Annotated in this window: 57 protein-coding genes, 1 tRNA gene and 2 riboswitches (1 of these 60 only partly in view); of the genes, 34 read left to right on the top strand and 24 right to left on the bottom strand. The window is 68.9% G+C overall.

All coding sequences use genetic code 11. The annotated features are described in order from the left end of the window. Positions 1-51 precede the first annotated feature (51 nt). The 4 genes from CWC60_RS22010 (at position 52) to CWC60_RS21995 (ending at position 3,788) form a co-directional block, all read left to right on the top strand. A complete protein-coding gene (locus tag CWC60_RS22010; protein ID WP_164516691.1) occupies positions 52-621 on the top strand; it encodes a J domain-containing protein in 570 nt (189 codons plus the stop codon). A gap of 36 nt (positions 622-657) precedes the next feature. Then, positions 658-1,662, top strand: a complete 1,005-nt coding sequence (cobS, locus tag CWC60_RS22005) for a cobaltochelatase subunit CobS (protein WP_109796071.1) — start codon at positions 658-660, stop codon at positions 1,660-1,662. A 7-nt stretch (positions 1,663-1,669) separates the two neighbouring features. Then, positions 1,670-3,553, top strand: a complete 1,884-nt coding sequence (gene cobT / locus CWC60_RS22000; RefSeq protein ID WP_109796070.1) for a cobaltochelatase subunit CobT — start codon at positions 1,670-1,672, stop codon at positions 3,551-3,553. Between the two features lie 91 nt (positions 3,554-3,644). Next, a complete protein-coding gene (locus CWC60_RS21995) occupies positions 3,645-3,788 on the top strand; it encodes a DUF3096 domain-containing protein (protein WP_109796069.1) in 144 nt (47 codons plus the stop codon). Positions 3,789-3,866: 78 nt separating this feature from the next. On the opposite strand, the gene CWC60_RS21990 is transcribed toward CWC60_RS21995, so the two are convergent. From CWC60_RS21990 to CWC60_RS21965, 6 genes are all read right to left on the bottom strand, one after another. Beyond that, a complete protein-coding gene (locus CWC60_RS21990; RefSeq protein WP_109796068.1) occupies positions 3,867-4,298 on the bottom strand; it encodes a F0F1 ATP synthase subunit epsilon in 432 nt (143 codons plus the stop codon). 55 nt (positions 4,299-4,353) lie between these two features. Further along, positions 4,354-5,778, bottom strand: a complete 1,425-nt coding sequence (gene atpD, locus CWC60_RS21985) for a F0F1 ATP synthase subunit beta (protein WP_109796067.1) — start codon at positions 5,776-5,778, stop codon at positions 4,354-4,356. A 50-nt stretch (positions 5,779-5,828) separates the two neighbouring features. Then, complete coding sequence (locus CWC60_RS21980; protein ID WP_109796066.1) at positions 5,829-6,710, bottom strand: F0F1 ATP synthase subunit gamma; 882 nt, start codon at positions 6,708-6,710, stop codon at positions 5,829-5,831. Positions 6,711-6,735: 25 nt separating this feature from the next. Further along, positions 6,736-8,268: a F0F1 ATP synthase subunit alpha gene (atpA, locus tag CWC60_RS21975; RefSeq protein WP_109796065.1), complete on the bottom strand. Its 1,533-nt coding sequence runs from the start codon at positions 8,266-8,268 to the stop codon at positions 6,736-6,738. Then, on the bottom strand, positions 8,268-8,828 hold the full coding sequence (locus tag CWC60_RS21970; protein WP_109796064.1) for a F0F1 ATP synthase subunit delta: 561 nt from the start codon (positions 8,826-8,828) through the stop codon (positions 8,268-8,270). Before CWC60_RS21970 ends, atpA begins: the two co-directional genes overlap by 1 nt. A gap of 220 nt (positions 8,829-9,048) precedes the next feature. Next, a complete protein-coding gene (locus CWC60_RS21965; RefSeq protein WP_109796063.1) occupies positions 9,049-11,268 on the bottom strand; it encodes a primosomal protein N' in 2,220 nt (739 codons plus the stop codon). A gap of 74 nt (positions 11,269-11,342) precedes the next feature. On the opposite strand from CWC60_RS21965, the gene fsa reads away from it, so the two are divergent. The 7 genes from fsa (at position 11,343) to CWC60_RS21930 (ending at position 16,386) form a co-directional block, all read left to right on the top strand. Continuing rightward, complete coding sequence (gene fsa, locus CWC60_RS21960; RefSeq protein ID WP_109796062.1) at positions 11,343-12,017, top strand: fructose-6-phosphate aldolase; 675 nt, start codon at positions 11,343-11,345, stop codon at positions 12,015-12,017. Between the two features lie 3 nt (positions 12,018-12,020). Further along, a complete protein-coding gene (locus tag CWC60_RS21955) occupies positions 12,021-12,746 on the top strand; it encodes a DUF484 family protein (RefSeq protein ID WP_109796061.1) in 726 nt (241 codons plus the stop codon). 22 nt (positions 12,747-12,768) lie between these two features. Beyond that, positions 12,769-13,164: a RidA family protein gene (locus CWC60_RS21950; protein WP_109796060.1), complete on the top strand. Its 396-nt coding sequence runs from the start codon at positions 12,769-12,771 to the stop codon at positions 13,162-13,164. After that, complete coding sequence (locus CWC60_RS21945; protein ID WP_109796059.1) at positions 13,161-14,096, top strand: tyrosine-type recombinase/integrase; 936 nt, start codon at positions 13,161-13,163, stop codon at positions 14,094-14,096. The genes CWC60_RS21950 and CWC60_RS21945 overlap by 4 nt, the downstream gene beginning before the upstream one ends. A gap of 56 nt (positions 14,097-14,152) precedes the next feature. Next, positions 14,153-14,240: transfer RNA gene (locus tag CWC60_RS21940), tRNA-Ser, on the top strand. Between the two features lie 263 nt (positions 14,241-14,503). Then, positions 14,504-15,517 carry a fatty acid desaturase gene (locus CWC60_RS21935; protein ID WP_109796058.1) on the top strand — a complete coding sequence of 338 codons (1,014 nt, stop codon included), beginning with the start codon at positions 14,504-14,506 and terminating at the stop codon, positions 15,515-15,517. Further along, on the top strand, positions 15,514-16,386 hold the full coding sequence (locus CWC60_RS21930) for a transglutaminase family protein (RefSeq protein ID WP_109796057.1): 873 nt from the start codon (positions 15,514-15,516) through the stop codon (positions 16,384-16,386). The genes CWC60_RS21935 and CWC60_RS21930 overlap by 4 nt, the downstream gene beginning before the upstream one ends. A gap of 7 nt (positions 16,387-16,393) precedes the next feature. On the opposite strand, the gene CWC60_RS21925 is transcribed toward CWC60_RS21930, so the two are convergent. Next, positions 16,394-17,119, bottom strand: a complete 726-nt coding sequence (locus tag CWC60_RS21925) for a hypothetical protein (RefSeq protein WP_109796056.1) — start codon at positions 17,117-17,119, stop codon at positions 16,394-16,396. Then, positions 17,119-19,068 (bottom strand): adenylate/guanylate cyclase domain-containing protein, encoded by a 1,950-nt coding sequence (locus tag CWC60_RS21920; protein ID WP_109796055.1) that lies wholly within the window; start codon positions 19,066-19,068, stop codon positions 17,119-17,121. Before CWC60_RS21920 ends, CWC60_RS21925 begins: the two co-directional genes overlap by 1 nt. A gap of 164 nt (positions 19,069-19,232) precedes the next feature. Between CWC60_RS21920 and CWC60_RS21915 the strand changes: the two genes are divergently transcribed. Both CWC60_RS21915 and CWC60_RS21910 read left to right on the top strand, forming a co-directional pair. Next, positions 19,233-22,706: a CHAT domain-containing protein gene (locus CWC60_RS21915; protein ID WP_109796054.1), complete on the top strand. Its 3,474-nt coding sequence runs from the start codon at positions 19,233-19,235 to the stop codon at positions 22,704-22,706. Between the two features lie 7 nt (positions 22,707-22,713). Beyond that, positions 22,714-23,694, top strand: a complete 981-nt coding sequence (locus tag CWC60_RS21910) for a patatin-like phospholipase family protein (RefSeq protein ID WP_109796053.1) — start codon at positions 22,714-22,716, stop codon at positions 23,692-23,694. Here CWC60_RS21910 and CWC60_RS21905 read toward each other — a convergent pair. Next, the gene (locus CWC60_RS21905) at positions 23,691-24,647 is read right to left on the bottom strand and encodes an acetyl-CoA carboxylase carboxyltransferase subunit alpha (RefSeq protein WP_109796052.1); all 957 of its coding nucleotides are present in this window, start codon (positions 24,645-24,647) and stop codon (positions 23,691-23,693) included. The genes CWC60_RS21910 and CWC60_RS21905 overlap by 4 nt on opposite strands. Before the next feature lie 32 nt (positions 24,648-24,679). Next, a complete protein-coding gene (locus CWC60_RS21900) occupies positions 24,680-25,432 on the bottom strand; it encodes an SDR family NAD(P)-dependent oxidoreductase (RefSeq protein ID WP_109796051.1) in 753 nt (250 codons plus the stop codon). A gap of 92 nt (positions 25,433-25,524) precedes the next feature. Here CWC60_RS21900 and CWC60_RS21895 point away from each other — a divergent pair, with 92 nt between their 5' ends. Further along, positions 25,525-25,890 (top strand): TfoX/Sxy family protein, encoded by a 366-nt coding sequence (locus CWC60_RS21895; protein ID WP_164516690.1) that lies wholly within the window; start codon positions 25,525-25,527, stop codon positions 25,888-25,890. A 134-nt stretch (positions 25,891-26,024) separates the two neighbouring features. Here the strand turns inward: CWC60_RS21895 and CWC60_RS21890 are convergent, their stop codons facing one another. The 7 genes from CWC60_RS21890 to gcvT form a co-directional block, all read right to left on the bottom strand. Beyond that, positions 26,025-26,528, bottom strand: coding sequence for a type III secretion system chaperone family protein (locus tag CWC60_RS21890; RefSeq protein WP_109796097.1), 504 nt, complete (start codon positions 26,526-26,528; stop codon positions 26,025-26,027). Positions 26,529-26,658: 130 nt separating this feature from the next. Continuing rightward, positions 26,659-26,961 carry an accessory factor UbiK family protein gene (locus tag CWC60_RS21885; protein WP_109796049.1) on the bottom strand — a complete coding sequence of 101 codons (303 nt, stop codon included), beginning with the start codon at positions 26,959-26,961 and terminating at the stop codon, positions 26,659-26,661. A 61-nt stretch (positions 26,962-27,022) separates the two neighbouring features. Then, entirely contained in the window at positions 27,023-27,814 is a 792-nt protein-coding gene (locus tag CWC60_RS21880) for a carbon-nitrogen hydrolase family protein (RefSeq protein ID WP_109796048.1), read from the bottom strand. An 18-nt stretch (positions 27,815-27,832) separates the two neighbouring features. Further along, positions 27,833-29,341, bottom strand: a complete 1,509-nt coding sequence (gene gcvPB, locus CWC60_RS21875; protein ID WP_109796047.1) for an aminomethyl-transferring glycine dehydrogenase subunit GcvPB — start codon at positions 29,339-29,341, stop codon at positions 27,833-27,835. Beyond that, entirely contained in the window at positions 29,338-30,684 is a 1,347-nt protein-coding gene (gcvPA, locus tag CWC60_RS21870; RefSeq protein WP_109796046.1) for an aminomethyl-transferring glycine dehydrogenase subunit GcvPA, read from the bottom strand. Before gcvPA ends, gcvPB begins: the two co-directional genes overlap by 4 nt. After that, on the bottom strand, positions 30,684-31,061 hold the full coding sequence (gene gcvH, locus CWC60_RS21865; protein WP_109796045.1) for a glycine cleavage system protein GcvH: 378 nt from the start codon (positions 31,059-31,061) through the stop codon (positions 30,684-30,686). Before gcvH ends, gcvPA begins: the two co-directional genes overlap by 1 nt. 17 nt (positions 31,062-31,078) lie before the next feature. Next, a complete protein-coding gene (gcvT, locus tag CWC60_RS21860; protein ID WP_420891179.1) occupies positions 31,079-32,191 on the bottom strand; it encodes a glycine cleavage system aminomethyltransferase GcvT in 1,113 nt (370 codons plus the stop codon). A gap of 65 nt (positions 32,192-32,256) precedes the next feature. Further along, positions 32,257-32,357: riboswitch (glycine riboswitch) on the bottom strand. Between the two features lie 3 nt (positions 32,358-32,360). Further along, positions 32,361-32,457, bottom strand: a riboswitch (glycine riboswitch). Between the two features lie 175 nt (positions 32,458-32,632). Between gcvT and CWC60_RS21855 the strand changes: the two genes are divergently transcribed. The 9 genes from CWC60_RS21855 (at position 32,633) to hisF (ending at position 40,751) form a co-directional block, all read left to right on the top strand. After that, positions 32,633-34,654, top strand: a complete 2,022-nt coding sequence (locus tag CWC60_RS21855) for an elongation factor G (RefSeq protein WP_109796044.1) — start codon at positions 32,633-32,635, stop codon at positions 34,652-34,654. Between the two features lie 67 nt (positions 34,655-34,721). Then, positions 34,722-35,513: a 2-keto-4-pentenoate hydratase gene (locus CWC60_RS21850; RefSeq protein WP_109796043.1), complete on the top strand. Its 792-nt coding sequence runs from the start codon at positions 34,722-34,724 to the stop codon at positions 35,511-35,513. A gap of 88 nt (positions 35,514-35,601) precedes the next feature. Next, complete coding sequence (gene msrP, locus CWC60_RS21845; RefSeq protein WP_109796042.1) at positions 35,602-36,576, top strand: protein-methionine-sulfoxide reductase catalytic subunit MsrP; 975 nt, start codon at positions 35,602-35,604, stop codon at positions 36,574-36,576. Between the two features lie 103 nt (positions 36,577-36,679). Further along, positions 36,680-37,183 carry a MaoC/PaaZ C-terminal domain-containing protein gene (locus CWC60_RS21840; protein WP_164516689.1) on the top strand — a complete coding sequence of 168 codons (504 nt, stop codon included), beginning with the start codon at positions 36,680-36,682 and terminating at the stop codon, positions 37,181-37,183. An 81-nt stretch (positions 37,184-37,264) separates the two neighbouring features. Then, positions 37,265-37,864, top strand: coding sequence for an imidazoleglycerol-phosphate dehydratase HisB (hisB, locus tag CWC60_RS21835; RefSeq protein WP_109796040.1), 600 nt, complete (start codon positions 37,265-37,267; stop codon positions 37,862-37,864). 6 nt (positions 37,865-37,870) lie between these two features. Next, on the top strand, positions 37,871-38,512 hold the full coding sequence (gene hisH / locus CWC60_RS21830; protein ID WP_109796039.1) for an imidazole glycerol phosphate synthase subunit HisH: 642 nt from the start codon (positions 37,871-37,873) through the stop codon (positions 38,510-38,512). Next, positions 38,500-39,063: a GNAT family N-acetyltransferase gene (locus CWC60_RS21825; RefSeq protein ID WP_109796038.1), complete on the top strand. Its 564-nt coding sequence runs from the start codon at positions 38,500-38,502 to the stop codon at positions 39,061-39,063. Before hisH ends, CWC60_RS21825 begins: the two co-directional genes overlap by 13 nt. After that, the gene (gene hisA / locus CWC60_RS21820) at positions 39,060-39,794 is read left to right on the top strand and encodes a 1-(5-phosphoribosyl)-5-[(5-phosphoribosylamino)methylideneamino]imidazole-4-carboxamide isomerase (RefSeq protein WP_109796037.1); all 735 of its coding nucleotides are present in this window, start codon (positions 39,060-39,062) and stop codon (positions 39,792-39,794) included. Before CWC60_RS21825 ends, hisA begins: the two co-directional genes overlap by 4 nt. A gap of 195 nt (positions 39,795-39,989) precedes the next feature. Beyond that, the gene (gene hisF / locus CWC60_RS21815) at positions 39,990-40,751 is read left to right on the top strand and encodes an imidazole glycerol phosphate synthase subunit HisF (RefSeq protein ID WP_109796036.1); all 762 of its coding nucleotides are present in this window, start codon (positions 39,990-39,992) and stop codon (positions 40,749-40,751) included. Between the two features lie 16 nt (positions 40,752-40,767). Here the strand turns inward: hisF and CWC60_RS24320 are convergent, their stop codons facing one another. Continuing rightward, positions 40,768-40,893, bottom strand: coding sequence for a hypothetical protein (locus CWC60_RS24320; RefSeq protein ID WP_277422341.1), 126 nt, complete (start codon positions 40,891-40,893; stop codon positions 40,768-40,770). A 124-nt stretch (positions 40,894-41,017) separates the two neighbouring features. Here CWC60_RS24320 and CWC60_RS21810 point away from each other — a divergent pair, with 124 nt between their 5' ends. From CWC60_RS21810 to mepK, 3 genes are all read left to right on the top strand, one after another. Next, on the top strand, positions 41,018-41,434 hold the full coding sequence (locus CWC60_RS21810; protein ID WP_164516688.1) for a PaaI family thioesterase: 417 nt from the start codon (positions 41,018-41,020) through the stop codon (positions 41,432-41,434). 67 nt (positions 41,435-41,501) lie between these two features. Then, on the top strand, positions 41,502-43,166 hold the full coding sequence (locus CWC60_RS21805) for a L,D-transpeptidase family protein (protein WP_164516687.1): 1,665 nt from the start codon (positions 41,502-41,504) through the stop codon (positions 43,164-43,166). A 107-nt stretch (positions 43,167-43,273) separates the two neighbouring features. After that, positions 43,274-43,861, top strand: coding sequence for a peptidoglycan L,D-endopeptidase MepK (mepK, locus tag CWC60_RS21800; RefSeq protein ID WP_109796033.1), 588 nt, complete (start codon positions 43,274-43,276; stop codon positions 43,859-43,861). Between the two features lie 30 nt (positions 43,862-43,891). Here mepK and CWC60_RS21795 read toward each other — a convergent pair whose 3' ends face one another. Then, on the bottom strand, positions 43,892-44,071 hold the full coding sequence (locus tag CWC60_RS21795) for a hypothetical protein (protein WP_109796390.1): 180 nt from the start codon (positions 44,069-44,071) through the stop codon (positions 43,892-43,894). A gap of 148 nt (positions 44,072-44,219) precedes the next feature. On the opposite strand from CWC60_RS21795, the gene napE reads away from it, so the two are divergent. The 8 genes from napE (at position 44,220) to CWC60_RS21755 (ending at position 50,462) form a co-directional block, all read left to right on the top strand. Further along, a complete protein-coding gene (napE, locus tag CWC60_RS21790) occupies positions 44,220-44,414 on the top strand; it encodes a periplasmic nitrate reductase, NapE protein (protein WP_109796031.1) in 195 nt (64 codons plus the stop codon). A gap of 15 nt (positions 44,415-44,429) precedes the next feature. After that, the gene (napF, locus tag CWC60_RS21785; protein ID WP_109796030.1) at positions 44,430-44,948 is read left to right on the top strand and encodes a ferredoxin-type protein NapF; all 519 of its coding nucleotides are present in this window, start codon (positions 44,430-44,432) and stop codon (positions 44,946-44,948) included. Then, positions 44,945-45,220 (top strand): chaperone NapD, encoded by a 276-nt coding sequence (locus CWC60_RS21780; protein ID WP_109796029.1) that lies wholly within the window; start codon positions 44,945-44,947, stop codon positions 45,218-45,220. The genes napF and CWC60_RS21780 overlap by 4 nt, the downstream gene beginning before the upstream one ends. Beyond that, on the top strand, positions 45,217-47,721 hold the full coding sequence (gene napA, locus CWC60_RS21775) for a periplasmic nitrate reductase subunit alpha (RefSeq protein ID WP_109796028.1): 2,505 nt from the start codon (positions 45,217-45,219) through the stop codon (positions 47,719-47,721). Before CWC60_RS21780 ends, napA begins: the two co-directional genes overlap by 4 nt. A gap of 26 nt (positions 47,722-47,747) precedes the next feature. Next, positions 47,748-48,236, top strand: coding sequence for a nitrate reductase cytochrome c-type subunit (locus tag CWC60_RS21770; RefSeq protein WP_241147968.1), 489 nt, complete (start codon positions 47,748-47,750; stop codon positions 48,234-48,236). Between the two features lie 12 nt (positions 48,237-48,248). Next, positions 48,249-48,848 (top strand): NapC/NirT family cytochrome c, encoded by a 600-nt coding sequence (locus CWC60_RS21765; protein ID WP_109796027.1) that lies wholly within the window; start codon positions 48,249-48,251, stop codon positions 48,846-48,848. A 73-nt stretch (positions 48,849-48,921) separates the two neighbouring features. Further along, positions 48,922-49,914 carry an alpha/beta fold hydrolase gene (locus CWC60_RS21760; protein ID WP_109796026.1) on the top strand — a complete coding sequence of 331 codons (993 nt, stop codon included), beginning with the start codon at positions 48,922-48,924 and terminating at the stop codon, positions 49,912-49,914. Then, a complete protein-coding gene (locus tag CWC60_RS21755; RefSeq protein WP_109796025.1) occupies positions 49,911-50,462 on the top strand; it encodes a nucleoside 2-deoxyribosyltransferase in 552 nt (183 codons plus the stop codon). Before CWC60_RS21760 ends, CWC60_RS21755 begins: the two co-directional genes overlap by 4 nt. Before the next feature lie 18 nt (positions 50,463-50,480). Here CWC60_RS21755 and CWC60_RS21750 read toward each other — a convergent pair whose 3' ends face one another. The 5 genes from CWC60_RS21750 to CWC60_RS21730 all read right to left on the bottom strand — a co-directional run. Continuing rightward, positions 50,481-50,792: a sll1863 family stress response protein gene (locus tag CWC60_RS21750; protein WP_109796024.1), complete on the bottom strand. Its 312-nt coding sequence runs from the start codon at positions 50,790-50,792 to the stop codon at positions 50,481-50,483. A 53-nt stretch (positions 50,793-50,845) separates the two neighbouring features. Continuing rightward, a complete protein-coding gene (locus CWC60_RS21745) occupies positions 50,846-53,563 on the bottom strand; it encodes a sensor histidine kinase (protein WP_109796023.1) in 2,718 nt (905 codons plus the stop codon). Next, positions 53,550-53,822 (bottom strand): hypothetical protein, encoded by a 273-nt coding sequence (locus CWC60_RS21740; RefSeq protein WP_109796022.1) that lies wholly within the window; start codon positions 53,820-53,822, stop codon positions 53,550-53,552. The genes CWC60_RS21745 and CWC60_RS21740 overlap by 14 nt, the downstream gene beginning before the upstream one ends. A 13-nt stretch (positions 53,823-53,835) precedes the next feature. Further along, positions 53,836-54,210 (bottom strand): response regulator transcription factor, encoded by a 375-nt coding sequence (locus CWC60_RS21735; RefSeq protein WP_109796021.1) that lies wholly within the window; start codon positions 54,208-54,210, stop codon positions 53,836-53,838. Between the two features lie 80 nt (positions 54,211-54,290). Beyond that, positions 54,291-55,305 carry the 3' portion of a helix-turn-helix domain-containing protein gene (locus CWC60_RS21730; protein ID WP_109796020.1) on the bottom strand. The gene runs 566 nt beyond the window's last position, so only the last 1,015 of its 1,581 coding nucleotides appear in the window; the start codon falls outside the window, past its right edge; the stop codon is at positions 54,291-54,293.

The raw sequence follows: 55,305 nt of genomic DNA, 5'->3' as shown, positions 1-55,305 counted from the left end.
TCGCGCCTGTCAAGCTTGTTCGTTGCTCCGGCCGCCACCATACTCCGCAGCATGCTGAGAGGCCGGAACAAGAAATATCAGACCAGCGCGGAACGCAACCGCCCCATCGAGCGGTTCTGCGACCGCGACGACTGCGAGGCCGAAGGCGCCTTCCGGGCGCCGAAATCGCGCAATCCGGCCGACGGCTATCACCATTTCTGCCTCGACCACGTGCGCGAATACAACAAGTCCTGGAACTACTTCGACGGCATGAGTGAGGTGGAAGTGGAGAACTTCCAGCGGTCCGTTCACTGGGCGCACCGGCCGACATGGAAGCTGGGCGAGCGCGTCTCGCGCCGCTTCCACCCGGACGATCTGCGCGACCCGTTCGGCCTCTACGACCATCCGGAGACGCCGCCGGAGCCACGCCCGAATCCGGAGAAGCGCTTCACGGCCGCGCAGCGCCGCGCGTTCAACGTATTGCAGATCGAACCGACCGACGACTTGCGTGAGGTCAAGCTTCGTTATAAGCAACTCGCCAAACGCTTTCATCCTGATGCCAATGGCGGCGATCGCGGCTATGAGGATCGGTTGAAGCACATCAACGAAGCCTATGGCGTGCTGAGCGCCAGTCTTGGCTGACGGACCTACTTCCCGTTCCACGATCAGGGATTACGCATGACCTCCACCGACTATGCCGCCGACCTGCCGACGCTGCCCAAGGGGCTCCCGGACATGACCGTTTCCGTGCGGCAGGCGTTCGGAATCGATAGCGATATGGAAGTGCCGGCGTTCTCGGAGTCCACCGACCGCGTGCCGCAGATGGATCCCGCCTACCTGTTCGACCATGACACCACGCTGGCCATTCTGGCCGGCTTCAAATACAACCGCCGCGTCATGATCCAGGGCTTCCACGGCACCGGGAAGTCGACCCATGTGGAGCAGGTTGCCGCGCGCCTGAACTGGCCCTGCGTGCGCGTCAACCTGGACAGCCACATCAGCCGTATCGACCTGGTTGGCAAGGACGCCATCGTCCTGCGCGACGGCCAGCAGGTGACCGAGTTCCGTGACGGCATCCTGCCCTGGGCGCTGCAGAACCCCGTCGCCATGGTGTTCGACGAGTACGACGCCGGCCGGCCGGACGTGATGTTCGTGATCCAGCGCGTACTGGAGCATGACGGCAAGCTGACCCTGCTGGACCAGAACCGCGTGCTGAAGCCGCACAGCTGCTTCCGGCTGTTCTCGACCACCAACACCATCGGACTGGGCGACACCACCGGCCTCTATCACGGCACCCAGCAGATCAACCAGGGCCAGATGGACCGCTGGAACATCGTCACCACGCTGAACTACCTGGAGCACGACGCCGAGTGCGACATCGTGCTGGCCAAGGCGCCGGCCTACGACACCGCCAAGGGCAAGAAGGCCATCAGCGCCATGGTGAACGTCGCCGACCTGACCCGTGCGGGCTTCGTCAACGGCGACATCTCCACGGTCATGTCGCCGCGCACGGTGATCACCTGGGCGGAGAACGCCGAGATCTTCGGCGATATCGGCTTCGCCTTCCGCGTCACCTTCCTCAACAAGTGCGACGAGATGGAACGCCCCATCGTCGCCGAGTACTACCAGCGCTGCATGGGCAAGGACCTGCCGGAATCCGCCGCCAGCGTCACGGTGAACTGAGGCAGGCTTGAGCAAGGGCAAGGAACCACCGACCGAACCGTTCAAGCGCGCCGTCGCCGCCGCGCTGCGCGCCGTCGCCGAGGAGCGGGACGCGGAGGTCACCTATGGTCCGGAGACGCCCGCCCTCCGGGGCAAACGCGTGCGCCTGCCCGTGCCCAGCCGCCGCATGGAAAAGGCCGAGCTGGCCCAGATCCGCGGCGCCGCCGACGCCTTCGCGCTGAAGCTGAAGCATCACGACGCCAAGGTGCATCGGCGGAACCTGCCCCAGGGCGGCACCGCGCGCGCGATCTACGAGAGCATCGAGCAGGCCCGCGTCGAGGCGATCGGCGCGAAACGCATGTCGGGCGTGGCGGAGAACCTGAACGCCGCGCTGGAGGAGCGCTGCCGCGTGCGCGGCTACGGCCGTCTGCGCGACCAGTCGGAGGCCCCGCTCTCCGAGGCGGTCGGCTTCATGCTGCGCGAGGCGCTGGGCGTCCAGCCCCTGCCCGACGACGCGCGCAACGTGCTCGACCTGTGGCGCGACGAGCTGATGGAGAAGGCCGGCGGCGACGTCTCGGAACTCCTCGACAATCTCGACGACCAGGAAGGCTTCGCCAGGGCCGCGCGGCAGCTGATCCGCGATCTCGGCTACATGGAGGACGAACCGGCCGAGGGCGAGGAGGACGATCAGGACTCCGAAGAGGACAACAGCGAACAGCAGCAGCAGTCGGAGCAGGAAAGCGAAGAGGGCAGCGATCAGGCCTCCGAGCCCCAGTCCGCCGAGCAGGGCGACGGCGATGAGGGCGCCGACGAGCAGGGCGAGCAGGTCCAGGCCGCCGGCGAGGACGAGATGGAGGGCGACGGCGAGGAGGCCGGCAAGGGCAAGCGCCCGGTCTACCCGGACGATTTCGCCAACGATCCCGAGCGCAAGCAGTACCGCCCCTTCACCACCGCCTTCGATGAGGTGATCGAGGCCACCGACCTCTGCGACGCCGAGGAACTCAGCCGTCTGCGCGGCCAGCTCGACCAGCAGCTCCACAGCCTGCAGACAGTGGTCGCCAAGCTGGCCAACCGGCTGCAGCGCCGCCTGATGGCGAAGCAGAACCGCTCCTGGGAGTTCGACCTGGAGGACGGCTATCTCGACACCTCGCGGCTGGCCCGCGTGGTCGCCAACCCGGTCCTGCCGCTCAGCTACAAGATGGAGCGGGACATGGATTTCCGCGACACGGTGGTGACGCTGCTGATCGACAATTCCGGCTCCATGCGCGGCCGCCCGATCACGGTAGCGGCCATGTGCGGCGACATCCTGGCGCGCACGCTGGAGCGCTGCGCGGTGAAGGTCGAGATCCTGGGCTTCACCACGCGCGCCTGGAAGGGCGGCCAGTCGCGGGAGGCCTGGCTGGCCGCGGGCAAGCCGCCCAACCCGGGCCGGCTGAACGACCTGCGCCACATCGTCTACAAGCCGGCCGACGCGCCCATGCGCCGCGCACGCAAGAACCTCGGCCTGATGCTGCGCGAGGGGCTGCTGAAGGAGAACATCGACGGCGAGGCGCTCGGCTGGGCGCATGACCGCCTGATGGCGCGGCCGGAGCAGCGCCGCATCCTGATGGTCATCTCCGACGGCGCCCCGGTCGACGATTCCACGCTTTCGGTGAACGCAGGCAACTATCTCGACCGCCACCTGCGCCAGAGCATCGAATGGATCGAGAAGAACTCGCCGGTCGAACTGATCGCCATTGGCATCGGCCACGACGTGACCCGTTACTACCGCCGGGCCGTCACCATCGTCGACGCCGAGCAGCTCGGCGGCGCGATGATGGAGAAGCTGGCGGAGCTGTTCGACGACGACACGGGGGCCGCCAGCCCGCAGCCCCGCCGCCGGCGCAGGACCACGGGCGCGCTGGTTTCCTGAGGCCGCGCCGACGCGCGCTTTGCGCTTCGGCTCCTGCGGCCCCATATCCCCCCGACACGTCTGTCGAAGAACGAGAACGGGGGAATCCGCCATGTACATCTCGCCCACGCTTGTCGAAGGTCTGATCGCCCTGATCGGCGGCATCGCCATCCTGATCGCGCCCAGGCTGCTCAACTACATCGTCGCCGCCTATCTGATCATCGTCGGCGCAGTGACGCTGATCGGTCTCGCCTGACCGACCGGCCGGGGCCGAAACGAAAAGGGGCCCGGCGCGAACGCCGGACCCCGGATCGGTTGCAGAAGACGCGGAGCGTCAGGGGATCATGGTCGTGTCGCTGCCGAGGACACCCTTGATGTCCTCGAGCTGCGACAGCTTCTCCTCGATCGCCGTACGCTTCTCCTCGTCGTCGCCGGCGTCCTCCAGATCCTCGCGCGCGTTCCGGATTTCCTGATCCAGATGATCGCGGCTGAGATCGGCCAGCGGGATCGCCGTTTCGGCCAGGACGGTGAAGCTGTCCAGCGCCACTTCGGCAAAGCCGCCCGCGACGAAATAGCGGGCGGAAGGCGCCGCGCCGTCGTTCTCGTAGATCTCCAGCGCGCCGGGGCGCAGGGTGGAGACCAGCGGCATGTGCCCCGGCATCACGGCGAAATTGCCCTCGGTGCCGGGCACCACCACCATCTCGGCCTCGACCGTGGCGAGCAGCCGCTCGGGCGAAACCAGCTCGAAGTTGATCTTGTCGGCCACTGTCTACGCTCCCTGATCGGATGGCGACGGACGCTGCACGGGCAGGACCTCTGTCCTACGCCGCCTCGGCGGCCAGCTTCTTCGACTTGTCCAGCGCCTCGTCGATGGTGCCGACCATGTAGAAGGCGTTCTCCGGCAGGTCGTCGTGCTTGCCTTCCAGGATCTCCTTGAAGCCGCGGACGGTTTCTTCCAGGTCCACGAAGACGCCCGGGGTGTTGGTGAAGACCTCGGCGACGTGGAACGGCTGTGACAGGAAACGCTGCATCTTGCGCGCGCGGGCGACGACCAGCTTGTCCTCTTCCGAGAGCTCGTCCATGCCCAGAATGGCGATGATGTCCTGCAGCGCCTTGTAGCGCTGCAGCACTTCCTGCACCTGACGCGCGACCTCGTAGTGCTCCTCGCCGACGACGCGCGGATCGAGAATGCGCGAGGTCGAATCGAGCGGGTCCACCGCCGGGTAGATGCCGAGCTCCGCGATCTGGCGCGACAGCACCGTGGTGGCGTCCAGATGCGAGAAGGACGTGGCCGGCGCCGGGTCGGTCAGGTCGTCGGCCGGCACGTAGATGGCCTGCACCGAGGTGATCGAGCCCTTGTTGGTGGAGGTGATGCGCTCCTGCAGGGTGCCCATGTCGGTGGCCAGCGTCGGCTGATAGCCCACCGCGGAGGGGATGCGGCCCAGCAGCGCCGAAACCTCGGAGCCCGCCTGGGTGAAGCGGAAGATGTTGTCGACGAAGAACAGCACGTCCTGACCTTCCTGGTCGCGGAAATACTCCGCCAGGGTCAGCCCGGTCAGGGCGACGCGGGCGCGGGCGCCCGGCGGCTCGTTCATCTGGCCGTAGACCAGCGCCGCCTTCGAATTGCCGCCCTCGAGGTCGATAACGCCCGACTCGATCATCTCGTGATAGAGGTCGTTGCCCTCGCGCGTGCGCTCGCCGACGCCGGCGAAGACCGAATAGCCGCCATGGCCCTTCGCGACGTTGTTGATCAGCTCCATGATCAGCACGGTCTTGCCCACGCCCGCACCGCCGAACAGGCCGATCTTGCCGCCCTTGGCGTAGGGCGCCAGCAGGTCCACGACCTTGATGCCCGTCACCAGAACCTCGGACTCGGTGGACTGGTCGGCGAAGGACGGGGCTTCGGCATGGATGGGCGCCGTCATCTCGGCGCCGATCTCCCCGCGCTCGTCGATCGGCTCGCCGACGACGTTGATGATGCGGCCCAGCGTCTTCGGCCCCACCGGCACCATGATCGCCTCGCCGGTGTCGGTCACTTCCTGGCCGCGGACCATGCCCTCGGTGGCGTCCATCGCGATGGTGCGGACAGTGCTCTCGCCCAGATGCTGCGCCACTTCGAGCACCAGACGCTTGCCGTCCAGTTCCGTGTGCAGCGCGTTCATGATCGCCGGCAACTCGTTCTCGAACTGCACGTCGACGACCGCGCCCAACACCTGCGTGACCTTACCGACAACATTGGTAGCCATTTTCTGCTCCCGCCTTCTGAAAGGTTGGACCTTTCGCTAACCCTTACCCGCTACAGCGCCTCGGCGCCGGAGATGATTTCAATAAGCTCGTTCGTGATCGCCGCCTGGCGCTGACGGTTGTACTCCAGCGTCAGCCTGTCGATCATGTCGCCCGCATTGCGCGTGGCGTTGTCCATCGCAGTCATCCGCGCGCCCTGTTCGGAGGCCGCGTTCTCCAGCAGACCGCGGAAGATCTGCACCGAGATGTTGCGCGGCAGCAGCTCGCGCAGGATCTGGTCCTCGTCGGGCTCGTAGGTGTAGACCGCGCCTTCGAGGTCGGGCGGCTCGACATCGCCGGAAACCTGGGCGGGGATGAGCCGCAGCACCGTCGGCTCCTGCGTCAGCACGGAGACGAACTTCGAGAAGATCAGGTGGCAGACGTCGAACTCGCCGTTCTCGAACATTTTCAGCAGGCGCTGGCCGATGGGGCTGGCGTGCTCGAAGCCGACATTGCGCACGCCCGCGAGTTCGATCGTGTCGATGATCTTCCGGCCGTGCATGCGGCGCAGCGCGTCGCGGCCCTTGCGGCCCACGCAGAGGATCTGCACCTCCTTGCCGGCCACTTCGAGCTCGGCGATCTTGGCGCGGGCGCGCTTGGCGATGTTGGCGTTGAAGCCGCCGCAGAGACCGCGTTCGGCGGTGGCCACGACGATCAGGTGACGCTGGTCGGCGCCCGAGCCCGCCAGCAGCGGCGGGGCGTCGTCGCGGCCCTCCATGCCGGAGGCGAGCGTGCCGATGACACGCTCCATCCGCTCGGCATAGGGCCGGGAGGCTTCGACCGAGTCCTGCGCGCGGCGCAGCTTCGCCGCGGCGACCATGTTCATCGCCTTGGTGATCTTCTGCGTCGACTTGACCGACGTGATGCGGCCGCGCAGCGCTTTCAGATTGGCCATGGGCTTGTCGCTCCGGCTTTACTGTTCAGGCGGCGAAGGTCTTGGCGAAATCATCCAGGATGGACTTCAGTTTCTCCTGGGTCTCGTCGGAGAGCTCGCCGGTGTTCTGGATCGTGTCGAGCACGTCCTGATGCCTGGCGTGCATCTCGTTGAGGAACGACTGCTCGAAATCCGTCACCTTGTCGACCGGGATGCCGTCCAGATAGCCGTTCACGCCCGAGAAGATGGACACGGCCTGCTCGGCGACCGTCATCGGCGAGAACTGGTCCTGCTTCAGCAGTTCCGTCAGCCGCGCACCGCGATTCAGCAGACGCTGGGTCGAGGCGTCGAGGTCGGAACCGAACTGCGCGAACGCCGCCATTTCGCGGTACTGCGCCAGCTCCAGCTTGATCGAGCCCGAGACCTTCTTCATCGCCTTGGTCTGCGCCGCAGAGCCCACGCGGGACACGGACAGGCCGACGTTGATGGCCGGCCGGACGCCCTGGTAGAACAGGTCCGTCTCCAGGAAGATCTGGCCGTCGGTGATTGAGATGACGTTGGTCGGGATGAAGGCCGACACATCGCCCGCCTGGGTCTCGATGATCGGCAGCGCCGTCAGGGAACCCGCGCCGTGCGCATCGCTCATCTTCGCGGCGCGCTCCAGCAGGCGGCTGTGCAGGTAGAAGACGTCGCCCGGATAGGCCTCGCGGCCCGGCGGGCGGCGGAGCAGCAGGGACATCTGGCGATAGGCCACGGCCTGCTTGGACAGGTCGTCGTAGACGATCACGGCGTGCATGCCGTTGTCGCGGAAGTACTCGCCCATGGTGCAGCCGGTATAGGGCGCCAGGAACTGCAGCGGCGCCGGCTCGGAGGCGGTGGCGGCGACCACGATGGAGTACTCCATCGCGCCGTTGTCCTCCAGCTGCTTGACGACCTGCGCCACGGTGGAGCGCTTCTGGCCCACGGCGACGTAGATGCAGTAGAGCTTCTTCGATTCGTCGTCGGAAGCGTTGATGTTCTTCTGGTTGATGAAGGTGTCGATGGCGACGGCGGTCTTGCCGGTCTGGCGGTCGCCGATGATCAGTTCGCGCTGGCCGCGGCCGACGGGGACCAGGGCGTCCAGCGCCTTCAGGCCCGTCTGCATCGGTTCATGCACTGACTTGCGCGGAATGATGCCCGGCGCCTTGACCTCGACGCGCTTGCGCTCCGCGCCCTCGATCGGGCCCTTGCCGTCGATGGGATTGCCCAGGCCGTCGACCACGCGCCCCAGCAGGCCCCTGCCCACGGGTACGTCGACGATGGTGCCGAGGCGCTTGACGGTATCGCCTTCCTTGATCGCCCGGTCGGAACCGAAGATCACGACGCCGACATTGTCGCTCTCGAGGTTGAGCGCCATGCCCTTGATGCCGTTCGGGAACTCGACCATCTCGCCGGCCTGGACCTTGTCGAGGCCGTAGATGCGGGCGATGCCGTCACCGACGGAGAGCACCTGGCCGACCTCGGAAACATCGGCTTCGGAGCCGAAGTTCGCGATCTGCTCTTTGAGAATGTCGGATATTTCTGCGGCGCGGACGTCCATCATCCAACCCCTTTCATCGACAACCGTAGACTGTTGAGTTTCGTGGCCAGCGAGTAGTCGACCATGCGGGAGCCGACCCGGACGACCATGCCGCCGAGCAGCCCCTCGTCCACGCTGGTTTCAATGTTGACGTCCCGTCCCACCGCCTGCTTCAGCGTGTCGGACAGCTTCTGGCGCTGCGCCTCGCTCAGCGGCCGGGCCGAGGTGACCGAGGCCGAAACCTCGCCCCGATGCTGGGCCAGAAGCTCGTTGTAGGCGCGGATCATTCCCGGCAGTGCGAACAGCCGCCGGTTCTGCGCCACCACGCCGACGAAGTTCTTGACCGTCCGGCCGACGCCGGCGGCCTCGAGAACGGCGTCCATCGCGCTGGCCTGATCCTGACGGCTGATGACGGGCGATCGCACCACTTTCACCAGATCCGCGCTCTCTTCGAGAAGGCTCGAGATCGTCTGCAGGTCGCGCTGTACGTCGTCCAGCGCATTCTGTTCTTCCGCGAGATCGAACAGAGCCGTCGCGTATCGTCCGGCGATGCCGGCTGTAATCGATTTATCGGCAGCCAAGAAATCCGTCCCCGAAGGTGAGTGCCCTGCCCGACGTTCTCTAGCGTCTTCGCTTCGGGAACAGCCGGGCCTCCAACGCTCAGACAAAGCGGTCACAGCGCGGTGCCCCCTGCATCGCGTGCAACCCGGCGGCTTCTAGCATGCGCTCTTTCAGAACGGCAATCCCCCCCATTGCGGCATTGTGTCCATTGCGCCGCCGGGGGCCGCCAGGTCCCGGAAATCAAAGGAAACTGTGGGGGTCCACGTCGATGACGAGACGCGCGGCGGCGGGCAGCTTCACGTCCTTCAGCCACTGGCGGACATAGGGCTGCAGGGCCCGGCCGGAACGGCTGGAGACGAGGAACCGGAAACGATGGCGGCCGCGCACCACCGCGATCGGCGCCGGCGCGGGACCCAGCACGCGGATGTCGCTGTCGCCCGCCCCCGGCACTGCGCGGGCCAGCATGGCCGCCAGCTCGCGCGCCTGGGCATGCTCCGGCGCCGAGAGCACCAGGGCCACCAGCCGGCCGAAGGGCGGCATCCCCGCCGCACGGCGCGAATCGAGTTCGCGCTCGACGAAGGCGTCCGTGTCGTGGCGCGCCAGCGCCTGAAGGACCGGCGATTCGCTCTGGTGGGTCTGCACCAGCACCCGCCCCGGCTTCTCCGCGCGCCCGGCGCGGCCCGCCACCTGGTGAAGAAGCTGATGCGTGCGCTCGGCCGCGCGCAGATCGCCGCCCTCCAGGCCGAGATCGGCGTCGACCACGCCGACGGTGGTCAGCCCCGGGAAATTGTGGCCCTTGGCGACGATCTGGGTGCCGATCATCAGGTCGACCTCACCGCGGTTCATCGCCTCGATCAGCTTTTCGGCCTGTTCGGGCCCGCGCACCAGATCCGAGGTCATCAGCGCCAGCCGCGCCTCCGGAAACAGCGCCGCCGCCTCCTCGGCCAGACGTTCCACGCCCGGCCCGCAGGCCTTCAGCCGGTCCTCCGCGCCACAGGACGGGCATTCCTTCGGCTTGCGGGTTTCGTAGCCGCAGTGATGGCACTGCAACCGGCCGAGATAGCGGTGCTCGACCAGCCAGGCGGTGCAGTGCGGGCACTGCAGGCGGAAGCCGCAGGCGTCGCAGAGCGTCAGCGGCGCGTAGCCCCGGCGGTTCAGGAACAGCAGCGCCTGCTCGCCCGCTTCCAGCGATTCGCGGACCGCCTGCTCGAGCGGGGGCGAGATCCAGCGCCCGGGCGGCGGCCGCGCCTCGCGCAGATCGACCAGCGTGATCGCCGGCAGTTCGGCGACGCCGTAGCGCTGCGGCAGGCGAACATGGGCGTAGCGTCCGTCGCGGACGTTCTTCACCGTCTCCAGCGAAGGCGTGGCGGAGACCAGCACCGCAGGCCGTTCCAGGATGGAGGCCCTGAGCACCGCCATGTCGCGGGCGTGATAGTGCAGCCCGTCTTCCTGCTTGTAGGAAGTGTCGTGCTCCTCGTCGACGACGATCAGGCCGAGATCGGGAAAGGGCAGATAGAGCGCCGAGCGCGCACCGACGGCGATCCGGGCCTCGCCGGTGACGATGCGGCGGTAGGCCAGCCGCCGGTCCCGGTCGCTGAGGCCCGAATGCCACTGCACGGGCGCCGCGCCGAAGCGTTCGGCGAAGCGGCCGACGATCTGCTGGGTCAGCGCGATCTCCGGCAACAGGACCAGGACCTGATGGCCCGCCGCCAGGGCCTCCGCCACGGCCTCGCAATAGACCTCGGTCTTGCCGGCGCCGGTCACGCCTTCCAGCAGGGTGACCGAGAAGCCCTGCCCCACCGCCCGGCGCAGCGCGTCCGCCGCCTGCTTCTGGTCGGGGTTGAGTTCGGGCCGCCGCGCCGCCGGATCGGGCTGCGCCAGCGGCGGGTCCGCCGCGCGCTCGAAGGCCTCCAGCGCGCCCTGTTCGGCCAGTCCCTTGACCACCGAGGGGCCGACGCCGGCGATCTCGGCCAGATCCTTCGCCGTCATGGGCGGCGCGCCGCTGGCGGCCTCCAGCACGCGCTCGCGGGCCGGGGTCATGCGCTTCGGCGTCTCGCCGGTGGCGCGGTAGACGGTGACCGGCCGGGGCGGCCGGGCATGGCCCAGCCGGCGGGTGACCATCGACAGCACGTCGCCCAGCGGCCGGATGTAATAGCGCGCGGTGACCGTGAGAAAGCGGCGGAAGGCATCGTCCAGGGCGGGCAGCCCGTCCAGGATCTCCAGCACCGGCTTCAGCTTCGCCGCGGCCACCGGCGCAGCGTCGCCGCCCTCCGGTTCGTCCCAGACGACGCCGGTCACCTCGCGCGGACCGAGGGGGACGCGCACCACCGCGCCGGGCGGCGGAACCCGGTCCCCCGGGGCCAGATAGTCATAGGGCTCCCCGAACGGCAGCGGCAGCAAGACCTTGACGCGGGCCGGGCCGGACGCAACAAGTCGGGGGGAGGAACCGGGGTCGGACATGCCGGCCAGTCTATGGCGGCCGGTTCGCGCAGCAAGCCGCGCAGGCCCCCGCCAGCAAACGCAATGGGTTAAGCATGAAGTTCTTTGTCGACAGCGCGGACGTGGCGGCGATTCGCGAGCTCAACGCGACCGGGCTGGTGGATGGCGTGACCACCAATCCGTCGCTGATCGCCAAGTCCGGTGCACGCATCCTGGACGTGGTGGCGGAGATCGCCGGTCTGATCGACGGCCCCGTCTCCGCCGAGGTCACCGCGACCGATCACGACACCATGCTGAAGGAAGGCCGGAAACTGGCGAAGATCGCGCCCAATATCGCCGTCAAGGTGCCGCTGACCATGGACGGGCTGAAGACCTGCAAGGCGCTGAGCGACGACGGCGTGATGGTCAACGTGACGCTGTGCTTCAGCGCCAACCAGGCGCTGCTGGCCGCCAAGGCGGGCGCGAGCTTCATCTCGCCCTTCGTCGGCCGGCTGGACGATATCGGCCAGGATGGCATGGAGCTGATCTCCGACATCGTCGAGATCTACGAGAACTACGCCTTCGAGACCGAGGTGCTGGTGGCCTCGATCCGCCATCCCATGCACCTGCTGCAGGCGGCCAAGATCGGCGCCGACGTCGCCACCCTGCCGCCGGACGTGCTGCACCGCCTGGCGGACCACCCGCTGACCGACAAGGGCCTGAAGGCCTTCCTCGACGACTGGGCGAAGACCGGCCAGTCGATCCTGGACGCCGACACGGCCGAGGTCTGAACGGTGGCCGCCCGGCGCCCCGGAAAGAACCCGCCAGACGGCCCGACCGAGGACGAGGTCGCCGACTTCCTGGCCCGCCATCCCGACTTCCTGAACCGCCGGCCGGAGTTGCTGCGCCGGCTGGCGCCGCCGTCCCGCTTCGAAGAGGCCCCGGGCGACGGCGCGGAGATCGTCGACATGCAGGGCTTCATGGTGACGCGCCTGCAGCAGGATCTGGCCCGCACCCGCGACAGCCATGACGAACTGATCCAGTCCGCGCGCTCCAACCTGTCCAGCCAGGCCCTGATCCACCAGGCGGTGCTGGCCCTGCTCGACGCCCGCGACTTCGAGGAACTGATCCACACCGTCACCCACGACCTGCCGCTGCTGCTCGACGTGGACGCGTCTTCGCTCTGCATCGAATCGGACGGCACGCCGGCTTCGCGGACCCAGGGCGTCTACGTCCTGCCCGTGGGCGCCGTCGACCAGGCGCTGGGGCCGGAGCGCCGCGTGCTGCTGCGCGAGCGGGCCGAGGACACGGAACGGATGTTCGGCCCGGCGGCGGCGCTGGTCCGCTCCGACGCGCTGGTCCGGCTGACGCCGAACAGCCACGCCCCGGTGGCGCTGCTGGCGCTGGGCAGCCGGGAGGGGGGCCGCTTCCACCCCGGCCAGGGCACCGAACTGCTCGCCTTCATGGCCGAAGTGCTGGAAAGATGCCTGCGCAAATGGTTGAATCTTCCCGCGGCCTGAACCGCTGGCGAGGGAGTACGCAATGAAACCCGAAATGATCGTGCCCGACGGACAGGGCTGGGCGCCGAAGCACTTCCACATGGCGCCTGCGACGCGCGCGAAGGGCATGATCTGGATGTCCGGCGTGGTCGCCAACCAGAGCGAGGCGGGCGACGGCGCCATGGAGGCCGCGATCGAGCAGGCCTTCGAGACCATCGGCCAGACGCTCGCGGCGGCGGGCAGCGACTGGGACCACGTGGTCGACATCACCTCCTACCACACCGATCTGGACGGCCAGATGAAGACCTTCATGGCGGTCAAGGACCGCTATCTGAAGGGGCCGGACTACCCGGCCTGGACGGCGATCTCCATCACCGCGCTGGCCATCCCGACGGGCGTCGTGGAGATCAAGGTCACCGCCGTCGAGAAGGACGGGTGAGCGGGAGCCCCCAGGACTTCCTCCGATCGGCCCGCCGGGCCTGGCTCGACTGGCTGGAGCACGAACGCCGCCTGGCGGCGCGGACGCTCGCCGCCTACGCCGCCGACTTCGACGATCTGACGGACTTCCTGACCGGCCATCTGGGCGGCCCTGTCGGCCGCGAGGCGCTGGCCGCGCTCCGGCCGGCGGATCTGCGCGCCTGGCTTGCCGCCCGGCGCCGGCGCGGCGTCGGCGCGGCCTCCAACGCGCGCGCCATCGCGGCGGTCCGCAGCTTCTTCCGCCGCATGGACCAGATCGGCCGGCTGAGCAATCCGGCCGCCCAGTCGCTGGAGCCGCCCCGCAGTCCCCGCCGCCTGCCCAAGCCGGTTTCCGAAGCGGCGGCGCGGGCGCTGGTCGACGGGCCGGTGGCGACGCGCCGGGACTGGCAGGCGCTGCGCGACCGGGCCGTGCTGCTGCTGCTCTACGGCGCCGGGCTGCGCATCTCGGAGGCGCTGGCGCTGACCGTCGACGACGCGCCGCTCGGCCCCGCGGTTACGGTGGACGGCAAGGGCGGGCGGGCGCGGCGCGTGCCGCTGCTCGGGATCATCGGGGAGGCGGTCGAGGACTATCGCCGCGCCTGCCCGCACGAGGAGACGCCGGGCCGGGCGCTGTTCCTCGGCGCCCGCGGCGGCGCGCTCAGGCCGGAGATCGTGCAGGCCGCGGTGCGGCGGCTCCGGGGCGCGCTCGGCCTGCCGGAGACCGTGACGCCGCATGCGCTCCGCCACAGCTTCGCCACCCATCTGCTGGGCGGCGGCGGCGACCTGCGCGCGATCCAGGAGCTGCTCGGCCACGCCTCGCTCTCGACCACCCAGCTCTACACCGAAGTCGACGCCGAAGCGCTGTGGGAGACCTACCGCCGGGCCCGGCCGCGCCTGGACCGCGGCGGCGGATGAGACGGCGACCATCGGGCTTGATCTGAGGACTCGCGCGGCTATAGTCCCGGCCTTCCGGAGGGATGGCCGAGCGGTTTAAGGCGCACGCCTGGAAAGCGTGTTGGGTGCAAGCCCTCGGGGGTTCGAATCCCCCTCCCTCCGCCAGCATCCTCTGCTCATGGTTTCCGGCCGTTGTCGCGCCAACCGGCGAAAGCATTCACCTGCTCCCCACGACCGGCCAGGTTCGTCGCGTACGCCAGCCCCCCGCGGAGGTGGAACCCGGGCGGTATCGTCACCACATCAGGTATTCGGCCGTGCGGACGCGGGCGGAGACGCTTGTCCGAAGCGCAAGAGCCGCGCCGACCGGACGGAACCCGGGCCGCATCGGACGGGCGACATTCTCAACACGCATCGTCAATGGAGACAGCATGAGCCCACAAGCCGACCTTCGCCGCCACACGCGGCGATTCCAGGCGCCTGTCCCGCGCAAGGGCATCGCCCAGACGCTCACGTCCTTCGGCGGCTTTTTCGCCACCTGCGCGGCGATGTACCTCCTGAGCGGATATTCCCACTGGGCGGCGCTGGCGCTGGCGCCGCTGGCCGCGGGCTTCCTGGTGCGCATCTTCATCATCCAGCACGACTGCGGACACTACGCGTTCTTCGGCGGACGCCGGGCGAATGCGATCGTCGGATTCGCCTGCAGCCTGCTGACCCTGGCCCCCTTTGCCTCCTGGCGCCGGCAACATGCGGGCCACCACGGTATCTGGAACGATCTCGACCGCCGTCAGAGCGGCGCCGACATCTATTCGTCCTGCCTGACGGTCGCGGAGTACCGGGCGCTCAGTCCCGTGCGCCGCGCCTGGTACCGGGCGACCCGCCACCCGCTCGTCGCCAACGTGCTGCTGCCGCCGCTGGTGTTCATCGGCCTGTTCCGGTTCCCGTTCGACACGCCGCGAACCTGGAAGCGCGAACGCCGCGCAGTTCACATCACCAACCTTGCGCTCATCGCCATGTTCGGCGGACTGGGCCTGCTGCTGGGCTTCGGCGAAGTGGCGACCGTGCAGCTGCCGGTCATGGTTCTCGCGTCGATCATCGGCGTCTGGCTGTTTTCCGTCCAGCACCGCGGCGAGAACACGATCTGGGCCCGGAACGCCGACTGGGATCCGGTCACGGCGTCGATGCGGAGTTCGACCTATCTGCGGCTGCCGGCCGTTCTGCGCTGGTTCACCGGCAATATCGGCTATCACCATGTCCATCACCTGAACCCGCGCGTGCCCAACTACCGGCTTCGGGAATGCCACGAATCGGAGCCGGCGCTGCGCGACGTGCCCACCCTGTCGCTCCGGGACGGATTCCGCGCCATTCAGTACAGCCTCTGGGACGAGGCGCGCGGCCGCATGGTCACATTCCGCGAGGCGGCCGCAGCGGGGCAGCGGAAATGACCCGGCTGACGGTGCGGCACCGCACGGCCTACCGCTACCGCGTTCCGGTCGCGCCGGGTCCGCACCGGCTGATCCTGCGTCCGCGGGAGAGCCGCACGCTGCAGCTGCATGCGCACGAGCTGGAAATCTCACCGGCCGCCACCGTGACCTGGGCCAACGACGTCGCCGGCAACGCCATCGCGACGGCCACGTTCCGCGAACCCACCGACACCCTGATCATCGACAGCACCGCCGAGCTGACGCTCGACGCCGACCGCTGGCCGGTCTTCGACATCGACGCTTCGGCGGCCAGCTATCCGTTCCTGCTGAGCGAGGACGAGATGACCGATCTCGGCGCGCTGCGCCTGCAGGCCTATCTCGATCCCGCCGGGCGGCTGCGCGAATGGGCTGAGGGTTTCGTCGCCGGCGCGGGCACCGACACCCTGTCGCTGCTCAAGGACATCGGCAACGGCGTCGCCGCCCGGATCGCGTATGAGGAGCGCGAGGACGACGCCGCGCAGTCGCCCGTCGAGACGCTGGCTCGCGGCCGGGGGTCGTGCCGCGATTTCGCGGTGCTGTTCGTGGATGCCGTGCGCAGCCTGGGGTTCGGCGCGCGGATCGTCTCCGGCTACCTCTACGATCCCGACCGGGACGCGATCGGTTCCGCCGGCGCCGGCTCGACCCACGCCTGGGCCGAGGTCTACGTCCCCGGGGCCGGCTGGATCATGTTCGATCCGACCAACCGCAGCGTGGGCGGCTTCAACCTGATCCCGACCGCGGTGGCGCGCCATATCCGCCAGACGATGCCGGTGTCGGGCAGCTTCGCCGGCGGCGCGGACGCGTTCGAGGCGCTGGAGGTAGCCGTGACCGTAGCGCCCGCGCCGGCATAGACGCCGCCTACCGCGCCAGGCGCTGCAGCAGCCGTTCCGCCTGCCGTCGGCAGCCCGCGCCGGCCATCCAGGCGGCGCGCCGGGCGTCCGTCTCCAGCGACGCCGGCACGAAGCGCAGCCGCACCTCGGCCGGGCGCGGCGCGATGGCGAGGCGGATGGCGTAACGCCCGCCGTCCTCGGCCGGCAGGGCCGCAGGCCAGTCGAGGAACTGTTCGCCTTCCAGCCACAGCGCGGTGACCGGCTCAAACGAACCGGTCAGCACGGTCTCGGATTCGGCGGCCATCAAGGCCGGGCGCCAGAGCCGGATCGCGGCGCCTTCGGGCACGCAGACATCGCCCGAACGGCCCACGTCGACGACATAGACCGCCTCGGCCACCTGGCCCGGCGCGGCGCGGATCGCGCCCAGCACCTGCTTCTCCTCCTCGCGCTCGCTGACCAGCTTGCCCAGATTGGCCATCAGCCCGCCACTGCCGGCATCCGGCGCGGCAGCCGCCCCCAGCGGGCCCTCGAAGGGACCGTCGACGGTGCGGGTCGAACCGTCCGGTTCGACGATGACGATGCTGGCGCCGGCGGGCACGCTGACGGCCTCACCCGGATCGAGAAAGGCGCCGGCCTCCAGGCCGGGCGCGGTCGATTCGATGACGACGATCTCGCTGGCCTGAGCAGCCCATGCCAGAAGGCCTGTGGCCATGAGGAGGCCGGCGAACAGCGCGCGGCGGAGCAGGTGGTCCATCACTTCTCCCTCAGTTCGAAGGTCGAGCCGCGCTCGCCGGCCGCCAGCCGTGCGAGATGCAGGGCGATCAGCGGGTCTGCCGGGTGCCGCCGGCCCAGTTCCGCAAACCGCCGCGCCGCCTCCTCGGGCGCGTTGTCGAGCGCTTCCATGGCCAAGAGATAGCACGCGGCGTCCTCGCGCTGTAGCCCGTCGAGCGGGGCGAAGACCGCGACCGGCGTCTTCTTGCCCTTCAGCACCACCTGGCCCACCGGGCGCAGCGACGGCAATGCCTCCGGGTCGCCGGCGGCTTCGAGTGCGGCGCCGCTGATCGCCACCCGGGTGCCGAAGCTCTTGTTCGCCCCCTCCAGCCGGGCGGCGGTGTTCATGGCGTCGCCCATTGCCGTGTAGTCGAAGCGCCGCTCGCCGCCGAAATTACCCACCGTCGCCTCGCCGCTGTGCACCCCGATCCGGGTCACGCCCAGACCGTCGGCGACATGGCGGTGGCGGAAGTCCTCGGCGAAGACGTCCAGCGCCAGCGCGCAATCGATGGCACGGCGGGCATGGTCGGGCTGATCGACCGGCGCGCCGAACAGCGCCACGACCGCATCGCCGATGAACTTGTCCAGCGTGCCGCCATGGTCCAGGACGATGCGGCTCATGCCGTCCAGATAGGCGTTGAGCAGCGCCGTCAGTTCCGCGGCGGGCAGCTTCTCGCTCATCGAGGTGAAGCCGGCGATGTCTGTGAACAGGAAGCTCAGCCTGCGCCGCTCGCCGCCCAGCTTCAGCCGCTCCGGCGCGGCGGCCAGCGCGTCGACCAGCTGCGGCGCGACGTAGTGGGCGAAGGCGTTGCGGATGAAGCGCTTCTCGCGCCGGTTGCGCAGCGCATCGAGGCTGCCGGCGGCGGCGAAGGCGAGCACGAAGGCGGCGGCCGTCGGGGCGATCGGCAGCAGCAGGTCCTCGGCGCGGATGGCCTGAAGCGCGGCGGCGAGCCAGGCGGCCGGCAGGACCAGGCCCGCCAGCGCCTGCTGCCAGAAGGGACGCCCGCTGAATCCGACCGCCGCGCCGAGCAGTCCCGCCGCCAGGGCGATGGCCAGCGCGCCCGTGCGCCCGGTTCCGTCGAGCGCGCGGCCGTCCAGCATCTGGGCCGTGACATGGGCGTGGACGATGACGCCCGGCAGACTGGCCGGGGCTTCCGGGTCGGCCGAAAGCGCGGTGCGGTGGCGGTCCTGCTGCGGCAGGTCGGCGCCGATCAGCACCGCCCGGCCCTCCAGCCAGTTGCGCAGCACGGCCGGCCGGGCCGCCATCAGCGGCAGGCCGTGCGCGGGCAGGATCTGGAACGGCTCCTTGCCGTCGGCGGTGCGGCCCAGCCAGTCGATGATCTCCGGCGCCCGCGCTTCCGATGCCACCGCCGCGGCCGGCAGGGAGCGCATGCCCGACGCCGCATCGACGGGGACGTGACGGCGGACGATCCCGTCGCCGTCGAACAGCAGACCCGCCGCGCCCGGCTCGGCGCCGCTGGCCTCGATGAAGGATTCCAGCCAGGCCTGCTGCTTCTCCGTCAGCCCGGCGCGGGCGTCGCCCCAGGCCACGACGACGGGCGCAGGAAAGTCGCGGATCGCCTTCGCCAGGCGGAGGTCCTTCTCCGGCTCGGTCGGCTGGTCGAACAGGATGTCGAAGGCGACGCTGCGCACCCCGGCGTCGCGGATGGCCTCCAGCATGTCCGCCAGAAAGCCCCGGTCCACGGGCGAGCGGTAGGGCAGGCGCGCCATCGTCGCCTCGGTGATGGCGACGACCGAAATCCCCGGATGCTGGGCGGGGGCCGGGGGCCGCGCCACGGCCTGCAGGCGGTCGGTCAGTCCGCCTTCCAGGGCGGCGAACGGCGGCAGGCCGCCGAACATGCCGAGCGACGCCGCCGCCGCGGCCCCGGCGACCAGCAGGCCGAGCGTCCAGCGCCGCCATCCGCCGGGCAACGCCCGCAGCCAATCCCCTCGCCTCGCCAGCAATCCCGCCCCTCTTTCATGTGCCGGTTCCTCCGCTTCACTATGCCGCCCCGGCCCGCCAAAGTCTTTAACCGGAACGGAAATCTGTGGCAAAGTTCACCTTCAACTCGTCCGAGGGAACACCGGAAAACAACATGACGCTTCCTGTCCTGGTCCGGCTCTTCGCCGCCGCGGCCCTGCTGCTGGCGGCCGCTGCGTGCTCGATGCACATCGAGACGCCGCCGATCGAACCCATGAACCCCGAGCCGGAGCTGTCGGAGACCCGCAAGGCCAGGCTGGCGGCGATCGACCTGGGTGACAAAGCCCCGCCCATGCCGGCCATCGAGGAACTCCGCATCCCGCCGATCGATCCGGATGTGCGTCTGCCCCGGGCCGGCGAGAAGACCGCCTTCGGCCTGACGGTGACGCCGGAGCTCGAGCAGCTCTGGCGGGCGGCTCTGGACAAGGACTGGCAGTACTGGGAGGCCCGGCTGCAGGAGGCCGAGGCCTCACTGCCCGACACGCCGGAGGCGAAGTTCTTCCTGCAGTCGCTGCGCATCCAGACGCTGATCCATGCGGGCCGGACCGACGACGTGTTCATCGCGCTCGAGACCTTCCGGGACATGGAGTACGCCCTTTTCGGCGACAACGCCGAGACGCTTTCCCAGTACGGCCAGGTGCATTTCTGGCTGGGCGAGCCCGACAAGGCGATCGGCTACTACACCCAGCTTCTCGCCGACGCGGGCGACTGGTGGATCCCGGATTTCTTCTACGGCATCCCCGACAACACCGGCACGGTGACCCGCATCGCCAAGGCCATGGCGCGGGCCTATATCGGCATGGCCGGCGCCTACCTGATGAAGCACGACTACGCGAAGGCGGTGCACTGGGGCCAGCGCGGGCTGGAACGCCAGCAGCAGGTCATCCGGCTGACGCAGCATCCGGTCTTCGGGCTGGTGGTGAAGGCCGACGCCCATCTCTATGAGGGCGAGGCCTGGCTGCTGACCTTCCTCGGCTCCGCCAGGATCGGCCTGACCGGCGACGTTGAAGGCAACCGCCCGATCCTCGAGAAGGCCGAGGCCTATTTCGAACAGGCGCAGTACCGCTGGAGCGATCTGGTGGTGAAGTCGATCAGCGACTATGCGCTCTACGACATCGGCCTGAAGCCGCAGGCGACCGACCTCATCGGCGTGCTGCCCGCGCCGGCGCCGGCGACGGCGGAACGCCTGTCCCGGGCCGTGCGCTTCCGCCCCGACGATCTGACCGCGCGCGAGGACATGACGCTCCCCGTCCCGGCCCGCCACACCATCGCGCTGCCCGGCGAGGGCGAGGTGAACAGCTACGACTTCGTCGTCACGCCGGCGCTGGCGCGCGTCAACGACGCCTTCCTGGCCGGCGAGTACGAGACCGCGCTGGATCACCTGGACGACGCCGCGATCGAGGCCGACGGACCGCTGCAGCGCTGGCACGCCTCCTTCAGCCGGGCGCGCACGCTCATCGCCGCCGGCCGGGCGGCGGACGCCGAGGCGGAGCTTGCGCGGACCGAGGCATTGGAGATCGCCTACTTCGGCACCAACCTGGGCAGCCGGGCGCTGCGCGGCGAGGTGCGGTTCTGGCTGGGCGACTACGAGGCCGCGATCCGCGACGAGCTGTCGGTCGTCGAGGCCCTGGGCGACTTCCGCGCGCCTACGCTGTTCGTCTTTCCGCCTCAGATCCCGCAGCTCGCGCTGATGAACCGGGCGCAGTTCCGGGCCTATCTGGTCATCGCCAACGCGCTGATGTTCCAGAGCGACTACGCCGCCGCCCTGCCCTGGGCCGAGGCCGCCGAGCAGCTGTTCGAGGAAAGCCACTACGCCTGGCAGCACCAGCTCTACAGCGCCTATCTGAAGCTGGACGCGGACATGTTCTACGGCCGCGGCGTGAACCTGGCGGTGATCGCGGCGGCGCGGATGCAGGATGGCGGCGACACCCAACGCGCCGACCGGACCTTCGCCTCCGCCCGCGCCTATCTGCAGGCCATGGGTTATGACGCCGGCGTTTCAATCGTCGAGGCGGTCCGCGCCCGGGCCCTGCTCGACGCCGGAGAGCCCGCAAAAGCCGAGACGGTCGCCGCCGCGGCCGCCGAACAGGCCGCGCGGCGCGGCCTCGCCGGTATGTTGTGGCAGCTTCAGGCGCTCCGCGGCGAGGCGCTGCTGGCGCTCGGCCGGCCGGCGGAGGCCGAGAGCGCCTACCGCGCCGCGCAGCTCGGCATCGAAGGCGTCACCGGCGCGCTCTCCACCGACAGCGCCAAGCGCCGCTTCGGCGTCGGCAAGGACGAGGTGACGCGCGTCCTCGCGGATCTCGCCCTGGCGCGCGGCGATCTGGACGCGGCATTCGCCGATCTGGAACGTGGCCGGGCCCGCGCCTTCGTCGACATGCTGGGCCGGCGGAGCGTGGCCGAGGGACGCCAGGCGGAACTGGTGGAGCGCATCCGCGGCGTCTCCGACGCCATCCGCCGCCAGCGCATCGTCAATGCCGCGCCTGGCGCCGGCACGGCCGAAGGGGTCACCCGCGTCGCCGGGCTGATGGACGACCGGGCGGCGCTGGTGACGGAACTGCGCCGACGCGATCCCGAGATGGCCGACGTTCTGAACGTCTCCAGCCGGCCGCTGGCCGAGATACGCGGCCGGCTCGCCCCGCAGGACCGCCTGCTCTATGCCCTGCCGGCCGCCGACGGCGGCGAGCCGATCCGCTTCCTGGACATCCGCCGCGGCGGCGTCGCGCTCGGGACGACGGCGATGACCGGAGACGAACTGGAGCGGGCGCTGACGCCCTTCGCCTCCGACGAGCCGTTGAGGCATGCGCCGGCGCAGACGGCGGCGGCGCGGACGATCACCGAGGGGCTCGGCCTCGATGGCGGCGCGGACAGCGGCGTCCTCTATGTGGTGCCGAGCGGTCCGCTCTATTTCGTGCCGTGGGGCGCGCTCGCGATCGAACGACCCGTGGTCGTACTGCCCACGGGCGGCTGGCTCGCCCGGGGCGCCGAAGGTCGGAGTCGCGTCCGCCGGGCGGCCATCGTCGGCGACCCGCATCTCGGCACCAGCTGGGTTTCCCTGCCGGGCGCCCGGACCGAGGCGGAAGACATCGGCCGGCTCTACCGCGCCGAGACGCTGCTTGGGGGCCAGGCGACCGAGACCGCGCTCCGCGCTGCGGTCGGCGACGGCGTCGGCGTGCTCCACCTGGCGACGCATGGCCTGTTCGACGCCCGCGATCCGCTGGCCTCGGCCATCCTGCTCAGCGACGGGACCGGCCAGGCGCCGCTCACCGCCGCGCGCCTGTTCGAGCAGCCGCTGGCCGCCGATCTGGTCGTGCTGTCGGCCTGCGAAACCGGCCTGGGCGCGGCGACGGCGGGCGACGATTTCCTGGGGCTTGCGCGCAGCTTCTATCTCGGCGGCGCGCGGGCCGTGGTGAACAGCCTCTGGCCGGTGCACGACAGGCCGACGCGGATCTTCATGACCGAGTTCCACCGTCTCGCCCGCGGCGGCGACTACGGCGGCGCCTGGCTGGCCGCCCGCGACCGGCTCAGGGCCGAGGGTTTCCCGCCTTCGGTCTACGGCGCGTTCGTGCTCGGCGGCGCGGCTTCCGGCTGAGGCGGCGATGACCCGGCCCGTCGCCCACCCCGTCCTGGCGGAGATCGAACGCCGCCGGGCGGGCGGGCCGCGCGACCCGGACATCCGGCTGGCCCTGGTGATCGAGGGCGGCGGCATGCGCGGCGTGGTCTGCGGCGGCATGGTCGCGGGACTGGAAGCGCTGGGCCTCACCGAGGTCTTCGACGAGGTGATCGGCAGTTCCGCCGGGGCAATCGCCGGCGCCTATTTCGTCGCCGGTCAGGCCGCCTTCGGCACGCGCATCTTCTACGAGGAAATCAACAACCGCCGCTTCATCTGGAAGCCGCGGCTGTTCATGCGCCGGCCCGTGGTCTCGGTCGACTTCCTGCTGGACGATGTCTGCCGCGACGCCAAGCGGCTGGACTGGCGCGCCGTGCTGGCGGCCCGCTCGCGGCTGGTCTGCGTCGCCGCCAACCTCGACCGGGAATGCGCCGCGGCGCTGACCGGTTTCGCCGACGACAAGGCGCTGTTCGCGGCGATGAAGGCCAGCGCCCGCATCCCGGCCGTGGCCGGGCCGCCGGTCGTCATCGATGGCGAACGCCATGTCGACGCCGGCGTGTTCGAGAACATCCCGCTGGCCACCGCCGACAGTCGCGGCGCGACGCATGTGGTGGCGCTGTTGACCCGGCCCGAAGACACGCCGGCACCGGAACTGGAGCGGATCGAGCGCTTGCTGATCGTGCCCTGGCTCGACCGCCAGAAGCCGGGCCTCGGCGCCGGCTACCGCCTCTCGCCGGCGCGCTACGCCGGTGAACTGGCCCGCGCACGGGGTGTCGCCCCCTGCCCTGACGGGGCTGCCGTCCTGGCGATCGCGCCGACGGCGGCGCGGCCGGAGATCTCCAATATCGAGGTGGATGCGCGGATTCTGCAGCAGGGCGCGCTGGACGGCTACACGGCCGTCCTCGACGCGTTCGGCCGCCCGGCCCCGACCACACCGCCGGCGGCGCTGCGCCTCGACCGCCTCGGCTAGCCGATCGCGCGGCCGATCTTCAGGAACTTCTCGCGGCGGCGCTCCAGCAGCTTGTCGGCGGGCACCGCCTCCAGCTCCTTCAGGGTCTCCGCGATCACGTCGCCCAGCCCCATGATGGCGGCGCCCGGATCGCGGTGGGCGCCGCCCACGGGCTCCTCGATCACCATGTCGGCGACGCCGAGGCGCTTCATGTCCTGCGCGGTCACCTTGAGCGCCTCGGCCGCGTCCTGGGCGCGGTCGGCGGAGCGGAACAGGATCGACGAGCAGGCCTCGGGCGAGATCACCGAATAGACCGAGTTCTCCAGCATCACCACCCGGTCGCCGACGGCCAGCGCCACGGCGCCTCCGGAACCGCCCTCTCCCGTGATGCAGGCGATCAGGGGCGTCTTCACGTTCAGGCAGACCTCGATGCAGCGGGCGATGGCCTCCGCCTGGCCGCGCTCCTCGGCGCCGACGCCCGGATAGGCCCCGGCGGTGTCGACGAAAGTAAGGATCGGCAGACGGAAGCGCTCGGCCAGCTTCATCAGCCGCTGCGCCTTGCGGTAGCCCTCGGGACGGGCCATGCCGAAATTGTGCTTCAGCCGCGCTTCGGTGCTGGCGCCCTTCTCGGTGCCGATGACCATCACGCTGCGTCCGCGGAAGCGGCCCATACCGCCCATCATCGCCTTGTCGTCGCCATAGGCGCGGTCGCCGGCGAGCGGCGTGTAGTCCCGGATCAGACCGTTGATGAAATCACCCGCATGGGGCCGCTCGGGATGGCGCGCGACCTGCGTCTTCTGCCACGGTGTCAGGGTCCGGTAGGTGTCGGTCAGAAGCTTCTGGACCTTGGCCTCCAGGGTTCCGACCTCGCTGTCGATATCGACCTCCTGGCCGCCCTCGGCCAGATGCCGCAGTTCGCGGATCTTGCCTTCCAGTTCGGCGATGGGCTTTTCGAAATCGAGATAGGTCTTCATGTTCCGTCCGCGTTGTTGGGCTGCCGGCAGGACTAGCGCAACATCTGCCCGCCGTCCACGGCGACCGTCTGACCGGTGATCCATGAGGCCGCGTCGGAGGCCAGGAAGACGGCGAGGTTGGCGACCTCCTCCGGTGCGCCCATGCGGCCGAAGGGAATGGAGGCCTGGATCGAATCGTAAAGGGGCCGGTTGTGCTGGCGCGCCTGGTCCCAGACGCCGCCCGGAAACTCGATCGAGCCGGGCGCGATGCAGTTGACGCGGATGTTCTTCTCCGCCAGCGCCGCAGCCTGGGTGGTGGTGTACTGGATGACCGCGGCCTTCACCGCGCCATAGGGCGGCGTCCGGGTCGAGTTCTGCAGGCCCGAGATCGAGGAGATGTGGACAAGGCTGCCGCCGCCGGACTTCTCGATCAGCGGGATCGCCGCCCAGCCGGCCCGGACCAGCGCCATCAGGTCGACGTCGATGCTCTTCTTCCAGCCTTCCTCGTCGTCGCCACGCCCGAAGCCGGACGGATTGTTGACCAGCACGTTGAGGCCGCCAAGCGCGGCGGCGGCTTCTTGGATGTAGACTTCAAGCCTTTCGGGGTCAGCGACGTCGCAGATCGCCGTGTGCACCGTCACGCCGGCTTTCTCCAGCTCGCCCCGGGCGGCGTCGAGCGATTCCTGTCCCCTGGCGCAGATCGAGACGTTGGCGCCCTCCGCGGCGAAACCCTTCGCGATGCCGAGGCCAATGCCCCGGCTGCCGCCGGTGACGATGACGTTCCTGCCCTTGAGGCCGAGTTCCATGGACTTCCCCCGCTCGATATTGCTTGATTCCCCGGCGCGGACGCGCGTCCCGCAACCATATGGACACGACCGGCCCGAAAGGAACCCGCAACATGGCGATTTCGGCGGAATTCCGCGACCATCTGCTGGAACTGCTCGATCCCCTGGGCGGCGTCGAGGCGCGGCGCATGTTCGGCGGCGCGGGCCTGTTCAGAAGAAACCTCATGTTCGCGCTGATCGTCGGCGACGTCGTCTATCTGAAGACCGATCCGACGACCCGGGCCGCCTTCGAAGCGCGCGGCAAGGGGCCCTTCGCCTATGACACGAAACAGGGCCGGCGCGTCATCGCCGGGCTGCACGAACTGCCCGAGGAACTGTTCGACGAGCCGGACGAACTGGTCGAATGGGCCCGCACGGCGTTCGAGGTCGCCTGCCGCGCCGACGCCGCGAAATCGCCGTCCAAGCGCAAGCGGGTCTGACGGCGGGGCGCGATCCTGCGTATGTCATCCCGGCCTTGCGCGGGGATCGGGATCAGGACGAACCGTCGCCCGAACCTTACGAACATTGGAGACGGCGGGCCGGCCGGCCCATCCATCCCCGGCCCGCCTGCGTTTCAGGCCTCGCCGACGCAGTCCATCATCGCGGCCTCGGCGGCGTCTTCGGCGGACTTGCCGCCCCAGAGGACATACTGGATCGCCGGATAGATGCGTTCGCATTCGCTGAAGGCGATTTCGAACAGCGCCTCGATCTGGTTCGGATCAATCTCGCCGTCCGCGCCCAGGAGCAGGGCGTGACGGAACAACAGCAGCCCCTCGTCGCGCCAGAGGTCGAAATGACCGATGGTCATGCGTTCGTTGGCCAGGATGACCAGCGGATGCAGCGCCTTCTGCCGGCCCTCCGGCAGCTTCATGTCGAAGACGCAGGCGAAGTGGAGGGCGTTGATCTCCGGACGCCAGGAAATCCACAGATGGAAGTCGCACCACTTGCCGCTGACGCCGACCGTCATTTCCTCCTCGGTCGAGCGTTCGACGGGCCATTCATTGGCGTCGACGAACTCCTCGATCGTGTCGAGCGGATTGATGACGGACGGTTCAGCGAGTTCGATCAACAGTCCCATGAGATCGTCCTCCACTGCTGGATGCGCCAGGGCCGAAACCCTGCACATATGGAGCGTAAAGCGAATCGCTACGCTAGATATAGGCTAAGTGTGGCGGAGTCAGGGCGTCAACAAACTTGCGCCCGACGCGTCAAGCGCCCGCGTCGCCGGCCTTTTTCCGACGCGGCGCACGCTTCGGTTTCTTCAGTTCGGCGATTTCGCGGCGAAGCGATTCGATTTCGCCCGACAGTCGCTCGTTTTCCATACGCGCCTCGGCCGCCATTTCCTTCACCGCCTCGAAGCTGTCGCGGTCCACGAGGTCCATGTCGGCCAGAATGCGTTCCAGCCGCGTGCGCACCGCCGCCTCGGCCTCGTCGCGGGCGCCCTGCATGGCGCCGGCGGCGGAGGTCATCAGCCGGGCGATGTCGTCGAACAGCGGGTTTCGCGTCTGCATGTGAGCCTCGCTTGCGGTCGAGGCCGGACTATGACGCGGATGGGTCCGGGGGCGCAACGCGTCAACGCCGCACGGGGCCGATACGCGCCAGCAGTGTCGGCAGATCGGCGAGATAGGGCAGTCTGGCCTGCGCCCGCGCGACCGAGTCCCGGTCGATTACCGCGCCGATCAGCGTCTCGTCGGCGACCCCGGCCCGGGCGCGGACCTCGCCGAAGGGCGAGACGATGCAGCTCAGTCCCGCACAGGCGAGGCCGTTCTCCTCGCCCGCGTGGTCGGCATAGACCATCCAGACACCGTTCTCGAAGGACCGGGCCGGAATCGTGGCGTCGGCGACGACCCGCCATTGCCGCGCCAGAGCCGTCGGCACGAGGATCGCCTCGGCCCCCGCCCGGGCGAGCGCGCGGACGGCTTCGGGGAATTCCGCCTCGTAGCAGATCAGCATGCCGCAGCGCAGGCCGGCGACCTCGAAGACGGCCGGGGGCTGATCGCCGGACGCAAAGACCTCGCCCTCATAGCTCGGCGGCAGAAGAAGCTTGCGGCGGCGGTTCAGTACGCCCCCGTCAGGCCCGATGCAGAGGGCCGCGTTGTAGAGCCGGTCTCCGTCGCGCTCCGGGTAGCCCCAGGCGAGGGCCGTGCCGCGCCGCCTCGCGAGATCGGCCGCGGCCTGCGCGAAGGGGCCATCCGCCGGTTCCGCGCGCTCCCGGATCCGGTCGAGCCCGATGTTGTAGCCGGACATGAACAGCTCCGGGCAGACCACCAGGTTATGGGACTGGTCGTCCATGGCCCGTTCCAGACGCGCGAGCCGGTCCGTCGGACGGCCGCCGGGCCCGCTCTGGAAGACGCCGACGCGCACCGGGCGCGCGTCCGCCGCTCAATCCGCCGCCTCGGCCGCCGCTTCCTCGGGCTGCCAGCGCAGCACCGGGTTCCGCGCCGCCCGGGTCTCGTCGAGCCGCCGCCTCGGCGTCAGAACCGGCGCCTGCTCGAACATCTCCGTCTCGCCGGCCTTCGCCTTCTCGACGAGGCCGCGCATGACGCGGATGAACTCGTCCAGCGTGCCGCGGTTTTCCGTCTCGGTCGGCTCGATCAGCATGGCGCCGTGGACGACCAGCGGGAAGTACACCGTCATCGGGTGATAGCCCTCGTCGATCAGGGCCTTGGCCAGCCCCATCGTGTCGACGCCGCTGCCGTTCAGGCCCTTGTCGGAGAACAGGGCCTCGTGCATGCAATGACCCGCATAGGCGGGCGGCAGCACGTCCTTCAGCCCGGCGAGAACGTAGTTGGCGTTGAGCACCGCGTCCTCGGCCACCTGCTTCAGGCCGTCCCTGCCGTGGCTCATCATGTAGGCGAGGGCGCGCACGAACATGCCGAACTGGCCGTGAAAGCCCTTCATGCGGCCCACACGCTGGCCGCCGTCGTGCTCGACCAGCTCGAAGGCGCCGTCCTTCTCCACCACCATCGGCAGCGGCGCATAGGGCGCCAGCGCCTCCGAGAAGACCACCGGCCCGGACCCCGGCCCGCCGCCGCCATGGGGCGTGGAGAAGGTCTTGTGCAGGTTGATGTGCATGGCGTCGATGCCCAGGTCGCCGGGCCGCACCTTGCCGACGATGGCGTTGAAGTTGGCGCCGTCGCAGTAGAAGTAGCCGCCGACCGCATGGATCTTCTCGGCGATCTCGACGATGTCGGTCTCGAACAGGCCGCAGGTATTGGGGTTGGTCAGCATCACCCCGGCGACATCGTCGCCCAGCTTCTCCTCGAAGGCCTTCATGTCGACCCGGCCGCTCTCGTCGGCGGGAATGGCGTCGACGGCATAGCCGCACATGGCCGCTGTCGCCGGGTTGGTGCCGTGCGCCGACTCCGGCACCAGCACGCGGCTGCGGCTCTCGCCCTTCGCGTCGAAGGCGGCGCGGATGGCCATCAGGCCGCAGAGTTCGCCATGGGCGCCGGCGCCGGGCGAGAGCGCCACCGCCGGCATGCCGGTCAGCGTCGTCAGCCAGTGCGCCAGTTCGTGCATCAGCCGCAGCCCGCCCTGCACGGTGGAGACCGGCTGCATCGGGTGCAGGTCGCCCAGGCCGCCCAGGCGCGCCACCTTCTCGTTCAGGCGCGGGTTGTGCTTCATGGTGCAGGAGCCCAGCGGATAGAAGCCGTAATCGATGGCGTAGTTCATCCGGCTGAGGCGCACGAAGTGGCGCACGACCTGCGGCTCCGACAGGCCGGGCAGGCCGATCGGGCCCTTGCGCTTCAGCCCGCCGAGGCGGCTCGCCGCCTTCGGGCCTTCGGGCAGGTCGACGCCGCTCCGGCCACGGGCGTCCTGTTCGAAGATCAGCGGCTCGTCGCGGTCGAGACCGCGCGCGCCGGAAATGGTCTGCTTCGCTTCGGTCATGCCAGCGCCTCCTTCAGCGCGTCGCGGAACGACGCGATGTCTTCTTCGGTCACCGTCTCGGTGGCGGCCACGATCAGCAGCCGCGCGCGGCTTTCGTCGCCCGGCCAGAGCCGGGAGCCGGGAATGCCGCCCAGCACGCCCTTCTCCGCCAGCGCCTCGACCACCGGGCCGGCCGGCTTCGGCAGCTCCAGCGTGAATTCGTTGAAGAACACGTCCGTCTTCAGGCCGACGCCGTCGATGGCCGACAGCGCCTCCGCCGCCGCCGCCGCGGTGCGGTGGTTGAGATCGGCGAGCGCCGTCATGCCGCTCTCGCCCAGCAGCGTCGCGTGGATGCAGAAGGCCAGGGCGCAGAGGCCGGAATTCGTGCAGATGTTGCTGGTCGCCTTCTCGCGGCGGATGTGCTGTTCCCGGGCGTTGAGCGTCAGCACGTAGGAGCGGCGGCCGTCGACGTCGACGGTCTCGCCGGCCAGCCGGCCGGGCATCTGGCGGACGAACTTGCGCCGGCAGGCGAACAGGCCGACATGCGGCCCGCCGAAGCTGAGCGGCACACCCAGGCTCTGGCCTTCGGCCACCACGATATCGGCGCCCATGTCGCCCGGCGGCGTCACCGCGCCCAGCGAGACGACTTCGGCCACGGCCACGATCAGCAGAGCGCCCTTCGCGCGGCAGGCCTCGGCCAGCGGGCCGAGGTCGCGCAACTGGCCGTAGACGTCCGGGTTCTGGACCACCACCGCCGCCGTGTCGTCGTCGATGGCGCCGGCGAGATCCTCCTCGGCGCCGGGCGCGGCTTCCAGCGCCACCGTCTCGAAGTCGGTGAAGCGCGTCAGGTTCAGCGTCGCGTCGCGGTAGTGCGGATGCAGCCCGCCGGACAGCACTGTCCTGCGGCGCTTGTTCACCCGGTGGGCCATCAGCACCGCCTCGCCGCAGGCGGTCGCGCCGTCGTACATGGAGGCGTTGGCGACCTCCATGCCGGTCAGCAGCGCGACCTGGGTCTGGAACTCGAACAGGTACTGCAGCGTGCCCTGGGCGATCTCAGGCTGGTAGGGCGTATAGGAGGTCAGGAATTCGGAGCGCTGGATCAGGTGATCCACCGTCGCCGGGATGTGGTGGTGATAGGCCCCGCCGCCGATGAAGCACGGCGCCGTCGAGGGGCTGAGGTTGTCCGCCGCCAGCTTCCGGAAATGGCGCTCCACCGCCATCTCGCTCATGTGGTCGGGCAGGCCCTCGATCGGTGCGTTCAGCACCCTGGCGGGCACGTCGTCGAACAGCTCGTCGATGCTGCCGACGCCGATCGCCTTCAGCATCATCGCCCGGCTGTCGGGCGTCTGCGGCAGGTAGCGCATCAGTTCAGGGTCTCCAGGTAGTCCTCATAGGCCTGCCGGTCCATCAGGCCGTCCAGTTCGGACCGGTCGTCCAGCGTCATGCGGTAGAACCAGCCGTCCCCCTCGGGGCTTTCGTTCACCAGCGCGGGGTTGTCGTCCAGGGCCTCGTTGCGTGCGGTGACCTCGCCGGAGACCGGCGCGTAGACCTCGCTCGCCGCCTTCACGGATTCGACCACCGCGGCCTCGGCGCCCCGCTTCACCTTCGCACCCGGCTCGGGCAGCTCGACATAGACGACGTCGCCCAGCTGATCCTGGGCGTAGTCGCTGATGCCGATGGTGGCCTCATCGCCGTTCAGTTCGATCCATTCGTGATCGCGGGTGAATTTCATCTCGGACATCGGTGCGTGGCTCCTGCTCAGCGCTTGTAGTTGCGGGTAACGAAAGGAAGGACCGTGACGGTCATGGGCAGCGCCCTGCCGCGCTGCACGGCCGCGACCGCGCCGCCGGGGCGCGCGAACCCGGCGGCGACATAGCCCATGGCGACCGGATGACCCGCCGTGGGGCCGAAGCCGCCGGAGGTGACGCGGCCGATGACATTGCCGTCGGCGTCGGCGATCTCCGCCCCCTCGCGGACCGGCGCGCGGCCTTCCGGCTTCAGGCCGACGCGCAGCCGGGCGGGCCCGTCGGCCAGTTCCTTCAGGATGCGGTCGGCGCCGGGAAAACCGCCCTGCTCGCGGCGGCGTTTCTGCATCGCCCATTGCAGGCCGGCCTCGACGGGCGAGGTGGTTTCATCGATGTCATGGCCGTAGAGACACAGACCGGCCTCGAGCCGGAGCGAATCCCGCGCGCCGAGGCCGATCGGGTTCACTCGTTCGTCGGCCAGCAGGCGCTCGGCCAGTTCCTCGACGCGGCCGGCCGGGACGGATATCTCGAAGCCGTCCTCGCCGGTATAGCCGGAGCGCGAGATCCACAGATCCACGCCCTCCCACATGAAACCGGTAGCCTGCATGAAGCTCAGCGTCTCGACACCGGGCACGATCGCCTGCAGCGCCGCCTCGGCCTCGGGGCCCTGCAGCGCCAGCAGGGCACGGTCGTCCAGTGTCTCCAGACGGACGCCGGCCGGCAGGCGCTCGCGCATGTGGGCGACGTCGCCTTCCTTGCAGGCGGCGTTGAGCACCAGCAGCAGATCCTCGCCGCGGCGGGTGACCATGAAATCGTCGATGATGCCGCCCTGGTCGTTCAGCAGCATGGAATAGCGCTGCCGGCCCGGCTTCAGCTCCTGCACATTGGACGGGATCAGGGCCTCGAGGGCCTTGTCGGCGTCGGGCCCGCTCAGGCTGACCTGGCCCATGTGGGAGACGTCGAACAGGCCGGCCGCCTCGCGGGTATGGCGGTGCTCGGCCATGATCCCCTCGAACTGCACGGGCATGTCATAGCCGGCGAACGCGACCATTCGCCCGCCCAGACGGCGGTGCAACTCGTTCAGGGGGGTCGTCCGTACGCCGTCCGCGCTCTCGTTCACACCGATCCTCCGCGACAGGTCCATTGGCACGCGCCCGCCACGACCGGTTTTCACCGCGGCCGGCATGCCCCCTCTGTCACGGAACCTGAGAGATTGCGCCGGAGAGAACCTCTCTCCCGCCTTACCCCTTCGGTGAGGAAGACGGCCTCGGCCGCCTGCCTGCTTTCCAGAGCGTCGTCCTTCAGCGGTCCCTATTGCCTGAGAGTTTCCGGGGCGGTTGCTCCTTCGGCGCCGGACGGGCGGGCCCGTCCGGTCTCTCCCACTGAATTCGACCGAACGCGCACCAATGTGCCGACGATTCATCATGTCGTCAATTGGCCAGCGGATGACGATCCGATGACATTTCCCGCCGATTGCCCTTGCGGAAACCCCTCAGGCTTGAAACCATTTGCTCCCGTGGCGCGGCCCCGGGGCGGACGGAAAAGCAACTAAGGGAGGAGCCGTCAGATGTCGGGAGGAAGAGCCGAAGGCCCCAGAAACATCGCCATTGTGGGGCCCTATCTGAGCGGGAAGACCTCGCTGCTCGAAAGCATTCTCTTCGCCACCGGAGCGGTCGACCGCAAGGGCGGGGTGAACCAGGGCAACACGGTCGGCGACGGTTCGGCCGAGGCGCGCGAGAAGCAGATGAGCGTCGAGGTGAATGCCGCCACGACCGTCTATCTGGGCGACGAATTCACCTTTCTCGACTGTCCCGGCTCCATCGAGTTCATCCAGGAAGCCGCGAATGCGCTGGTCGGCGTCGACGCGGCGGTGCTGGTCTGCGAGGCCGACCCGGCCAAGGCGACGGCGCTGCAGCCCTGGCTGAAGCTGCTGGACGAACTGGACCTGCCGCGTTTCATCTTCGTGAACAAGGTCGACCGCGCCAGCGGCGACGTGCAGACCGTCACCGAAGCGCTGCAGGCCGTCAGCCAGAAGCCGCTGATCCTGCGCCAGCTCCCCATCGTCAAGGACGAGATCATCACCGGCTATGTCGACCTGGTCCAGGGCCGGACCTACGTCTACCGCGAGAGCGGGCCGTCCGAGCTGATCGAGGCGGAAGGCGACGTCGCCGACGCGCTGGGCGAGGCCCGCTTCGCCATGCTGGAGCAACTCGCCGACTTCGACGACCATCTGATGGAAGAGCTGCTGGAGGACATCGAGCCGGAGAAGGCCGAGATCTTCCGCGATCTGACCGACAACATGCAGGCCGGCAACATCGTCTCCGTGCTGATCGGCGCGGCGGAGCGGGAAAGCGGCGTGCGCCGTCTGTTGAAGGCGCTGCGCCACGAGGTGCCGGGTCACGGGACGGCGGCGGCTCGGGCCGGCGTCGATCCCGCCTCGAAGGAAACCGTCGCCCAGGTGCTGAAGACCTATCACACGCAGCATGGCGGCAAGCTCTCCCTGGTCCGCCTCTGGTCCGGCTCGATCGCCGAAGGCGACGTCCTCAACGGCGACCGGGTCGGCTCCCTGGGCCAGCTCATGGGCCAGCAGTTCAACAAGCTCGACCGCGCCACGGCCGGCCAGGTGGCGACGCTGGGCCGGATGGAGGGCATCGTCACCGGCGACGTGCTGACCGGCGGCGGCGAGGCGCCGGAACTGCGCCGCGCGCCGCGCTTCGCGCCGGTCTTCGCGCTGGCGCTGAATGTCGAGAACCGCAATGACGAGGTGAAGCTGTCCGGGGCGCTGGCCAAGCTGATGGAGGAGGATCCGTCGCTGTCGGTGGAGCAGAACGAATCCACCCGCCAGATGCTGCTCTGGGGGCAGGGCGACCAGCACCTGAAGGTCGCCGTCGCGCGCCTGAAATCCAAGTACGGCGTCTCCGTCGAGACCGAGAAACCCAAGGTCCCCTACAAGGAGGCTATCCGGAAGGGCGTGACACAGCATGCCCGCCACAAGAAGCAGTCCGGTGGCCACGGCCAGTTCGGCGACGTTACCGTGGAGATCAAGCCCCTGCCGCGCGGATCCGGCTTCCAGTTCGGCGACAGCATCACCGGCGGCGTCGTGCCCAAGCAGTACATTCCCGCCGTCGAGGCCGGCGTGAGGGAGTATCTGAGCCACGGGCCGCTGGGCTTCGAGGTGGTCGACCTTGCGGTCACGCTCACCGACGGCAAGTATCACGCCGTCGACAGCTCCGAGCAGGCCTTCAAGACCGCCGGCCGCATGGCCATGGCGGAAGGGCTGCCGCAATGCGATCCGGTGCTGCTGGAACCCATCCTGCAGGTGCAGGTCATGGTGCCCAACGAGCACACGGCTTCGGTCAACAACCTGATCAGCGGCCGGCGCGGGCAGATCCTGGGCTTCGACGCCCGCGAGGGCTGGCCCGGCTGGGACCGGGTCTCGGCCTATCTGCCCCAGGCGGAGGTGGGCGACCTGATCGTCGAGCTGCGCTCGCTCACCCAGGGCGTCGGCACCTTCACCTTCGAGTTCGACCGCCTGCAGGAAGTGACCGGCCGCGCCGCCGAACAGGCCATGGCCAACGCCGCCGCCTGACGCCTGCTCTTGTCCCCGGCGGGAGGAGCGCCGAAGATGCGCGCCGCCAACAAGGGGGACAGAGCGCATGGACAGGGCCGAACAAGCGGCGCGGGAACTGATGAACGTCCGGACCGGCCGACGGCGGATTGCGGCGTTGCCGCCCGGGCTTGCGCCGGCGGACCCCGAAGCCGCCTACGGCATCCAGCGCCACATGCGCCGGCTGATCGGCGAGGGCGGAGCCGGCCGCCAGATCGGCTGGAAGATCGGCTGCACCAACGAACGCGCGCAGGCCCATGTCGGCATCGACGAGCCGTTCTACGGCGGCGTCTTCGAAGCCACGGCCTGGACCTCGCCCGCCGAGATCGACGCCAGCGGCTTCTTCATGACCGTGATCGAGGCGGAGATCGGCTTCCTGATGGGCGAGGACCTGCCGGCAGCCGCGGCGCCCTACGACCCCGGCTCGGTGGCGGACGCGGTGAAGGCCGTGCTGCCCTGCATCGAGATCGTCGACAGCCGCTACGAGGACTGGACCGGCGTCGGCACAGCCCACATGATCGCCGACAATGGCAGCCATGGCGGCTGGATCCGCGGCGCCCCGGTCGCCGACTGGCAGGGCCTCGACCTATCCGAGATCGAGGTGACGCTTTCAGTGGACGGCGAGACCGTCCGCGAGGGCAACGGCTTCGCGGTGATGGGCAATCCGATCAACGCGCTGACCTGGCTGGCCAATGTCCGCGCCGTCTACGCCCGGGACGGGCTGAAGGCCGGCGACTTCGTCTCCACCGGCACGACGATCGACGTCTATCCGGCGAAGGCCGGCGAAAGCCTGGTCGCCGATTTCGGCCCCCTGGGGGAGGTCAGGTTCCGGATCGTCTGATCGCCGGCGCGTCACGGCCCTTTGATTGGCGCGTCAGCGCCGTGGGGGGCAACTTGGTTTCCCTAAACGAAGCCACAGGGAGTCCGACATGCTGATCCGGAAACGACGCGGCTGGGAGATCCCGGAGAGCCAGGTGACGCCCGAGCATGTCTTCCTCAACCGCCGCCAGATCCTGAAGGCCGCCGGTTTCGGCGCCGCCGGCATCCTGGCGTCGCGCGGCATCGGCCCGGCCCGCGCGGACGAGGAGACGATCCCCACCGCCGACCTCTACCCGGCGGCGCGCAACGACGCCTACACGGTCGAGCGCGCCATCACCGACAAGGACATCAACTTCACCTACAACAACTTCTACGAATTCGGCTCCCACAAGCGCATCTACCGCGACGCCCAGGACCTGGAGATCCGGCCCTGGACCGTCGAGATCGCCGGCATGGTCGACAACCCGAAGACCTGGGACATCGACGACCTGGTGCGGACCATGGGCGTGGAGGAGCGGGTCTACCGCCACCGCTGCGTCGAGGCCTGGTCGATGGTCGCGCCCTGGGCGGGCTTCCCGCTGGCGAAGCTGGTCGCCGCCGCCGGCCCGAAACCGGACGCGAAATACGTTGTCTTCAAGACCTTCATGGACCCCGATACGGCCCGCGGCCAGCGCCAGAGCTGGTACCCCTGGCCCTATATCGAGGCGATGACGGTCGCCGAGGCGATGAACGAGATGCCGTTTCTGGTCACCGGCGTCTACGGCCAGCCGCTGGTCAAGCAGATGGGCGCGCCGATCCGCCTCGCCCTGCCCTGGAAATACGGCTTCAAGTCGATCAAGTCGATCGTCTCGATCGAGTTCACGGACACGCGGCCGAAGACCTTCTGGGAAGAGATCCAGCCCGCCGAGTACGGCTTCTGGGCCAATGTGAACCCGGAAGTCGACCACCCGCGCTGGAGCCAGGCCACCGAGGAGGTGCTGGGCACTGACGGGCGCGTGCCGACGCAGCTCTTCAACGGCTATGGCGAGCAGGTCGCCCATCTCTACAAGGACATGGACCAGAGCGCCCGCAGTCTCTGGATGTAGGTCCGGCGGCCCTGATTGCGGATTGCCCCATCCGGGCGGCGGGCATTCCCCCTGCGCGGTTTCGTCGGTTCTCCCCCGCGCGCGCCTGTGCTTCAAGACGGCCATGGATACGCAAACTGACACGGCGCCGGAGCCGCTGAAGCCGGCGGCGGGCTTCGTCTCGCCGTACTGGGAAGACTATGCGATCGGCCGGCAGTGGACCGGCGGCCACGAGCCGCTCACCGAGGAATCGATCATCGCCTTCGGCAGGCTCTACGATCCGCAGCCCTTCCACGTCGACCCGGAAGCAGCGAAGGATTCCATCTTCGGCCGGCTGGTCGGCTCCTCCAGCCAGACCATCGCGCTGATGACGCGCATGTGGACGCAGATGCTGATGGCCCACGACCACCTGCTCGCCGGTCCCGGCTATGACGAGATCCGCTTCGAACGCGCCACCGAGCCGGGCGACGTGCTTTCGCTCCGGGTGACCCTGGTCGACAAGCGGCCGCAGCGTTCGCGCGCCGACCGGGGCATGCTCACCTTCCTGGTGGAGGTGCTGCGCCAGGACGGCGAGACGATCCTCTCGGCGCGCGCGCCGATGATCTGCGCCCGCCGTCCGGCCGCCTGATCGGGCGCGAAAGCCGGGCATGACAAGGCCGCCGCGCGGCTGCTATAGAGCCGGCTTCCACCATCCCGGGAAGCCAGTTCCATGCGCACCGCCAGCTATGAACGCAAGACGAAGGAAACCGAGATCGCCGTCGAGCTGAACCTCGACGGCACGGGCGTCTATGACGTCGCCACGGGCATCGGCTTCCTCGACCACATGCTGGAACAGCTTTCCCGCCACAGCCTTATCGACCTGAAGGTGAAGGCGAAGGGCGATACCCACATCGACTTCCACCACACCACCGAGGACACGGGGATCGCCATCGGCACGGCCTTTTCCGAGGCGCTGGGCGACCGCGCCGGCATCGTGCGCTACGGCTCGGCCCTGATCCCGATGGACGAGACGCTGACTCGCGTCGCCCTCGACATCTCCAACCGCCCCTACCTGATCTGGAAGGTGCAGTTCAGCCGCCCGAAGCTGGGCGACTTCGACACGGAGCTGTTCAAGGAGTGGTTCCAGGCCTTCGCCCAGGCCGGCGGCGTCACGCTGCACGTCGAGAATCTCTACGGCGACAACAACCATCACATCGCCGAATCCAGCTTCAAGGGCCTCGCCCGGGCGCTGCGCCAGGGCCTGGAGATCGACCCGCGCAAGTCCGACGCGGTGCCGTCGACCAAGGGCGTTCTCGGCGGGAGCCTGTAGGGAGCCATGAGCGTCGTCATCGTCGACTACGGTTCGGGCAACCTGCATTCGGCGGCCAAGGCCTTCGAGCGTCAGGCGGCCACGCTCGACCGGCGTCCGAATATCCTCGTCTCCGGCCGGCCCGAGGACGCGGCCAACGCCGACCGGCTGGTGCTGCCGGGCGTCGGCGCGTTCGGCGACTGCCGCGCGGGACTGAAGGCCGTGGATGGTCTCTGGGAGGCCGTCGCCGAATTCGTCGAGCGGCGCGGACGGCCCTTCCTCGGCATCTGCGTCGGCATGCAGCTGATGGCGAAGCAGGGCCTGGAGCACGGCGTCCATGAAGGCTTCGGCTGGATCGACGGCGTGATCGACCGCATCACGCCCTCCGATCCGGCGCTGAAGATCCCGCACATGGGCTGGAACGAACTGATCGCCGATACCGACCATCCGGTGTTCCAGGAATTCGGCGACCAGCCGCACGCCTATTTCGTCCATTCCTTCGCCTTCCGCGGCCTGCCGGCGGCGGAATGCCTGGCGACCGTCGATTATGGCGGACCGCTCACGGCGGCGGTCGGCCGCGACAACATGGTCGGCACCCAGTTCCACCCCGAGAAAAGCCAGCATGTCGGCTTGACCCTGATCCGGAGCTTCCTGACATGGACGCCATGAAGAAGCCCGGCGATCACACCACGCTGGTCGAGCGCCTGTCGTCCATCGAGGAGGTGGACCTGCAGGATCTCTGCGACGCCACCGAGGCGGCGATCCGCGACGGCAACGGCTTCGGCTGGCTCGCGCCGCCGCGCCGCAGCGTGCTCGAGTCCTACTGGAAGGGCGTCATCCTGATGCCGGAGCGGGAGCTGTTCGTCGCCTGGCTGGACGGCCGCATCGTCGGCTCGGTCCAGCTCCTCCGCCCGTCCCGTCACAACGAGGCGCAGGCGCATATCGGGCGGCTGACGACCTTCTTCATCGCGCCGCACGCGCGCGGCCTGGGCCTGGCCCGCGAACTGCTGCGCCTGGCCGAGGAGGAAGCCGTCGAGGACGGCTTCCAGCAGCTCGATCTGGACGTCTGCGCCACCCAGACCGCCGCCATCCAGCTCTACGAGCGGCACGGCTTCATCCGCTGGGGCGAGCGGCAGGCCTACGCCATCGTCGATGATCAGCCCGTCGCCGGCTATTTCTACGCCAAGGTCCTGGACCGCAGACGCAAGGCGAAGCCATGAACATCTACCCCGCCATCGACCTGAAGGACGGCAAGTGCGTGCGCCTGCTGAAGGGCCGCATGGAGGACGCGACCGAGTTCAATCCCGATCCGGCCAACCAGGCGGTGCGCTTCCGGGAGGCCGGCTTCGACCGGCTGCACCTTGTCGATCTCAACGGCGCCTTCGACGGACGCTCGACCAACGAGGCGGCAGTCCGCGCGGTGCTGAACGCGACCGACGCGCCGGTGCAGCTCGGCGGCGGCATCCGCGACCGCCGGGCGATCGACAACTGGCTGGAACGCGGCGTCACGCGGGTGATCCTGGGCACCATGGCGCTGCGCAATCCGGCGACCGTGAAGGCCGCCTGCCGCGACCACCCCGAACAGATCGTGGTCGGCATCGACGCCCGCGGCGGCAAGGTCGCCGTCGAGGGCTGGGCGGAGCAGTCGGAGATGGATGCGCTGGATCTGGCGAAGGCCTTCGAGGACGCCGGCGTCGCCGCCATCGTCTTCACCGACATCGACCGCGACGGCGCCTTGCAGGGCGTCAACGCGGAAGCCACCGCCGAACTGGCGCGGGCGATCTCCATACCCGTCATCGCGTCGGGCGGCGTCGCCGGCATCGAGGACGTGAAGCGCCTCAAGGCGCTGGAAGACGCCGGTATCGAGGGCGTCATCATCGGCCGCGCACTCTACGACGGCCGCCTCGAGCCCATGGAGGCGCTCAGGATCGCGCGCGACAACATTGTCTAGAAGCAGGTTGCCGTTCGCGCTTTCCACAGGCCCGGTTGCCGCACCTTTTGCGAGTCCTGGGGCCGGCGCAGCCGGAGCCCGGGATCCACGCCTGAGCCCCTCCGCATCTCGCGTCATCGCCGGACCGGCTCAGGCGTGGATCCCGGACCGGGCCTTCGGCCCGTCCAGGATTCGGGCATGGTTTGGGAGAGCGGCATGCTGAAGGCGCGGGTCATTCCCTGTCTGGACGTCAAGGACGGCCGGGTGGTCAAGGGAGTCAACTTTGTCGATCTGGTCGACGCCGGCGATCCGGTGGAGCAGGCCACGGTCTATGACGCCGCCGGGGCGGACGAACTGTGTTTCCTGGACATCACCGCCAGCCACGAGAAACGCGGCATCCTGCTGGACGTGGTCAGCCGCACCGCCGAATGCTGCTTCATGCCGCTCACCGTCGGCGGCGGCGTCCGCGAGGTCGCCGACGTGCGTTCGCTGCTGCTGGCCGGCGCCGACAAGGTCTCCATCAACACCGCCGCGGTGCATCGCCCCGAATTCGTCTCGGAGGCGGCGGAGAAGTTCGGCAGCCAGTGCATCACCGTCGCCATCGACGCCAAGTCGACCGGCCCCGGGAAGTGGGAAATCTTCACCCATGGCGGGCGCAACCCCACCGGCATCGACGCCGTGCAGTGGGCCCGCGAGATGGAGCGCCGCGGCGCCGGCGAGATCCTGCTGACATCGATGGACCGCGACGGCGCGAAATCGGGCTACGACATTCCGCTGACCCGGACGATCTCCGATGCGGTAGGGGTGCCGGTGATCGCTTCCGGCGGGGTCGGCGATCTGGATCATCTGGCCGACGGCGTCCTCGAGGGCCACGCGTCCGCCGTGCTGGCGGCCTCCATCTTCCATTTCGGAACCTATTCGATCCAGCAGGCCAAGGCACACATGGCCGCGCGCGGCGTCCCTGTGCGGCCGGTCTGACGCGCGGAACCGCGTGCTAGGGTACGAAGGCGCCGATCAGCACCAGGCCGACGCAGGCGACAATCAGCGCGGCGACAAAATAGCGCCAGTGGCGGGTGATACGCCCCTGACGGGCATCCTGCGGGCGGATCTGGATGGGCATTGGTCATGCTCCCATTCTCGGGTTGCGTGAATCGATCTGGCCATCGACCCTCTGGCCTGCAATCGCCGGCCGGGCAGGGAGCGTCCGTCACCTGCGCCGCCGGCGGCCGGAGGGGAGGAAAGACTTGACCGAGATCCGCCCGCCAGAGGGCTTCGTCGAGATGGGGCGCAGCGGCCCGTTCGCCGCCGACAACGGGCCGTTCTATGTCCGCGGACGCGCCGGCGGCGGGTTCGACTATGGTTTCGTCGCCGAACCGCGCCACGAGAATCCGAACGGCATCGTTCACGGCGGCATGCTGATCGCCTTCGCCGATCACTTCCTGGGGCATGCGGTCGTCAGCGCTACCGGGCAGACGTGCGCGACCGTGAACCTGACGACCGACTACCTCGCCAGCGCTCGCACGCCGTCCTGGATCCAGGGAGAGGCCGAGATCGTGAGCCGCAGCCGGAGCATGGTGTTCCTGCGCGCCCTGGTGAGCTGCGGCGACACCCGCCTGCTTTCGGTGAGTTCTGTCTACCGCATTTTCGAGCCGCGCGGCTGAACAGCCATGCGCCCGCAACACGGCCGCGCCCTGTCCCTCGGGTCGCGGTTGCGGCATGATCCGGCGCATGCATAGCGTGTCACAACTTCGGGCCCGGATCGGCAGACCCATCGCCGGGCTCCTCGCGGGCCTTTTCATCTGCCTCTCGACGCCGCAGCAGGTGGCTGCGGAGACTTCCGCCAAGGAAATCGCTCCGGTCCTGATCCAGCTGATGGAGAGCGGAGCGCCCGCCGGCGAGGAAGGTACGCAGGCATTGGCGGAAGCCCTGCGGGACTTCTACCGCGCGCGGTCGGGCGCCCCCCTCTGGTTCGGCGCCGGCGCAGAAGGACAGGCCCGGCTCGCGGCGGGCCTCGAAGTTCTGGCCGATGCCGGCAGCGAAGGGATCGATCCCAACGACTACAGGCTCTCGCTGCTGGCCGGCGGACTGGCGGAAGCCGCGAAGAGCGACGACGCCGCGACGCTGGCCGCCACGGAACTCCAGGCCACGCTGGGCCTGCTGCGTTATGCGCGCGATGTCTCCGTCGGCCGCACGGGACCGGCCAGGACCGATCCCAACGTCTTCGTCGCCGCAAAGACCTTCGATCCCGCGCCCGTGCTGAACGCCTTCGCCGACCCGGCGGCGAACCCCGGCGACGTGCTGCGCGCCATGCCGCCGTCCCACCGCGAGTATGCCGGGTTGCGGGACGCGCTCCGGCGCTACACGGAGCTGCGGGGCGAACCGCGCCGGGTGGACGAAGGGCCGGCGCTGAAGCCCGGCATGCGCGATCCCAGGGTGGCCCAGATGCGCACCCGGCTCGCCTTCTTCGGCGATCTAGGCGCCACCGGGGCGGAAGCCGATCCGGAACTCTACACGCCTCTGCTGGCACAGGCGGTCAGGCGGTTCCAGACCCGTCACGGCCTGGAGACCGACGCCATCGCCGGCGCGCAGACGCTGGGTGCGTTGAACGTGGCGAAGTCCGAGCGGCTGCACACGATCCGCCTCAACATGGAACGCTGGCGCTGGCTGCCGCACGAACTCGGCGAGCGTTTCGTGCTGGTCAACATCGCGGGCTTTCAGGCCGAGATGGTGGAAGATGGCCGGGTTGTGGACCAGATGCGGGCGGTCGTCGGCCGCACCTACCGCATGACGCCAGTGTTCTCCGACCGTATTTCCTATGTCGAGGTGAATCCGACGTGGACGGTGCCGCCGAAGATCGCGCGCAAGGACCTGCTGCCCAGGATCAAGGCCGATCCGGGCTATCTGGCGGAAGGCGGCTACGAGGTCTTCGCTGGCTGGGGCGAGGGTGCGGCGCGGCTCGACCCGTCGAGCATCGACTGGAGCCGTTACGGCGAAGGCTATTTCCCCTTCCGGCTGCGCCAGAGGCCCGGGCCGAAGAACGCGCTGGGCGAGGTCAAGGTGATGTTCCCCAACCGCTTCGACGTCTATCTGCACGACACGCCGGCGCGGGAACTGTTCCAGCGAAGCGTGCGCGCCTATTCGTCGGGTTGTATCCGGCTCGAGCGCCCCTTCGACATGGTGAATTGGCTGATGAACGTGACCGGCGGTCCCGGCCCCGGCGAGATCGACAGCCTGAGGGAAAGCCGGAAGACCGCGGTGGTCGGCCTGCCCGATACCGTGCCGGTGCACCTCATCTACGCGACCGCGTGGACCTCCCCGGGCGGCAATGTCCATTTCCGCCACGACATCTACAACCGCGACCGGTTGCTGAACCGCAGCTTGCAGGCGCGTTAACCAGAAATTCGGAAGCGCGTGTTGCAGTGGAAACCGGGTTGACGCAGCGGCCGGGCAATGGCCTTCTGTCGGCGTCGCAGTAGCATATCATACGTGAAGGAAACTGGATGAACGACACCCACGATGGGGACGTCCGCGACGTCCCTCGTGCGCCCGCGATCGCGCGGCGCGTCTTTCTTGGCGGGCTTGGCGCAGCGGCGCTCACCGCGGGTTTCGGCCTGCCGTCGGGCGCAGCCCTGGCGGCCCAGCCCGTGGCCCGGAGCCTCAGCTTCAACAACCTCCATACCGGCGAACGCCTGAAGACGGTATTCCAGGAACACGGCCAGTTCGATCCCGCCGCCCTGGGCGAGATCAACCATCTTCTGCGCGATCACCGCACCGGCGACGTCGAAGACATCGATCCCCGGCTGCTCGTCCTGCTCAGCGATCTCAGGCACAAGCTGGGCAGCAAATCGCCATTCCAGGTGATCTCCGGCTACCGCTCGCCCAAGACCAACGCCATGCTCGCTTCCAACAGCAGCGGCGTGGCCAAGAAGAGCTATCACATGCGGGGCATGGCCATCGACTGCTACCTGCCCGACGTGGATCTGCGGAAGCTGCACAAGGCGGCCCTGCAGCAGCGCGGCGGCGGGGTCGGACTCTACGCCAGGTCCGGCTTCGTGCACCTCGACGTGGGCCGCGTCCGCTCCTGGTAGGGGCGCCCGCAGCCGAACGGTAACCAGAAATCAGACGCCGCCGGCGCCCGGGCGCCGGCGGCGTTTTCGTTTCCGGCCGCAGATGCGCAGATGCGCCCTCGCCCGGTCGCAGACCTCGTAGAGGATGTCGCCCGCCGGCTTCCACGCATGGGCCATGTCGTTGACGAAGAAGTCGTTGGTCAGGGCGCCATGGCTATCTCTTGCCGTCACCGGCAATCGTCGGGCGACATGCGCTGGAACAAATGGCTGATCGACGGACCAGCCAGACTTCCGCTGCGGCTGTCGGACGCGCTTGCTTTCGGGTGCACAACCGTTCAGCATCCGCATCAGCGGCAATAACAATCAGGGGGGTTGCCCCATGAGTGACAATAATACCGCCGTCGATGATGAATTCGCCCGTCCGGCGGATCGGCGCAGGGCTGAAATCCGGACCTTTCTATTCACCACTTTTGTCGTGATTCCAGCGCTTGCGGTGGCTTTTGTGGGCGCCTACGGCTTCATTGTCTGGATTTCGCAGATGATTTTCGGCCCTCCTGGCCCCCCTCCGGGCTGATCGGGGGAGCGTGCCATGCCAGCCAACCCCCAGCCGCCGGATAGAAGCCGACGCGCCTTCCTGGGCGGGCGCAGCCGACCGGGTCCGCCGCCCCTACGCCCGCCATGGACCGACGAGATTCGCCTGAGCGACGCCTGCACGCGCTGTCAGGCCTGTGTCGAGGCCTGCCCGGAAGGGATCCTGACCAAGGGCGAAGGCGGCTTTCCGGCCGTGGATTTCCGCAAGGGCTCCGGCGAGTGCACCTTCTGCGGCGCATGTGCCGATGCCTGCCCCGAACCGGTCTTCACCGATACCACCGACGCGCCCTGGCGTCTGAAGATCACGATCGACGAGGGCGCCTGCCTGCCGCACAGCGGCGTGCATTGCGAGACATGTCGCGACGCCTGCGAGCCCGACGCGATCCGTTTCGCGCCACGGATCGGCGGACCCTCGACGCCGTCCATCGATTTCGAGCGCTGCACCAGCTGCGGCGCCTGTATCGGCGTCTGCCCGTCCAGGGCGATGCGGATCGCACCAGCGGAGGCGACGCGATGAATTCCAGCGTCCACATCGCCAGCCTGGTGGTGCAATGCCGCCCGGAGAAACTGGGCCAGGTTCAGACCGCCATCGCCGCCGAACCGGGCACCGAAATCCACGCCGCTGATCCGGCGGGCAAGCTCGTCGTGGTCGTGGAGACCGCCACCGAGGGGGCGATCACCGATCTGTCCTTCCGCCTCGGCCACACCGACGGCGTCCTGAGCTGCAACCTCGTCTACCACGCCGTCGACGACGGCGAGGCCGCGCCTTTCCAGGGGAGTTCAGCATGAACGAGATCAATATCACCCGACGTTCCGTGCTCAAGGCGCAGGCGGCCGCGACCGCCGCCGCGGCCGCCGGCATCGCCCTGCCGGCCGGCGCGCAGAACCTGGTCACCGAACGGGAGAAGACGGACCTCAAATGGTCGAAGGCGCCCTGCCGGTTCTGCGGCACCGGCTGCTCGGTCATGGTCGCCACCAAGGACAACCACGTCGTCGCCACTCACGGCGACGTGAAGTCCGAGGTCAACCGCGGCCTGAACTGCGTGAAGGGCTATTTCCTGTCCAAGATCATGTACGGCACGGACCGGCTGACCAGGCCGCTGCTGCGCATGCGCAACGGCCAGTACGCCAAGGACGGCGAATTCACGGAAGTGAGCTGGGATACCGCCTTCGACGTCATGGCCGAGAAGTTCAAGGCCGCGCTGAAGGAGAAGGGCCCAAGCGCCGTCGGCATGTTCGGTTCCGGCCAGTGGACGGTGTGGGAGGGTTATGCCGCAGCCAAGCTCTACAAGGCCGGCTTCCGCTCCAACAACATCGATCCCAACGCCCGGCACTGCATGGCCTCCGCCGTCGGCGGGTTCATGCGCACCTTCGGCATGGACGAGCCCATGGGCTGCTATGACGATATCGAGGCGGCGGACGCCTTCTTCCTCTGGGGCTCCAACATGGCGGAGATGCATCCGATCCTGTGGACACGGGTGACCGACCGCCGCCTCAGCGCCCCGCACGTGAAGGTGGGCGTGCTGTCGACCTTCGAGCACCGCTCCTTCGACCTGGCCGACATTCCGATGGTGTTCACGCCGCACACCGACCTGGTGCTGCTGAACTTCATCGCCAACCACATCATCCAGACGGGCCGGGTGAACGAGGACTTCGTCGGCCGCCACACCATCTTCCGGCGCGGCAATACCAGCATCGGCTACGGCCTCCGGCCCGAGCACGCGCTGGAAAAGGCCGCGATGAATGCGGACGCGCCGTCGGGCTCCACCGACATGACCTTCGAGGAGTTCAGGGACTTCGTCGCCGACTACACGCTGGACAAGGCGCACGAGATGTCCGGCGTGCCGAAGGAACGGCTGCTGGAGATGGCGGAGCTCTACGCCGACCCGGACGTGAAGGTCACATCCTTCTGGACCATGGGCTTCAACCAGCACACCCGTGGCGTCTGGGCCAACAACCTGATCTACAACATCCACCTGCTGACCGGAAAGATCGCCACGCCGGGCAACAGCCCGTTCTCGCTGACCGGCCAGCCCTCGGCCTGCGGCACGGCGCGCGAGGTCGGCACCTTCTCCCACCGCCTGCCGGCGGACATGGTGGTGATGAACCCCGCGCACAGGCAGTACGCGGAGAAGATCTGGAAACTGCCCGACGGCACGATCCCCGCCGAGCCCGGCTACCACGCCGTGCTGCAGAACCGGATGCTGAAGGACGGCAAGCTCAACGCCTACTGGGTGCAGGTGAACAACAACATGCAGGCGGCGCCCAACATGATGGAGGAGACGCTGCCGGGCTACCGCAACCCGGAGAACTTCATCGTCGTCTCCGACGCCTATCCGACGGTTACCGCCCAGGCCGCCGACCTGATACTGCCCACCGCCATGTGGGTGGAGAAGGAGGGCGCCTACGGCAACGCCGAGCGGCGCACCCAGTTCTGGCGCCAGCTGGTCGACGCGCCGGGCGAGTCCCGCTCCGACCTCTGGCAGGTGGTCGAATTCTCCAAACGCTTCTCGATGGAAGAGGTCTGGCCCGAGGAGCTGCTGGCCCAGGCCCCGGAATACCGCGGCAAGACGCTTTATGACGTCCTGTTCCGCAACGGCCAGGTAGACGCCTACCCGCTGTCCGAAACGGCCGGGGACTACGCCAATGACGAAGCGGAGGCGTTCGGCTTCTACATCCAGAAGGGCCTGTTCGAGGAATACGCCCGCTTCGGCCGCGGCAAGGCCCACGACCTGGCGGACTTCGACACCTATCACGAGGTGCGCGGCCTGCGCTGGCCGGTGGTCGACGGCCAGGAAACCCGCTGGCGCTACCGCGAGGGGACGGATCCGTATGTCGAGCCCGGAACGGGCTACCAGTTCTACGGCTATCCCGACGGGCGGGCGCGGATCTTCGCCCTGCCCTACGAGCCGCCGGCGGAGAGCCCGGACGCGGAATATCCGATCTGGCTGTCGACGGGCCGCGTGCTGGAGCACTGGCATTCGGGGTCGATGACCCGGCGGGTGCCGGAACTCCACAAGGCCGTGCCCAACGCGCTCTGCTACATGCACATCGACGACGCGCGCGAGATGGGACTGCGCCGCGGCGACGAGATCAGGGTCGTCTCCCGCCGGGGCAGCATCCGCACACGGGTGGAGACCAAGGGCCGCAACCGCCCGCCCAGAGGCCTTGTCTTCGTTCCGTGGTTCGACGCCAGTCAGCTCATCAACAAGGTCACGCTGGACGCCACGGACCCGATCTCGAAACAGACCGACTTCAAGAAGTGTGCCGTCAGGATCGAGAAGGTCTGAGCGTGCGCGCAAGGGAGGACAAGCACATGCCGAAGCGCCTCGCGATGATCACCGCCGCCCTGCTGGCGCTGGCGGCCGCGCCGCTGCTGGCCCAGGACATCCGCACCGACGTCGACCCGGCCGCCGCGCTCAAGGGGCTGCGCGGACCGGCCGCGCTGTCCCAGCACAACGAAGCTCCGACGATGACGCAGCTGGAGGACGGCGCGGAGCGGCGGGTCCGCAACTACCCGGAGCAGCCGCCGACCATTCCGCACGACATCGACGGCTACCAGGTCGACCTCAACGCCAACAAGTGCCTGTCCTGCCACGCCAGGACCCGCACCGGCGAGAGCGGGGCGCCCATGGTTTCGGTCACCCACTTCATGGACCGCGACGGGCAGTTTCTCGCGGCCGTTTCGCCGCGGCGCTATTTCTGCACCCAGTGCCATGTGCCGCAGCACCGGGTCGCCGAAGAGGTCGGCAACAGCTTCGTCGACATAGACAGCCTGATCGCGCCCCGCGCGGACCGGCAATAGGCGGAGGTCGGGATGCGCAAACTGCTTCACTGGCTGCGGCTCTACTGGCGCACGCTCTGGCGGGCGCCGCTGCACCTCAGCCTGGGCGCGGTCACCCTCGCCGGCTTCGCTGCGGGCGTGATCTTCTGGGGCGGCTTCAACACGGCGCTGGAGGCGACCAACACCGAGGAGTTCTGCGTTTCCTGCCACGAGATGGAGAACAACGTCTTCAACGAGCTGAAGAGCACGGTCCACTTCTCCAACGCCTCGGGCGTGCGGGCGACCTGTCCCGACTGCCACGTGCCGCATGACTGGACCGACAAGATCGCGCGCAAGATGCAGGCCTCGAAGGAAGTCTGGGGCCATCTCTTCGGCACCATCAGTACGCGCGAGAAATTCCTGGAGGAGCGCCTGCGGCTGGCCAAGCACGAATGGCACCGGCTGAAGGAGAACGACTCGCTGGAATGCCGCAACTGCCACAGCGAGGAGTCGATGGACCTGACCCGGCAGAGCCCGCGCGCGGCCGAGGCGCATCGCGAGCGCCTGATTACCGGGGCGAAGACGTGCATCGACTGCCACAAGGGTATCGCTCACGAACTGCCCAACATGGCCGGCGTCGAGGGCTGGCAGTAGGGGTCGGCCTTCCGGCGCGGATGAAACTGTTCTAGCTTCCTCCCCCGCAACCGCAGAGGGGGGAATCGAGGGCATGGACGGCATTCTGGACGAGGTGACATTCCGGCAGGTGCCGACGAACGGGATCGAGCTGCGCGTCGCCACGCTGGGCGACGGGCCGCTGGTGCTCATGGTCCACGGCTTCCCCGAAAGCTGGTATTCCTGGCGTCACCAGATGAAGCCGATCGCGGAGCTGGGCTTCACGGCGGCGGCGGTGGACGTGCGCGGCTATGGCGGCAGCGACAAACCCCACCCGGTCGAGGCCTACCGCCTGGAGGAGATCACCGCCGACATCGCCGGCGTCGCCGACGCCCTGGGCGGCGGCAGCGCCATCCTGATCGGCCACGACTGGGGCGCGCCGATCGTCTGGAACACCGCGCTTCTCCATCCGGAAAAGATCCGCGGCGTGGCCGGGCTGTCGGTGCCCTACATGCCCATGGGGGAGCGGTCGTTCATCGACGTCGTCCGCGCTGCCTTCACTGACCGCGGGCGCTTCTTCTACCAGGTCTATTTCCAGGACGAGGGCGTGGCGGAAGCCGAGCTGGAGGCGGACGTCCGCGCCAGTCTGCGCCGCTTCTGTTACGCCATCTCCGGCGATGCGCCGGACGGCACCTGGCCGGTCGACAAGCCCCACGGCGCGGCGCTGCTGGAGCGCCTGCCCGACCCGGACCCCTTCCCTGCCTGGCTGACGGAAGCGGACATCGACTACTACGTGGCCGAGTTCGAGCGTTCCGGCTTTCGCGGGCCGCTCAACCGCTACCGCAACCACGGCGCCGATCATGCCTTCCTCAGACCGCACGCGAAGACGCCGATCGTCCAGCCATCGCTGTTCATCGGCGGCACCCGCGACCTGGTCCTGAAGATGCTCCCCGGCGTCGACATGGTGGCGATGATGCGGCCGAACCTGCCCGGCCTGCGCGGCGCCCGCCTGCTGGACGGCATCGGCCACTGGACCCAGCAGGAGGCGCCGGACGAGGTCAACGAACTGCTCACCGGCTGGCTGAAGGGGTTCCGGGCCGCCGAATGACCCGCCCGAAGGCCTATCTCGCCGGACCGGACGTGTTCCTGCCGGACGCACGCCGGGCGCTGGCGATCAAGGCGGACATCTGCCGCGCCGCGGGGCTGGAACCGCTGCCGCCGGTGGACGGAGAGAGCGACGGTGGGGCCGCCGACCCCCTGGCCAGGGCGCGCGCCATCGCCCGGGGCAACGAGGCGCTGATGGACCGCGCCGACCTGATCGTCGCCGACTTCACGCCCTTCCGCGGGCCTGGGATGGACGCGGGCACGGCCTTCGAGGTCGGCTACATGCGCGCCCTGGGCAAACCCGTCTTCGCCTATACCAACCTGCCCGGCGCCTACATGGAACGCGTGCAGGAACTCGGCCTGATCGGGCCGGAGGGGACGCGCGACCGGGACAGGTTGCTGATCGAGGATTTCGGCCTCGCCGAGAACCTGATGCTGGCGACGGTGGCCAGGGGCGGCGTCTTCGCCCCGGCGGCGCGGCCCGCTGATATCCGCCGCGACCTGGAGAGCTTCCGCCTCGCAGTCGCCGCCGCCGCCGAGATGCTGACGTGAGCCGCGCCGCCCGAATCCCTATCTGAAGCGGGCCCGGGCGCGCTCCATGGCCGCATCGAGATCCTTCCAGGCGTTCTCGACCCCCGCCTGGATATCGCCCAGCACGGCTTCGCCGGCCTGACGCAGCTTGTCCATGCGGCGTTCGAATTCGGCGCGCCGCGCTTTCAGGTGCGAAAGGCTTTCGGCGTATTCCAGCTGGGCGTCGGCGTCCTTGCTCCTGGCCTCGGCCTTCAGCCGATCCATCTCGGCGTCGATGGCCTCCAGCCGGGTCTCCATCTTCTTTCGATAGGCGTCATTGGCGGTCATGGCCTGGTCCTCCGCGAACTGCATCGTTCCGACGATTCACAATCTGGGAAGCGGCGGCGCGGACGCAATCGAGAGCGCTACTCCGCCGCCTCCACACGGGCCAGCGGCAGGACCAGGCTGAAGCAGCTTCCCGTCCCGTCGCTGCGGGTCAGCTCCAGCCGGCCGCCGAGCCGCCGGGCGATCTGCGCACTGATCGCCAGGCCGAGACCGGTGCCGGACCGGCCCCGCTCGATCTGCCGCCAGCCGCGGGCGAACTTCGAAAACAGGTGATCGGCCTCGACGTCGTCGACGCCGGGGCCGTTGTCTTCGACATGGACGCGGTAGTCGCCGTCCGCCGTCTCGCAGGCGATGCGCACCCAGGGTTCGGGGTTGTCGTTGTACTTGATGGCGTTGGAAATCAGGTTGATCAGCACCTGGGCGATACGGTCCCGGTCGCCATTGACGCGCGCAAGCAGCCCCGCGTCCTCGTGCTCGATACGGACGCCGGAATCGGCGGCCAACCCCTCACAGGCGGAGATGGCGCGCTCCACCGCAGCCTCGGGGTCCAGCAGTTCCATCTTCCAGTTGACCTCGCCGCGCTCCAGATGACTGAGGTCCAGGATCTCGTTCAGCAGGCCGGTCAGGCGGATGCTCTCGTCGTGGATGATGCGGACGAAGCGCCGCGCCTGCTCCGGCGGCAGGTCCCCGGCGTTCATCAGCACCTCGGCGAAGGAGCGGATCGAGGTCATCGGCGTCCGGAGCTCGTGGCTGACCTGGCTGAGGAAGTCGTCCTTTTCGTTGTCCAGGCGCATCAGCCGCTCGTTGGCCCGCCTGAGCTCGCCGGCGGTGCGCTCCAGCGCGCGGGAATTCGCCTCCAGCGCCTGGCTGTACTCGATCACCTGCTGGGTCTCGTCGACCATGCGGATGATCTCGTCGAAGCTGATGGTCTCCCCGGAGACGACCTCGGAGATCATCACCCTGGCGGAAGCGGCGCCGACGCTGCCGCCGATCTCGCGCTCCAGATGGGCGATGAAGGAGGCGTCGGGCGTCGGCGTCTCGTCGCCATGGCCCTGGCGGACGGCGAACTCCCGGAACAGCCGGTCGGCCCGCTCCGCGCCCAGGATGCGGCGGGTGAGGATGCGCAGATCGTCGATCGCCGCAGTGCGCACCAGGGCGCGCGATTCATTGCCCGCCGGATTGCGGAAGACATTGACGAACAGCGCGCTCTGCAGCCGTTCCAGCGGCCGCGGCTCGCTGAACAGCGAACCGGCCACCAGCAGCACGACATTGGCCGTCAGGCTCCAGACGACCGAGTGAACCAGCGGGTCCATGTCGGTCAGGCCGAACAGGGCCTGTGGCCGGAGGAAGGCGTAGCCGCCCAGTCCGTCGCGCACGATTCCGGCGACGATGTTGCCTTCGGCCGCAAGGCTGGGCAGCAGCAGGGTGTAGGTCCACAGCAGCACCCCGCCCACCAGGCCCAGCTTGGCGCCGGCCGCGGTGGCGCGCCGCCAGTAGAGGCCCGCCAGCATGGGCGGCAGGAACTGCGCGACGCCGGCGAAGGCGATCAGGCCCATGGAAGCCAGGGCCTCGTTCTGGGCGGAGAAGCGGTAGTAGAGCAGGCCCAGACCCAGCACCAGGACGATGGAGAAGCGGCGGCTGTTGAGCACCAGCGTCTTCAGGTCGCCGGAGCGGTTGAAGCCGAGCCAGGGCATGCGCAGCACCACCGGCATGACGATGTGGTTGGAGATCATGATCGAGAGCGCGATACAGGCCACGATCACCATGGACGTCGCCGAGGAAAAGCCGCCGATGAAGGCGAACAGCGCCAGCATGTCCTGGTCGGCGGCCATGGGCAGGGTAAGCACGAACATGTCCGGGTCCGCGCCCTCGGGCAGCATGGTCAGCCCCGCCAGGGCGATGGGCAGCACGAACAGGCAGATCAGCAGCAGATAGAGCGGGAACAGCCAGCCGGCGGTCTGCAGGTGCGCCTCGTGCGAGTTCTCGACCACCGTGACCTGGAACTGGCGCGGCAGGCAGAGTATGGCGGCGGCGGCAAGGAAGGTCAGCGCCGCCCAGCGGCCGCCGAACATGTCCTCGCGCTGCAGCAGCGCCCGCGCCCTGTCATTGTCGAACAGCTCCCCCATGCCGCCGGCGGCGAAGATCACGAAGACGCCGACCAGCACCAGCGCCAGCAGCTTGACCAGCGCCTCGAAGGCGATGGCGGCGACCACGCCCGGGTGCTGTTCATTGGCCTCCAGATTGCGGGTGCCGAACAGGATGGTGAACAGCGCCATGCCCATCGCCACCCAGAGCGCGCCCTCGAAATCGCCGGCGGCGGCGGTAAGTTCGACGAAGTCCGGATCGTTGGCCGAACTCAGCACCGCGAAGCTGGAGGTCACGGCCTTGAGCTGCAGCGCGATATAGGGGGTGGTGCCGACCACCGCGATCAGGGTGACGAGCACGGCCAGGGTGTTCGATTTGCCGAAGCGCGACGAGATCAGGTCGGCGATCGAGGAGATCCGGTGGACGTGGCCGATGCGCACCAGCTTGCGCAGCAGATACCACCAGCCGATGAAGATCAGGGTCGGCCCGAGATAGATGGTGACGAACTCCAGTCCGCCGCGGGCCGCGGAGCCGACCGCGCCGTAGAATGTCCACGACGTGCAGTAGACCGAGATGGACAGCGTGTAGATCAGCGGCGAATTGGTGATCCAGCGGTTGCCGCGGCGGGTCATGCGGTCGCTGAACCAGGCCAGCAGGAACAGGAAGCCGACATAGCCCAGCGCGATGACGATGACGGCGTCAGCGGTCAGCATCGCCCGCCTCCGCCGCTTCGGCCTCCATTTCCGCCGCCGCGTCCTCGATCGCCAGGCGCTCTGCCCGGCCCAGCCGCCGCGACAGCAGAACGCCCAGCGCGATCAGCCCCGCCCAGACCCCGAAGACGTAGAGCACCACCGCCGGGACGCCGGCGAGGGTCCCGCCGCCGACGAACAGCCCGGCGAAGGGCGGCATGATCAGGATCAGCCCCGCCGCCGGCAGGACCAGCGCGGCGTCGCGGAGCTTCTGGCGGTCCATGGGCACCGCCTCCCTAGCGCCCGGCCAGGCCGATCACGCAGTCGACCACGTCCTGGTTCGAGAAGGGCTTGGTGATGAACGCGGACACGCCCAGCGATTCGGCGACCTTGCGGTCCTTCTCCTGGCCCTTGGCGGTCAGCATCACGACCGGCAGATCGCTGAGGCGGCTGTCGCCCCGGACCGCCTTGAGCACGTCGTAGCCGTCCCGCTTGGGCAGCATCAGGTCCAGGATCATCACATCGGGCCGTATACCGCGCAGCGCCTCGATCGCGGCCTCGCCGTCATAGACGGCGCGGGCGCGGCAGCCGGCGCGCTCGAGAATGAACGTCAGCAGCTCGACGATGTTCGGTTCGTCCTCGGCGATCAGGACCTCGGTCGCCACATCCATTCCCTCCCGCTGGTCCGGGCGTTCTTGGCGCGCCCGGTTCGTTCCCTCGAAGTCTAGCGAACACGAAGTCGCGCCGGTACTCAATCCTCCCGCTCGCGCAGCACCGATTCCTCGCCGCGATGGATGCAGGCGCGGCGGGGGCATAGGCGGCAGGCCGGCCCGACCGCCGTCGCCATCTGCCGCTTCGCCAGATCCAGGCCGTCGCCGTAGACCGTGCGATCGGCATAGACCACATCGCAGGCCAGCATCACCGAGCGCAGGAACGGCTGTTCGTGAAACAGCCCCGGCTCGTGGCGGATGGTGCGGGCGACGAAAAGGTAGCGGCTGCCATTGGGAAACTCTGCCAGTTGCCGGATCACCCGGCCGGGCGTCTGGAAGACGCTGTAGAGCGGCCACAGCGAACAGCCATTGCCCGAGCGCGGGATCGGCAGGCCGGCGACGGGAAAGCGCTTGCTGATATGGCCCGAGGGATCGGCGCGGAAGAAGGCGAAGGGAATGCCCTCCGCGTCCGGCCGGCGCAGCGAGACCAGCCGCTGGAAGACCTGCTCGACGCTCGCGCCGTAGCGCTGGCGCAGCAGTTCCACGTCGTAGCGGAACCGCTCGGCGTCCTCCAGGAAGGCGTCATAGGGCGCCAGCATGGCGGCCGCGGTGTAGGAGGTCAGCGCCTCGAAGGCGCGGGTCCGCGCCTCGTCGCTGGACAGCAGTTCGTCGCGCGCCACCGCGGCCACGGCCGCCGCCTCCGACAGGCGCACCAGCAGCCGGGCGAGCTGGAAACGCCGCGTCGAGGCCGGCGCATTGTCGAGGAAGGTCAGCGTCCGGGCACCGGCGTCATAGTGGCAGAGATTGCGGAAGCGGCCGAGATCGGCTTCCAGCGCCGACTGGTGGCGTATCCCGACGCCGAAGCGCCGCTCGAGATGGCCGGCCAGCGCGCCGTCCTCCAGCGCGCCTTCGGGGCGGACGCGGCGGCGAAGGTCCGCCGCCAGGTCCTCCAGCGCCGGATAGTGGGACCGGTTCTGGATGATGAAGTCGTCGACCTCCTCGGCCGGCGAGAGCGAGCGCGGTCCCGCGTCGGCGGATCCGAAACGCTCGACCAGC

This window comes from Minwuia thermotolerans, from assembly GCF_002924445.1.
GTDB classification, from domain to species: domain Bacteria; phylum Pseudomonadota; class Alphaproteobacteria; order Minwuiales; family Minwuiaceae; genus Minwuia; species Minwuia thermotolerans.
The sequence above is the reverse complement of the archived record's forward strand: the minus strand, read 5'-3'. Positions and strand labels throughout refer to the sequence as shown.

Bases quoted from the DNA above. Each gene is read 5' to 3' on its own strand.
- atpD (WP_109796067.1), bottom strand. From the start codon at position 5,778: ATGGCTACCAATGTTGTCGGTAAGGTCACGCAGGTGTTGGGCGCGGTC.
- gcvPB (WP_109796047.1), bottom strand. From the start codon at position 29,341: ATGACCGAAGCGAAGCAGACCATTTCCGGCGCGCGCGGTCTCGACCGC.
- CWC60_RS21760 (WP_109796026.1), top strand. From the start codon at position 48,922: ATGGACGGCATTCTGGACGAGGTGACATTCCGGCAGGTGCCGACGAAC.
- CWC60_RS21980 (WP_109796066.1), bottom strand. From the start codon at position 6,710: ATGGCCAATCTGAAAGCGCTGCGCGGCCGCATCACGTCGGTCAAGTCG.
- CWC60_RS21935 (WP_109796058.1), top strand. From the start codon at position 14,504: ATGAGCCCACAAGCCGACCTTCGCCGCCACACGCGGCGATTCCAGGCG.
- gcvH (WP_109796045.1), bottom strand. From the start codon at position 31,061: ATGTCCGAGATGAAATTCACCCGCGATCACGAATGGATCGAACTGAAC.
- atpA (WP_109796065.1), bottom strand. From the start codon at position 8,268: ATGGACGTCCGCGCCGCAGAAATATCCGACATTCTCAAAGAGCAGATC.
- CWC60_RS21915 (WP_109796054.1), top strand. From the start codon at position 19,233: ATGACGCTTCCTGTCCTGGTCCGGCTCTTCGCCGCCGCGGCCCTGCTG.
- CWC60_RS21840 (WP_164516689.1), top strand. From the start codon at position 36,680: ATGGATACGCAAACTGACACGGCGCCGGAGCCGCTGAAGCCGGCGGCG.
- CWC60_RS21905 (WP_109796052.1), bottom strand. From the start codon at position 24,647: ATGAAGACCTATCTCGATTTCGAAAAGCCCATCGCCGAACTGGAAGGC.
- CWC60_RS21780 (WP_109796029.1), top strand. From the start codon at position 44,945: ATGAATTCCAGCGTCCACATCGCCAGCCTGGTGGTGCAATGCCGCCCG.
- CWC60_RS21765 (WP_109796027.1), top strand. From the start codon at position 48,249: ATGCGCAAACTGCTTCACTGGCTGCGGCTCTACTGGCGCACGCTCTGG.
- CWC60_RS21770 (WP_241147968.1), top strand. From the start codon at position 47,748: ATGCCGAAGCGCCTCGCGATGATCACCGCCGCCCTGCTGGCGCTGGCG.
- msrP (WP_109796042.1), top strand. From the start codon at position 35,602: ATGCTGATCCGGAAACGACGCGGCTGGGAGATCCCGGAGAGCCAGGTG.
- CWC60_RS21950 (WP_109796060.1), top strand. From the start codon at position 12,769: ATGAAACCCGAAATGATCGTGCCCGACGGACAGGGCTGGGCGCCGAAG.
- mepK (WP_109796033.1), top strand. From the start codon at position 43,274: ATGAACGACACCCACGATGGGGACGTCCGCGACGTCCCTCGTGCGCCC.
- CWC60_RS21885 (WP_109796049.1), bottom strand. From the start codon at position 26,961: ATGCAGACGCGAAACCCGCTGTTCGACGACATCGCCCGGCTGATGACC.
- hisB (WP_109796040.1), top strand. From the start codon at position 37,265: ATGCGCACCGCCAGCTATGAACGCAAGACGAAGGAAACCGAGATCGCC.
- CWC60_RS21805 (WP_164516687.1), top strand. From the start codon at position 41,502: ATGCATAGCGTGTCACAACTTCGGGCCCGGATCGGCAGACCCATCGCC.
- gcvPA (WP_109796046.1), bottom strand. From the start codon at position 30,684: ATGCGCTACCTGCCGCAGACGCCCGACAGCCGGGCGATGATGCTGAAG.
- cobS (WP_109796071.1), top strand. From the start codon at position 658: ATGACCTCCACCGACTATGCCGCCGACCTGCCGACGCTGCCCAAGGGG.
- napF (WP_109796030.1), top strand. From the start codon at position 44,430: ATGCCAGCCAACCCCCAGCCGCCGGATAGAAGCCGACGCGCCTTCCTG.
- hisA (WP_109796037.1), top strand. From the start codon at position 39,060: ATGAACATCTACCCCGCCATCGACCTGAAGGACGGCAAGTGCGTGCGC.
- CWC60_RS21850 (WP_109796043.1), top strand. From the start codon at position 34,722: ATGGACAGGGCCGAACAAGCGGCGCGGGAACTGATGAACGTCCGGACC.
- CWC60_RS21855 (WP_109796044.1), top strand. From the start codon at position 32,633: ATGTCGGGAGGAAGAGCCGAAGGCCCCAGAAACATCGCCATTGTGGGG.
- hisH (WP_109796039.1), top strand. From the start codon at position 37,871: ATGAGCGTCGTCATCGTCGACTACGGTTCGGGCAACCTGCATTCGGCG.
- CWC60_RS21740 (WP_109796022.1), bottom strand. From the start codon at position 53,822: ATGGACCGCCAGAAGCTCCGCGACGCCGCGCTGGTCCTGCCGGCGGCG.
- CWC60_RS21895 (WP_164516690.1), top strand. From the start codon at position 25,525: ATGGCGATTTCGGCGGAATTCCGCGACCATCTGCTGGAACTGCTCGAT.
- CWC60_RS24320 (WP_277422341.1), bottom strand. From the start codon at position 40,893: ATGCCCATCCAGATCCGCCCGCAGGATGCCCGTCAGGGGCGTATCACC.
- fsa (WP_109796062.1), top strand. From the start codon at position 11,343: ATGAAGTTCTTTGTCGACAGCGCGGACGTGGCGGCGATTCGCGAGCTC.
- CWC60_RS21900 (WP_109796051.1), bottom strand. From the start codon at position 25,432: ATGGAACTCGGCCTCAAGGGCAGGAACGTCATCGTCACCGGCGGCAGC.
- CWC60_RS21995 (WP_109796069.1), top strand. From the start codon at position 3,645: ATGTACATCTCGCCCACGCTTGTCGAAGGTCTGATCGCCCTGATCGGC.
- napA (WP_109796028.1), top strand. From the start codon at position 45,217: ATGAACGAGATCAATATCACCCGACGTTCCGTGCTCAAGGCGCAGGCG.
- CWC60_RS21930 (WP_109796057.1), top strand. From the start codon at position 15,514: ATGACCCGGCTGACGGTGCGGCACCGCACGGCCTACCGCTACCGCGTT.
- CWC60_RS21910 (WP_109796053.1), top strand. From the start codon at position 22,714: ATGACCCGGCCCGTCGCCCACCCCGTCCTGGCGGAGATCGAACGCCGC.
- CWC60_RS21825 (WP_109796038.1), top strand. From the start codon at position 38,500: ATGGACGCCATGAAGAAGCCCGGCGATCACACCACGCTGGTCGAGCGC.
- CWC60_RS21750 (WP_109796024.1), bottom strand. From the start codon at position 50,792: ATGCAGTTCGCGGAGGACCAGGCCATGACCGCCAATGACGCCTATCGA.
- CWC60_RS22010 (WP_164516691.1), top strand. From the start codon at position 52: ATGCTGAGAGGCCGGAACAAGAAATATCAGACCAGCGCGGAACGCAAC.
- hisF (WP_109796036.1), top strand. From the start codon at position 39,990: ATGCTGAAGGCGCGGGTCATTCCCTGTCTGGACGTCAAGGACGGCCGG.
- napE (WP_109796031.1), top strand. From the start codon at position 44,220: ATGAGTGACAATAATACCGCCGTCGATGATGAATTCGCCCGTCCGGCG.
- CWC60_RS21745 (WP_109796023.1), bottom strand. From the start codon at position 53,563: ATGCTGACCGCTGACGCCGTCATCGTCATCGCGCTGGGCTATGTCGGC.
- CWC60_RS21890 (WP_109796097.1), bottom strand. From the start codon at position 26,528: ATGGGACTGTTGATCGAACTCGCTGAACCGTCCGTCATCAATCCGCTC.
- CWC60_RS21965 (WP_109796063.1), bottom strand. From the start codon at position 11,268: ATGTCCGACCCCGGTTCCTCCCCCCGACTTGTTGCGTCCGGCCCGGCC.
- CWC60_RS21735 (WP_109796021.1), bottom strand. From the start codon at position 54,210: ATGGATGTGGCGACCGAGGTCCTGATCGCCGAGGACGAACCGAACATC.
- CWC60_RS21755 (WP_109796025.1), top strand. From the start codon at position 49,911: ATGACCCGCCCGAAGGCCTATCTCGCCGGACCGGACGTGTTCCTGCCG.
- CWC60_RS21925 (WP_109796056.1), bottom strand. From the start codon at position 17,119: ATGGACCACCTGCTCCGCCGCGCGCTGTTCGCCGGCCTCCTCATGGCC.